A 57,671-nucleotide genomic window follows, 5' to 3' on the forward strand; every position below is an offset into this window, starting at 1 on the left:
TCCGATCTAACCAAGTGTAGCGAGGGTAGCGCAATGCACCAGCAAAAACACCGCAAAGGGTTGGATGCCACGGAGTCGCAGCTAGATATTTACGCGTATAACTGTTAGTTTCCACCGTTTGCTTTTCCGCTTTTCTGGCAATCAGCGAAACCGAAACAAATGCGCTTGGCACTTGATTCAATGCCTGATAGTGGCGTTCAACAAACATCCGGAATTTTTTATGAAAGTGGCCGTAGCGAATAGCGGCGCCGACCAAAATACCACTATAGTCTGCGAAGTTAACTTGCGGCACATCGTCAACATTGTAGAGATCAACCTGAATACCTTTTTCCTGCAATTCATCGGCGATACGAGTGACAATAGTTTTAGTCTGTCCCTCACGACTTGAATAAATCAGCAGTGCTTTCATGGATTATTCCTTTCTTATTATTCACGCCAGAAAATTGGCGTGAGCAGAACCAAAAGCGTAAAGACTTCAAGACGACCAAACATCATGGCCACAATCAGGATCCACTTGGCAGGATCATTAACTTGGGCATAGTGACTGCCAAAATCACCGATGCCAATACCCACATTATTTAATGCAGAAATAATGCCAGTGAAAGCAGAGAATGCATCCAGCCCCGTTGCCATCAAGGCCAGCATACCAATAATAAACACCAGCGCGTAAGCAGAGAAGAAGCCCCAAACCGCTTCAATAACGCGTTCAGGCAACGCCCGGCTCCCCAACTTAATGGTATACACCGCACTAGGATGTACCAGACGCTTCAACTCACGCACACCCTGTAAGAACAGTAACAGTACGCGAATAACTTTGAGCCCACCACCGGTTGAACCCGCACAGCCCCCAATAAATGTCGCCATTAGCAACATCACAGGTAAGAACGTCGGCCAAGTGGCAATCGCTTCCGTAGAAGAGCCGGTCGTGGTGGTCATGGATATCACATGAAAAAACGATTGATTCAGCGATTCCAACAGCGAGCCATACACGTCCTTCTGCCAAAGCATTAAAGTACAAATCGCAATCAGAGCAACCTGAAAGAAGAAGTACATTTTAAATTCCGGATCGCGCCAATACACCTTAACGCTACGTCCGCTTAATACCGCAAAGTGCAGACCAAAGTTACACCCAGAAATGAACAAGAATACTGCGGTAATATTATTAATTAATGAACTGTTATAAAACGCTAAGCCGCTTTCATGGGTAGAAAACCCACCGATAGCAACAGTAGAAAAACTGTGACCAATGGCATCAAAGGGACTCATACCTGCCGCCCAGAGAGACAATGCACAGGCAATCGTAATCAGTACATAGATGAACCACAGAGTTTTTGCCGTTTCCGCAATTCGCGGACGCATTTTGCTATCTTTTAGCGGGCCGGGAATTTCCGCCCGATAGAGCTGCATACCACCAACACCCAACAATGGTAAAATAGCCACGGCTAATACGATGATTCCCATACCCCCTAGCCATTGGAGCATTTGGCGGTAGAACAAGATAGCTTTAGGTAGACTATCTAGCCCAACCAAAGTGGTGGCTCCCGTGGTGGTCAACCCGGAGAATGATTCAAAGAATGCATTGGTGATACTCATCCCCAGCGATTCGGCAAAAATAAAGGGTAATGCCCCAACGCTGCCCAATACCGTCCAGAACAGTACCACGATCAGGAAGCCCTCTCGGGATTTCAGCTCTTTTTTCTGATGACGGTTAGGAAACCACAAAAACAAACCAATAATAATCGCCACAACAAACGTTTGAGTAAACGCACTACCAGCACCATCGCGATAAATCAGTGCAACGATCCCTGGGACTACCATTAATCCGGAAAAGAGGATTACCAAAAGCCCGACAATACGGGTTATTGTGCGAAAGTGCATTCCGGTTGGACCTTTTTCAATAAAAAAACCTGAGGATTATTACGTAACCGGAGACAAAAGCAATGATCCACGGCTGACATCGCGCAATTTACCTGCAATTTGGTCAATATGTAATGTCGGTAATGACAATATTAAACGAATATCTGCACCATAGTCGGCATGCACAATCTCACCACCAGACTGCTGAACTAACATTTCTACCATTGTTAATTGCGGATAATCACACACCAGCAAAAATTCTGACTGGGGTATGCGCAGTTGAGTGGGTAATATCTTTAACGCCTGTTGAACCCCGTTGCCATAAGCCTTGACCAAACCGCCAGTGCCCAGCAAGATACCCCCATAGTAGCGAACCACTACCGCAACCACTTCACCCACTCCGCTTCCCATTAACTGGGCCAGCATTGGTTTACCCGCCGTTCCAGAGGGTTCGCCATCATCAGAAAAACCCAGTTGCTGAGAATCATTTGGCGCACCCGCAACAAATGCCCAACAGTGGTGGCGCGCATCCGGATGCTCATCTCTAATTTGCTGTATAAACAGTTTAGCCTTATCGGCACCTTTTACTGGTGCAAGATAAGTAATAAAGCGGCTCTTTTTAATCTCTTCATTAAACGTCACCGCTTCCGCAGGTATTAAATAGGATTCCATCAGAACAGTTTCAAATCCCGCGTCATGTTTTCAACCCGATCTTTACGAATCACAACGTTATCCTCAATACGAATACCGCCATACGGCCTGAATTTATCAATACGCAACCAGTTAAAGTTAGGGTTGAACTGACTATTGCGCCAAGGGGCCAACAGGGTATCAATAAAATAGAGACCCGGTTCGATAGTCATCACCATACCCGGTTCGAGATTGCGTGTGCAACGTAGCGGTGGATGCCTTTCCGGTGCCGGACGATGAGTACCGGTATCATCTTGCATAAATCCAGCAACATCGTGAACCTGTAAACCTAACGGATGACCCAGTCCATGAGGGAAGAAAGTGAAACTGATTCCGGTTTCAACGATATCTTCTTCGCTCATATTCACAACCAGATCGTACTTTTTTAATAGCTTGGCAATGCGTTGATGCATTTGCAGATGATAATCCACAAAGTTAACACCGGCTTTTAACGTGGCGATCAGCGCCTGCTGTTCAGCGTTCAGGTCTTTTATCAGTGAGCCAAAATCGCTGTCTTTATCTCTGGCATAAGTCCGAGTTAGATCGGCAGCATAACCGTTATATTCAGCTCCAGCATCAATCAGAAAGCTGAAAGTCTCTGCCGGAGTAGACTGTTCCAACTTGGTGTAATGCAGCACGGCAGCATGATCGTTCAATGCAATAATATTGTCATAAGGTACGTTGGTATCCCGATGACCGGTAGCCGTCAAATAGGCCAAATTAATATCAAATTCACTCATGTCAGAATAGAACGCATCCCGAGCAGCTTTATGACCGTTAATCGCCACTTTTTGCGCCTCACGCATACAAAACAGTTCATAGTCAGTTTTGTACGAACGATGGTAATGCAGATAATCGATTACCCGTTTAGGGTTAATGTTTTCCCCTGAGATGCCCAACCATTCGGCTCTGGCAGGATTAGGACCGATATACCCCACGTTGTCTCGTTTTGTTGGCAGGTAACTATTGATGTCATCAGCCTTTTTCAGCGGTTGAATATCAATGTAAGGAGTCCAAAAACTATTTGGTAAAGGTTCAACGCTGTACCAGTAATCAACTGGAGAGTAGAACCAGAGTTTGGGCGTATTGACGCCGTCAACCCAAATCCAACAATTTTGCACTTCGGTAACCGGCACCCAAGCTTTGAAATGAGGATTAACTTTAAACGGGTAATCTCTGTCGTCGAGAAACAGTCGAATCAATTCGCCAGAGTGAATAAGCAAAGCGTCAAGCTGATTCCGTTCTAAAACGGCGCGGGTTCGTTGCTGTAATACAGAGAGATGCACTTGGTATAATGATGCCAACTTTTCCATCAGATCACCCTATTAACGTTATTAATCCGTCTAATTTTATCACAGCTATAAAAAAGGGGCGCTGAATGCGCCCAATGATTTTCCGATTAAGTGATGCAGAATCAACTATTAATAGGAAGCGTTTATTGATATTGCTCACCAGCATGGTGTCAGACTGGCCTGATTCAAGCCGATTTTCTGACCGTCACGGCGTTGGGAACCACCCACCACTTATGTACCAGCAGGGACGCTACAATAATTCCGCCGCCAATAATCAATCTGACCCAGTTAACATCATGTTGCCAGAGGGCAAAATTCACCAGTAGCCCTGCCGGAATAAGCGCGTTATTCATAATGGCTAGGGTACCGGCATCCACCTGTGTTGCTCCGTAGTTCCACATAAAAAAGCCCAATCCGGAAGCACCAATACCCAACCAGATCAGAATACCCCACTGTAGATGGGTCGTCGGCAATTTTTCCGGATTACCAAATATAAACCACGCCATCACGGCAACGCACAACGCCCCCAAATAGAACCACGAGAACGCATTTCGCTGTGGCATTGGGTAGACTTCCATTAGTCGCTTATAGCCAACCTGACCAATAGCAAAGCAAATATTCGCACCCTGAATACAGATTAATCCCAGCCAAAACTGGCTGCTCAACTGCTCATAACGAATGACTGCCGCCCCCACAACTGCCAGCAATACACTCAGCAAATACCCCATACGCAGGCGGTTACCTGACATCAGATCATAAATCAACGTCACATAAACAGGGGTTAAAATAGTAAACAGTAAAACTTCCGGAACGCTGAGATAGAGGAAAGATTGATAATAGAACAGATACATTATACCGAGTTGAAAAGCGCCAACGGTCATATACAGTAGTGCCTGTTTCAAACTGACCTGACGTAATCGCAGGAAAGGTAAGAAGACTAAAAAGGCCAGCGCTACTCGCATTAAAACTGCAAACCAGGTATCCACCTGACCGGATAAATAGACGCCAATTAAACTAAAAGAGAACGCCCACAGGACCGTGGTTGCAATCAATAATGGCATGCTTTATTTACCTTTCTTCGTATCGTTAAAGGATGCCAAGTATAGGTTATCGCCGTTTTTGATACCAAAGATATTTACTTTACATTTGAGTATTAATTAACCGGATAATAATTGAAAATTTGTTATTTCACCCATTGACTCTGGAGTAGACTCTAAGGTGTAGAGTAGTTTCATTAAACGATGAGTGAAGGTATACACTTATGAACAATCACAGCCATAACAATCACATATCATCTGATGGGATACATACTCATGCTTCATCGGATGAACATCATCACGATCATGAGCATCAGCACGAAAGTTGCTGTAGCCAGTCGAGCTGTTGTTCACAAAATAAAACAGAAACATTAGCCACACTCTCCAGCGGGAGCACCCGTCTGACATGGCAAGTTTTTGGTATGGATTGCCCGAGCTGTGCTAAAAAGGTAGAAACTGCGGTAAGTCAGGTGGCGGGCGTCGAACATGCCAAAATCCTGTTTGCGACAGAAAAGCTAGTGGTTGATACCAAAGAAGCTCAGGATATTGCGCCACGTATTGAACAGGCCGTCAAAAAGGCAGGCTATTCATTAAGTTCTGGTACCAGCGCCACTCCCGCTGAAAAACCATCCGTAAAACAGCAACGGTTGAAAGAGTATGGTCCGCCAGTGATCATGGCCGTTCTAATCTTATTCAGTTGGCTCTTGGAACTGTTTTCGCCTACCTACGGCCGTATCGCCTTTACCATCACCACCATAATCGGTCTTATCCCTATTGGTTTACAGGCCATTCGCCTGATCCGTAGCGGAACGCCTTTCGCCATAGAAACCCTGATGAGCATTTCCGCCATTGGCGCACTGTTTATTGGCGCAACGGAAGAAGCGGCAATGGTACTAATGCTGTTTATGATTGGTGAATTACTGGAGTCATATGCCGCAAACCGCGCTCGTCAGGGGGTATCTGCGTTAATGGCACTGCTGCCGGAAGAGGCAGTCAAACTCAATAGTGATGGAACAAGAGAAGTCGTTGCCGCCGCCAGCCTACGTCCGGGAGATATGATTGAAATCGCACCCGGAACCCGACTGCCTGTCGATGCCGAATTACAGGCCACCAGCGCCAGTTTTGATGAAAGTGCACTAACGGGGGAATCTATTCCGGTAGAACGTTTGCGGGGCGAAAAAGTTGCGGCAGGCAGTCTGGCCGTTGACAGCGTAATGCAGTTAAAAGTGCTGTCTGAACCGGGTAACAACGCCATCGACCGAATTCTGACGCTAATTGAAGAAGCCGAAGAGCGTCGGGCACCCATTGAACGATTTATCGATCGCTTCAGCCGCTACTACACTCCGGCCATTATGCTGTTCGCACTGTTAGTGGTGATTATTCCACCACTGATGTTTGCTCAATCATGGGAAACCTGGATTTATCGCGGCCTGACGCTGCTGTTGATTGGTTGTCCTTGTGCATTAGTCATTTCCACACCAGCGGCAATTACTTCGGCGCTGGCTGCTGCAACCCGCCGAGGAGCACTGATTAAAGGCGGCGCTGCACTGGAACAGTTAGGAACCATCAGCCAAATCGCCTTTGATAAAACCGGTACGCTGACTGAAGGTAAACCGATGGTGACAGATGTCATCACCGTTAATGATATGACCGAAGCTCAACTGTTACGTCTGTCTGCTGCGGTAGAGTCGGGTTCCCATCATCCTCTAGCACAGGCCATTATTCGCAAAGCAGAAGAAAATGGTATTTCCTATGTTCAGGCAGAAAATCGCCGAGCGCTTGCCGGAGTTGGCGTTCAGGGTAGCGTCGATAATGAAACCATCCTGATTAGCTCCCCGTCTAAGCTTATACAAAACAAGCTATCTTCTGAACAGCAACAGCAAATTACCCAACTGGAAGAGCAGGGAAAAACGGTTGTAGTTACCCTTAAAGCCAATCAAGTTGTCGGTTTCTTGGCGTTGCGCGATACGCTACGAGCAGATGCCAAACAGGCGCTGGCAGCCTTAAAACAAATTGGTGTTAATGGTGTGATGCTGACGGGCGATAATCCACGAGCTGCGGCGGCGATCGCCCACGAACTCAGTATCAGATATGAAGCCAGCCTGCTACCGGAAGACAAAGTCACCGCCGTTATTGCCCTGAATAAAGCGCAGCCAACAGCAATGGTGGGTGATGGTATTAACGACGCACCGGCGATGAAATCATCCACCATCGGCATCGCCATGGGTGGCGGTACCGATGTCGCGTTAGAAACCGCCGATGCGGCGCTAACCCATAACCGACTAATTGGCCTGACAGATATGATTATACTCTCGCGGGCCACTCGTAAAATTATTCGTCAAAATATCACCGTCGCGCTTGGCCTGAAAGCCATCTTCCTCATCACCAGCCTGATTGGCCTAACCGGCCTATGGCTGGCCGTTCTAGCAGACTCCGGCGCCACCGCACTGGTTACTGCCAACTCGCTGAGACTACTGCGGAAGAGAAAGGAAGAGACGGAAGGTTAAAACGCAAAAACAACAAAAGAATTGCTATTTAATCCCGTGCAGTTAACCAAGCTAATCGGAGGGAGACCTTTCCGTTGGGGTCGACTTGACGTAAGCCAACAAAGCGCCCCTAGGAAAGGTAGGCCCGACGCGCACCAATGCTAAGTGCAGATTGTTTTCCGGCCGAACACAATGCCAATATAAGTACTTCATCATTACGGCCGGAACATCCTCAAATGCTAATTTAAAGAACTTTGATCAATAAAAAACTAATCAGAGTTTAAAACAACTCGCCCCTTCCTCTGCCCCCGAAATCTGCGCTCTCAGCGCCGAAAACAGTTCCCGCCCCATACCCACATGGGAAGCAGAAAGGTCTGGCTGAACAACTTCGCGGCTAGCCAGTTCCGCTTCATCCACCAGCAGGTTAATTTTTCCGGTCGTTCCATCAACCTGAATCAGGTCACCATCCCGCACTTTAGCCAGTAAACCACCTACGTAAGCTTCAGGGGTAATATGAATCGCGGCGGGAACCTTGCCAGAAGCACCGGACAGACGACCATCGGTCACCAGCGCGACTTTATAGCCACGGTCCATTAACACGCCCATCGGTGGCATTAACTTATGCAACTCTGGCATACCAATAGCTTTTGGCCCTTGAAAGCGCACCACTACGATACAGTCGCGGTCTAATTTACCTGCTTCAAACGCGGCATCAATATCATACTGGCTTTCAAATACCAGCGCCGGAGCAGTGATAACCTGACGATCTTCAGGCACCGAGGAGGTTTTCATCACTGCCCGCCCTAAATTACCGGACAGAACTTTGGTGCCACCGTGCTTAACAAATGGCGCTTCTAACGTAGAGATAACTTCTGGATCCAGTGATGCATGCGGGCCATCGCGATAGACCAATTCTCCGTCTTCAAGGAACGGCTCCTGCGTGTAGCGATGCAAACCAAAACCGGCGACAGTATGTACATCTTCATGCAGTAACCCGCCTTTCAGCAATTCACGAACCAGCAGAGAAACGCCTCCAGCAGCCTGAAAGTAATTAATATCCCCAGAACCGTTAGGATAGATCCGACACAGTAATGGAACCACCTCGGACAATTCAGAGAAATCATCCCAAGTGATAGTGATCCCCGCCGCCTTTGCCATCGCCACCAGATGCATGGTGTGATTGGTTGAACCACCGGTCGCCAACAACGCAACAATACCGTTTACAATGACTTTTTCATCAACCAGACGACCAACCGGCAAATAATCACCAGAAGACTCAGTCATACGCGTCACCTGACGCGCCGCCGCGTCGGTCAACACATCACGCAATGGGATATCCGGACAAACAAAAGAGGAGCCGGGTAAATGCAAACCCATCACTTCCATAATCATCTGGTTGGAGTTAGCGGTGCCATAGAAAGTGCAAGTACCCGCAGAGTGATAGGAGTTAGCTTCTGATTCCAGCAGCGCATCGCGACCCACTTTGCCCTCGGCATACAACTGACGCACGCGCACTTTCTCTTTATTTGAAGCACCAGTACGCATCGGACCCGCAGGAACAAACACTGACGGTAGATGTCCAAATGACATGGCGGCAATAAACAATCCGGGTACGATTTTGTCACAAACCCCCAGATACAGCGCCCCATCAAACATATTATGCGATAAGCCAATGGCTGCGGACATGGCAATCAAGTCGCGGCTTAACAAAGATAGCTCCATGCCGTCTTGCCCCTGCGTCACGCCATCACACATGGCCGGTACGCCACCGGCCACCTGACCGACTGCACCAACGGCGTGAAGGGCATGTTTAATGCGCTCAGGATAATGTTCATAAGGCTGATGTGCAGAAAGCATATCGTTGTAAGAAGTAATAATTCCGATATTGCTTTTCACCATGTTTCTTAAAGAGTTTTTATCATCTGGCGAACAGGCAGCAAAACCATGGGCAAGATTGCCGCATGATAGTTGTGAACGGTGTACAGTTTTACTTTTGGCCGCGTCAATTTTGGCCAGATAGTTGGCTCTGCCGGCTTGAGAACGAGCGATGATGTTCTGAGTAACGCGTTCAACGGTAGGGTTCATGCGATATCCTCACTTCCTAATCTAAGTGTATAAATAGTGATATTCAAAAAATAACGCTATTACATGCCGAAGAGAAATAAGCTGAACACCCAATTAAACGAATAATGCTTATTGCCAACCAATGACCAATAGCGCTATAACTATTAATTTAAATCTTAAATAAGCAGTAAGTTATCTGAATAATAGAAAATAAATTATTGCCGCTTATTTAAAAGCTAAATAGGTTAACTTGATAACCAATCACATCTATTTTTCACTGCGATTATTGCTGTTGGTTCACTTTTCTGTGCACGTTTAGCCTCATCGTGTTATCACTATATACCCAAATGATACCGGTAACAATTCATTTTTACCTTCAACTTTACTCGATTCAGCTTAACGATAAGGCGTTTTGTGATGAGAGTCACATTTATATCAACGATGTTATCTGCTGGAAAAATCGCGTATGAGATAGAGACATTGTATTCAGTTGGAAATAATGAATTATCATTTAATATCGAACAATAGAAACACTTTTATTTAACATTTAGACAAAAGATATAATTAGATAATAATAAAAATTCTGATTAAAAATAAAAACTAAGCCTGCCGCAAATAGTATATTATCCATACTGTGATTCATTCACGTTATATCAGGAAGTAATAAGCGATAAAAATACGCCTGATAATATCGTAGATAACATTATTAATTGATACGCTGAAATCGCCACAGGCCATATGCGCCCTGCGTTTTCTTTGTTAAACTAAACCCTCGGCGGTTTACTATTTTAATTATTTGAAAATGAAGAAAAAAAGACCCGGACTTCAGGATGTTGCTAATCAGGTTGGCGTCACCAAAATGACCATCAGCCGCTATCTGCGCGATCCATCGCAAGTTTCAGCCACACTGCGCGATAAAATTGCCGTAGCGCTGGATGAATTAGGCTACATTCCAAACCGGGCTCCGGAAATTCTTTCCAACGCGACCAGTAAGGCCATCGGTGTATTACTACCTTCATTAACCAATCAGGTTTTTGCAGAAGTTCTACGTGGTATTGAAAGTGTGACGGACTCTCACGGCTACCAGACGATGCTGGCTCACTACGGCTATCGGCCTGAACGTGAAGAGATGCGTTTAACCTCGTTGCTTTCTTACAATATTGATGGACTCATTCTTTCCGAACGCACCCACACAGAACGAACGCGAAAAATGATCGAGGTGGCAGGTATTCCCGTCATTGAAATTATGGATAGCGCCTCCCCGTGTATCGATCTTGCCGTTGGCTTTAATAACCATGACGCCGCTTACCAGATGACCAAAGAGATTCTGCAAAACGGACATCTGCATACCGTCTATTTGGGAGCCCGACAGGACGAACGTACCGTCATTAAAATGCAGGGATATGCGCAGGCTATGCGCGAGTTTGGCTTGGAGCCTCGCAGTATCTGTACCGATCGCTCGTCATCCTATAGTCTGGGCTGTGAACTGTTAAAAGAAGCATTTCAACGTTACCCTGAAACCGACAGTATATTCTGTACTAACGACGATATCGCGATTGGTGCCGCTTTTGAATGTCAGCGTTTAGGGCTGCGAATTCCAAACGATATAGCAATTTCTGGTTTCCACGGTCATGACATTGGTCAATCAATGGAACCTAAACTTACCAGCGTATTAACTCCCCGCGAGCAAATGGGGCAAGTGGCCGCTGAGAGACTGCTTGCCCGTTTGCGGGGAGAGATCGTAACGCCCAAAATGCTCGATTTGGGTTTTACGATACTGCACGGCGGCAGTATCTGATGATTATTAACGAAACTTAACGCCTGCTTGACGCAGCGCTTCGGTTCCACGATTAACCACTTCATCAAAGTCAGCATCAATATCAATACACAATACGTCTGGCTCATCGGCTCCGGGTTCTTCCAACGCGTCGAACTGGGTTTTTAGCAGGTCAGTCGGCATATAGTGACCAGCGCGTGCTTTCAGACGCGCCAAAATCACATCAAAGCTACCTTTCATATAAAGGAACAGCATTTCTGGATTTCCTTCGCGCAACTGGTCACGGTAGCGGCGTTTTAACGCGGAGCATACAATGATGCCAACCTCATTTTTATGACGTAGGCTATATGCCGCATCATTCAAACGCTCCAGCCATGGAGCGCGATCGTCATCATTCAGAGGATGACCACTGGCCATTTTTTGGATGTTAGCTTTTGGATGCAGATCGTCTCCATCAATGAATTTGGCACCTAACTTTCTGGCCACTGCCGAACCAACGCTGGACTTACCGCTGCCTGACACACCCATAAGAATTATGCTTTGTCCTGTCATAAGTTTGATCTCTATCTCAAAATGAACATTTAAACCTTCACTATAGTTTCCTATGCTACCACGTTACCGGTATCATGATACCGGTAACAAACAAAGATGTGATAAATATCACAAATAGAAATCAAAGCAATAATCACAAATATTGCAGATAAAAAATAGAAATATGATGCCATTTTCTGGAAAAAACTCATATCTCTACACTAACCTAAAACAGTCACGGTTAGGTTTATACGGTACATACATCGGAGAATTATTATGCCATTAGTGATCGTAGTCATTGGCGTAGCCCTACTACTGCTACTGATGATCCGTTGCAAGTTGAACGGTTTCATTTCACTGATACTGGTTTCGTTGGTCGTTGGTTTGGCGCTGGGTTACACAACTCAGGGCGCATTCAACGTTAACGGCGTTATCGTTTCAATTAAAAATGGTGTCGGCGGGACGCTGGGAAGTTTAGCTTTAATCATGGGCTTTGGCGCCATGTTAGGTAAATTACTGGCAGACTGTGGCGGCGCTCAACGCATCGCAACGACCCTGATTGCAAAATTTGGTAGAGAGCGCATTCAGTGGGCTATCGTACTGACAGGTTTCGTTGTTGGCTTCGCTCTGTTCTACGAAGTTGGCTTCGTGCTGTTATTACCTTTAGTTTTCACTATCGCAGCATCAGCACGTATTCCTCTTCTGTTCATTGGTGTACCAATGGCGGCAGCGTTGTCCGTAACCCATGCGCTGTTACCACCACATCCGGGGCCAACAGCTATTGCCATTCTGTTTAAAGCAGATATGGGTAAAACCCTGCTATTCGGTACATTAATTGCGATCCCAACCGTTATTCTAGCAGGTCCGGTTTATGCTCGTTTCCTGAAGAGCATTGATAAGCCCGTTCCGGAAGGTCTGCATAATCCTAAAGTGTTCACTGAAAGCGAAATGCCAAGCTTTGGCGTTAGCGTTGCAACCACATTAGTACCGGTTATTTTAATGGCTGGCCGTGCTGTTGCCGAAATGACACTGCCAAAAGGCCATGCCGTTCTGCCTTACGCTGAATTCCTTGGCGACCCAGTAATGGCAACCATGATTGCCGTACTGATTGCTATCTTCACCTTTGGTCTGAACCGTGGTCGTTCAATGGATCAGATTATGGGTACCATTAGTGACTCCATCAAAATCATTGCCATGATGCTGATGATCATTGGTGGTGGCGGTGCTTTCAAACAAATTCTGGTTGATGGTGGCGTAGCTAAATATATCGAAGCCCTGATGGCTGGCAGCACCCTGTCTCCGCTGTTAATGGGTTGGGCCATCGCCGCAGCGCTGCGTTTAGCACTGGGTTCAGCAACCGTAGCGGCAATGACCGCTGGTGGTATCGTTGCGCCTCTGCTAACCATCTCTGGCGTGAGCCCGGAACTGATGGTACTCGCCGTTGGTTCTGGTAGCGTCATCTTCTCTCACGTAAACGATCCTGGTTTCTGGCTATTTAAAGAGTACTTCAACCTGACTATCGCTGAAACGATGAAGTCATGGTCGGTACTGGAAACCATCATCTCCGTGTGCGGCCTGATTGGTTGTCTGCTTCTGAGCTCTGCGATCTAATTCAGATTGATGATTATCTGAATGATAAAAAGCCGGTCTGTTCACACAGACCGGCTTTTTAAATTTATATTGATTAGGTTGTTATATGTCAAAAACGACTGCCGACAGCCAGATCAGCCCTTTAACATCTTCTGAAGCAGCAACGGAACGTAAGAAACGATCGGCTGGCGTAATGCAATTCACTCGGGCATCCGCATATTTCATCAGATCAATCTCACCTTGCAGCGGCATCGTAACACCGCGTTTTGCCCTCTGGGTCAGCACCGTGGACGTCCCTTTATGGCTCCATGAATAGTCGGGAAACGAACCCGCTCCGTAACGATCCAAAACGATATGCCCTATTTCATGAGCCGCTGTCATTTTGAAATTCAACTCACAGAAGTTATTCAAGCTAGTCTGACAGGTAATATGTTTACCGTAGAACCCCTGATTATAAAAGACTTTGCGAAATCCCTTCAGACTAGTAGAACGGCCAAACCGTTCGGACAGAGAGCTGATTAATTTAAAATCCGGCATGCTGGGTTTAGCATGCCGATCGGCTATCGCTGCTACGCTAAATCGTCCCTGTTCGGTCTGAATACCATGACCAATGCCACCGGCTCGATGGCCGCTTCGGGACCAGTAAAACGCGACGCCCTCACAAGCCATCGCGGCTAATGTTGCATAGTCGGGACAAGGGATATCACCAGCCCGACCTCTGGAACCGCCATCGGAGAAACTAAGGCGCATCAGTACATCAACATGACGATTTATCCGATCAACCTGTACATCAACCCAATGGACATGTTGTGCTTTCCCCTGAAATGGATATTCAATGGTAAAACGCGCTGAGGCACAGAAGGCGACCAGCCGCAGGCGAAGATCGGGATGCTTGAGGATTCGTGTATCCAGTATCCCGGCATCGCTATAACCATCCCAGTACCATATATGGCAACCAGAAGATAGGAAACGGCGGGTATCCTGCTCGCGATATATCAGTTGGTCACCCACAGTAATCTCTAACGATAAAGATTCGGCTACGATGCCACTGTTTTCAATGCAAAAGCCTACTTTCTTTTGGTCGGTTGCATTAACCCGAGAGAACGCAGGAATATTCAAAGGCGTAATGACATGAGGGTCGGATAGCCTGATGCGATAGTTCAATGACTGAGCCAAACTATCATCCTGCGTGGTTCGCGTATCCATCAGGCGAGTGCTATGTTGAATCAGTAAAAACGAGAAGTAATCAGGTGCAATCCAAAACCAGCAAACATCGCCCCTGCGATACCGTCAATCCACTTCGCTGCGCGTTGATAACCACGGCGCATCACGGGTAGTGCAAAGATGAAGGCAACCAGAGTAAACCAAATTAACGTTTCAACCGCAATCAGAGCGAATAATCCCCAGCGTGTGCTACTAGCAATATCGTCCCCCACAAAAACGGAAAACACGCTACCAAAATAGACCAGCACTTTAGGGTTGGAGAGATTCGTAAATAACCCCCGCAGAAAAGCGTGACTATTGTGCGATGTTCCTTCAGATTCAGCAGAAACATCATGCTGCTGTGGCTGAGACTTGTTAAACGCAGATCTCAGTAAACAAAACCCCATCCAGCACAAATAAACACCGCCACACATAACAATCAGATTGTGCAGCCAAGCCATCTGTTGCAGTAAAATATGAAGTCCTAATAACGCAATAGCCGCCCATACCATAATACCGCTCATAATACCGATTGCGGCATACACGGCTTCCCGCCGCGATCGGCTAACGGCAGTTTGCGACACAAAAAAGAAATCGGGTCCGGGTGAAACCAGCGCCACTAGCTGGACCACCGCAACGGTTAAAAATAGCGTCATGGGAGTTCTCTTTAAATTTTCAGAAAAACGGGATATTGAAATAATAGAAAACAGCAGCAGCGGCAATCACGCCACTGCGGCTAAGCAATCCATTGTACTCTTTGGCGAAAAAGATGACAGTCTGGCTTCATTGGATTTTAGTCATCTCACCACGGCGGCAATCTTGCCAGGTAACACCTGCGTTATGCATTAAGGAGTACAAATAATCAACGGAAGCAGGAGCCTTTGTATGTACATCATGGAAAAGGATAATGCCTTTACGCCAGAGTAACATTAACGTGAGTACCCGATCGCTGGCCTGCTGCGTATTCACTTTCTGGCTCCAATCCTGAGAGTCAATATTCCATAGCACTACCGGGACCCGGTATTGACGGAAAAAGCCCTCACTGTCGGCCCGACGCTGACCATAAGGAGGACGGAAGCTGGATGAATAGCTATCGGGAACGGCTTTACTAATCAAATTTAAACTTTCCAGCACCGAATTTTGCCAATCTGCCCAAGTGGCATGCGATTTATGCTGCCAACCGTGTGAGCCAACACATTGGCCCTGATACAGCTCCATCAGCTGTTCTTTTGACTGCTGCTGTAAACGACGCTGAAAACTTTCTCCCAAAACGAAGAAATAAGCATGTAATTGATGTTGGTTAAGCGTATTTATAAGTCGATCGGTGCTGCCGTTCTCCGGGCTGGGGCCATCATCAAATGTCAAAACAAACTGACGGTCAGCAAAGCGTTCTCCCGTCACTTCATTATCAGAGAAAGTTGAGATTTCACTGCTGGTTTTAGGAAACAGAGCCGCCAGCCGCAGTTGTTCCACCACATAGATGCGATGAAAAGCCATCCGCACAGGAGATATATTAGCCTTTTGAACTAACTGACGAAATTTATCGACGGTCAACTCTTCGACAACACGAGTCTCCGTATCTTGTGCAAGAGAGAGATTGGCTAACTGATAGTTTTTAGCCAAGCGCTGCCAAAAGTGCTGACGTACCTTATCCATCGATTTAATATCAATTCTCTTAGCAGGCAAAGATAGCTTTTCTGGCAGTTGCGACTCCGGTATCGATTCGCTTTCCAGCAGCGCTTTAGCAAACGCTAAGATCTCTAACTGAGATGCTCTGTCGAAGCTAGCACTGTCGATAATTTCAGCATCAGCTAGTTGACTGCGATCGATCACAGCCATTGACTGAGGTCCTGCAGCTATCAGGTTAAAACTGATTAACCCAATGAGTAAAATAAGTTTTCTCATGCAAACACCTCTAATCAGGACTGACTAAATGATCGCGGATTAGCGTCAGGAAAGGGTGTCCAAAACGCTCTAACTTGCGGTAGCCGACACCGTTTACTGACAACAACTCACTTTCACGGGTTGGCTGTTGCTCCGCCATCTCCAACAATGTTGCATCGTTAAATACCACATAGGGAGGAATATTCTCTTCATCAGCAATAGATTTACGCAGCTTACGCAATTTAGCAAATAGCTGACGATCATAATTGCCAGCAAAACTCTTGGTTGCCGCACTACTGCGTGATTTGAGATTAAGCAGCCTTGGCACAGCCAACTGTAATGAATTCTCCCCCCGCAAAACGGGACGGGCAGCTTCGGTCAATTGAAGCGCTGAAAATTGGGCAATATTTTGCGTCAAAAGACCCAGATGAATCAGTTGACGTAATACGCTAATCCAGTGTTCGTGGCTCTGATCTTTACCGATACCGTATACTGGCAGCTTATCATGCCCTAATTCACGAATTCGGGTGTTATTTGCACCGCGCAGAATTTCAGCAATATAGCCAACACCAAAGCGTTGACCTACCCGATAAACACAAGAGAGGGCTTTTTGAGCATCCACTAAACCGTCATATTGTTTAGGCGGATCAAGACAAATATCGCAGTTACCACAAGGCTGCTGTTTACTTTCGCCAAAGTAGTTAAGCAGCACCAGACGACGGCAAGTCTGCGCCTCCGCAAAAGCATTCATTGCATTCAATTTGTGGCGTTCAATATCCTGCAACGCGCCCTGAGGTTTTTCATCCAAACAACGGCGCAACCAAGCCATATCGGCCGGGTCATAAAATAGTACCGCTTCCGCAGGTAGGCCATCCCGGCCTGCTCGCCCAGTTTCCTGATAGTAAGATTCAATATTGCGGGGAATATCGAAGTGCACCACAAAACGCACATTAGGCTTATTGATACCCATACCAAACGCCACCGTCGCCACCACGATTTGCAGATCGTCACGCTGGAAGGCTTCCTGCACCTGCTCCCGACTCTCATTGTCCATACCCGCATGATAGGCCGCAACGCTGAGTCCTTTCGCTTTGAGCCTGTTGGCGGCTTCTTCCACTTTCTTACGACTATTACAGTAAATAATGCCGCTTTTACCGCGCTGATCCTGAACAAAGCGCTGTAGCTGATCGGTTGGTTTAAATTTTTCTATCAGGGTATAGCGGATATTGGGACGATCAAAACTGCTGATATTAATCAGAGGATCGCGCAAATCTAACAGACGAATAATATCCTGACGCGTGGTTTCATCTGCCGTTGCCGTCAGTGCGATGAATGGCAGGTCAGGAAAATGTTGTCGTATGGAGCCAAGAGCGCGATATTCAGGACGGAAATCGTGCCCCCACTGGGAAATACAGTGGGCTTCATCAACTGCCAGCAGGGTTGGGTTCCAACCACTAAGCTGCTCAAGGAAGTTATCCATCATCAGCCGTTCTGGCGCAACGTACAGCAGCTTAATTTGCCCGTTGCGACAGGCAGAGATCACTTCATACTGTTGTTCACGGGTTTGGCTGGAGTTAAGGCAACCGGCAGAAACACCATTGGCACGCAGTTGGTCGACCTGGTCTTTCATCAGAGAAATCAGTGGAGACACCACCAATGTCATTCCGTCCAGCAGCAGCGCTGGTAACTGATAACATAATGATTTACCACCGCCCGTTGGCATTACCACCAAACAGTCACGACCAGATACCGCCTCGAGGACTATCTCCTGCTGCCCGGGACGAAACTGATGATAGCCAAAGGTGTCACGTAATACCTGTGCGGCTAAAGGTTCTGTATTAATAACGACCGCAGTTGACACCTTAATCCCCTGTTACTTTTATTGGTGGGTATTTTAGGCTCATTCATGTCATTTGTCGTCCCTCGAAAAGGGGAAAAAGGCAGATAACTGATAAAAGGCAGGCTATCTCGCAATCTTCAGTGCAAACGCGCTCTTTTTCTGCAAATTCTCCGATCTTTCCTAGCATTTACCCATAATAATAACAAGGTTATTATTATGGAGTGCATATTATCCCACCCGATATTAATTAAGTATTTCCTCTTATTTAAAACACATTTATCCTATAAGTCATATCAATTTTAGACATAAAAAAACGCCAAAATGGAGTACACTGGCAAATTCTATTTTGAGCGTTCAGTACAAGGTATTTCATGGAATCGCAGCAGACTCGTCAGGGTATTTTATTCGCTTTAGCCGCTTACTGTATTTGGGGAATTGCTCCGGCCTACTTTAAGCTAATCGATTATGTACCTGCCAATGAGATACTGACACATCGGGTTATCTGGTCATTTTTCTTTATGATATTGCTGATTAGTATCAGTCGGCAGTGGAATACTGTACGTCAAGCCTGCCGAAATAAAACTAAATTATTATTACTGGCCGTTAGTGCAATATTAATTGGTAGTAATTGGCTAACGTTTATCTGGGCAGTCAATAATCACCATATGCTGGAAGCCAGTATGGGATATTTTATTAACCCATTGGTTAACGTGTTGCTTGGCGTGTTATTTCTTAGCGAACGTTTTCGTCGTATGCAGTGGATCGCAGTAGCGCTGGCCTTCAGTGGCGTCGCTATCCAGCTCTGGCAATTTGGTTCTATTCCTTATATCAGTCTGACCCTCGCGTTTACCTTTGGTATATATGCGTTAGTGCGTAAAAAAATTGGCGTTGATTCACAGACCGGCATGTTAATTGAAACCCTATGGCTTCTGCCAATCGCGGCAATCTATCTGTTTTTCATTGCGGATACAGCGACCAGTCACCTGAGCCAAAACTCAATGTCACTGAATTTGCTGTTGGTTGCTGCGGGCGTTGTCACCACCATTCCCCTACTCTGCTTCACCGCTGCGGCTACCAGGCTACGTTTGTCCACCTTAGGCTTTTTCCAATATATCGGTCCAACCCTGATGTTTGTGCTAGCAACCGCATTTTATGGTGAAACCATCGGTAAAGATAAGCTGATTACATTCGGCTTTATATGGGTAGCACTGATTATCTTTGTGCTTGATGCCCTGTATTATCAACGCAAATTACGTTAATTCTCAGCTTTTCTCGGCGCATGGCGAGAGATAAATTTCGCCATCGCTGGGCCAGTCATCAGAATACTAAATAGCCTAAGGGTCTGCATTGCCATTACGAAAGACATATCCACCCCGCTACCCGCAGCAATAATCGCCACGGTATCTAACCCTCCAGGGCTAGTTGCCAGATAAGCGGTCAGGAAATCCATATCCAATACTTTGGTCAAAGCCAGCGCCATTAATGCACACAGTGACATTAAAGCCAGTATCGAGATAATAATTTGTGGCAGCGTCCTTAACGCCAGCAAAAAAACAGCTCGATTAAAACGTAAGCCAACACTCCAGCCGATAAAGGCATAAGCCACTGCCAGCAGCCATTCAGGTAGTTGAATGGTCAATACATCACCCGCATGCAACCCTGCACCAATTAACATCGGAAACAACATGGTACCAGAGGGAAAACGCAGGCGACGCCCTAACCAACCGGCAATAACGGCCAGCGCCAGAGTGGCGACAAAATCCCAGCCCAGTGGAGGAAACCATATCAGTTCCTGCGCAACGCTCTTTGCTTCTCCCCCCATGGCAATACGTACCACCAGTGCGGCCGAACCAGCGACAAACAGTACCCGCAGGTATTGCATAAAAGCCACCAGCCGCACATCTGCACCATACTCTTCTGACATGGCAACCATCGCCGCCGCACCGCCCGGTGATGAGCCCCATGCTCCGGTGGTACCCGGCAAATTACTGAAGCGAACGAGCAACCAACCCGACATACCGCTGGCAAACAGCGTTGCCAGCAGAATCGAGAGAACAATCGGCCAATTTGCCGCCAGAGAGACCAAAATAGATGAGGAGAGGTTTTGAGCAATCATGCAGCCAAGAATGGCCTGTGAAGAAATAAAGAAACGGTTATCAATGCGTACCGTCGCGCCACAGAGGCTCATGGTTACCCCTACCACCATCGGCCCAAGCAACATAGCCGCAGGGATGTGAAAATGCAGCATCACCAGCGATAACAACAGGGAGAGAATTAACAGTATGACCCATTGAAAAATGGGAGAGCGTTCTGCCACGGTGACATATCCTGATAACTAATGCAGCGGAGACAGAGCCAACAAGAGCGTTAAAACTGAATGACCGCCGATTGATATAAAGTGATTTTATACCAATCAAGCGATAATTCTTTGACAAAACCGAGGTATCAGAGCCAATTGCGGCGTTTAAAGTAAAAATAAGGGGCCAGTGCTGCACAGAACATCAGGCCAATGGCCGCCGGATAACCAAATGACCAGTCCAGTTCAGGCATAAACTTAAAGTTCATGCCGTAACTTGATGCCACCAGCGTTGGCGGTAGGAACACCACGGATACCACCGAGAAGATCTTGATGATGCGGCTTTGTTCGATATTGATAAAACCCATCGCCGCCTGCATCAAGAAGTTGACCTTCTGGAACAGCGACTCATTGTGAGGCAGCAGAGATTCAATATCTCGCAATACTTCACGCGCCTGATCCAACTGGTTGCTCGGTAACCGTGCTTTACGCACCAGGAAATTTAACGCCCGCTGGCTATCCATCAAACACAGACGCACTTTCCAGCCGGTATCTTCCAGCTCGGCCAATGTAGACAGCGCTTCGTCATAGCCATCTCCAGGATGCCCTTCCATAATAATTCGGCTCAACGCTTCCAAATCGCTGTAAATATTCTCGATTTCATCGGCTAACTGCTCAATTTTAGTCTCGAACAGATCTAACAGCAGCTCGTAGGCATTACCATCGATCATCGCCCGATTACGGGCACGCATCCGGTAGAGTCGGAAAGCGGGTAGGTCACGTTCACGCAGAGTAAATAAACGACCGTCGCGAATAGTAAATGCCACCGTCGCGTTACCACCACGGTCTTCCGCGTCTTCGTAATAAAAGAAGGAGTGAATGTGCAGGCCATCTTCATCTTCGAAGAAACGAGCCGATGCCTCAATGTCATCCAGTTCTGGACGGGTTGCCAATGACTGGCCGAGTTCTTCCTGAACGCGTTCCCGTTCTTCATCCTCTGGTTCCACCAGATCGACCCATACAGACGAGGCCAGATTATCGCCCTCATCTAACTCTAAACGAGATAAGCGGCAATGATTTAGTTGAAATGCGCTTAGCATAGCGTCATCCCTCTTTTGCAGTGGAGATACAGACAACGCATTGAACAATCTGACATGATGGCAAAAGCCATATCAATCAGACCTAGATTAGATCCAGCTCATAGCGACGGGATAAAATAAGAAGTCGCTGACAACCACGAAGGCTATCAGCAAAAAGGGATAGCCTTAGAAGTTGAACTTAATTAAAAGATCATTGAGCCAGTATCGACTGGGAATGTCCAAAGCTGTTGCCCCCATAGGAAAATAGTGCGCGCATGTTACGCCTTCGGGAAAAACTCTGTCAACTATTGGAAAGTATTTATTGTTTATTTTCGCACCAAATACGGCTAATCGTCGGGCCAAGCTCAACGCTCTCAGAAATTGGGTCTGTGCTCAGGCGGGCACAGACTTAGTATGAGTACGATGCTTTACAACCAAAATATTCGCTACTATTTAGTGAATAGCGTTTAGCCTACATGAATAAGCCAATGCATATCAATTCATTAGATAACTACAAAACGTCCAATCTGGCATAAGAGGCCACCAGCCACTTAATGCCTTCTCCCTGAAATGCAATTTGTAGTCGGGCATGCTCACCACTTCCCTCAAGATTGATGATAGTTCCTTCACCAAACTTAGGATGGAGAACCCGTTGGCCCAGCTTATAGCCGCTGTCATTCTGGCTTATCGGCGTACCCATTCGACTGTGACTGACTGGACGTGACACGCTGGCACGTAGACGAACCTCTTCAATACAATCTTCCGGCAGTTCACCCACAAAGCGCGATGGACGGTGATAAACCTCTTTACCATATAAACGGCGGGTTTCCGCATAGGTCAGGGTCAGCTTCTGCATGGCTCGCGTTACACCAACATAGGCCAGACGCCGTTCTTCCTCCAATCTGCCGCCTTCATCCAACGACATTTGACTGGGGAACATCCCTTCTTCCATACCGACGATAAAGACCTGACGGAACTCCAGACCCTTCGCGGAATGCAGGGTCATCAGTTGTACCGCATCCTGATAGGCATCCGCCTGCCCTTCTCCCGCTTCCAGCGCAGCATGGGACAAGAACGCCTGTAGCGGCGTTAAATCCATATCGTCATCCTGAAAGCTGAACTGACGGGTTGCGGTCACTAATTCTTCCAAGTTTTCTACTCGCGCCTGTCCCTTCTCACCTTTCTCTTGCTCATACATCTGGCGCAGGCCTGAATCACGAATCACCCGGTCAGTTTGTACATGCAGAGGCAGTTCATAGGTTTCACGACCCAAAGCTTCAATTAGTTCAATAAAGCGTTGAATCGCACCGGCAGCCCGACCGGCCAATACCTTTTCCTGTAGTAACGCAATGGACGCCTGCCAGAGCGTAACCTGACGATCGCGGGCAGCATGACGGATAACATCCAGAGAACGATCGCCAATGCCACGCGTTGGCGTATTGACCACCCTCTCAAATGCAGCATCGTCATTTTGATTGGCTATTAAACGCAGATAAGCCAGCGAGTCTTTAATTTCCTGACGTTCAAAGAATCGCATGCCGCCGTATATTCTATAGGGCATTGATGCCTGCAATAACGCCTCTTCCAGTACCCGCGATTGGGCGTTGCTGCGATACAGAATGGCACTGTCAGTTAAAGCGCCTCCGCTATCCTGAAACGCTTTAATGCGGCTGACCACAAAACGGGCTTCATCCAGTTCATTAAACGCGCAGTAAAGGGAGATCGGTTCGCCTTGTTCGCCATCAGTCCACAGCTCTTTACCCAAACGACCATCATTATTGGCGATCAGGGCGTTAGCCGCTTTCAGAATATTGCTGGTTGAACGGTAATTTTGCTCCAGACGAACGGTTTGCGCTCCCGGAAAATCATCCAGAAAACGCTGAATATTTTCTACCTGCGCGCCGCGCCAGCCATAAATCGACTGATCGTCATCGCCAACAATCATCACTTTAGCGCTGTCACCGGCCAACATACGTATCCAAGCGTACTGAATGCGGTTGGTATCCTGAAATTCGTCCACCAGAATATTGGTAAAACGTTCACGATAATGGCTCAAGATCTGGGGCTTGTGTAACCACAATTCATGAGCACGTAACAGAATCTCTGCAAAATCCACCAGACCGGCCCGATCGCAGGCTTCCTGATACGCCTGATAAATACGCAGCCAAGTGCCTTCCGTTACATTGCCATAAGTATCAATATGCTGAGGGCGCAGACCATCATCTTTTTTGTTATTGATGTACCACATGGCCTGACGAGGAACCCACTGCTTCTCATCCAGATTCATTGCCCGAATGATTCGCTTTAATAATCGCAGTTGATCTTCGCTGTCCAGAATCTGGAAATCCTGCGGCAAATTAGCTTCAAGATGATGTGCCCGTAAAAGGCGATGCGCGAGACCGTGGAAGGTTCCAATCCACATGCCACCCTGACTAGTCCCTATTAGCTGTTCAATGCGATGGCGCATCTCTGCGGCGGCTTTATTGGTAAAGGTGACCGCCATGATGGAATAGGGGGAACAGTGCTCAACTGACATCAACCAGGCAATACGATGCACTAATACACGAGTTTTCCCACTACCTGCTCCAGCAAGTACCAACATATTGGTCCGGGGAGCGGCGATAGCTTCGCGCTGTTTATCATTTAAGTTTTCTAGCAGGTAGGAAACGTCCATTATTACGCCATATACTGTTAATTTATACAGATGAATGGATAGATTATATCAATCGACACAGCGATTCCAACCGAGAAATTTCGATATGGGGTAATAAACAGCCGGTTGGCTCATTCATGATGTTTCTTTCGCGATCGTTAATCCAGCATGCCTGAAGGCCATGACGTATTGCCCCGGCAACGTCAGTGATCAAATCATCCCCTACGTGCAGAATAGTTTCTGGCGCAAGTTTAAGCTGTCGAGCCGCATTCAGATACATATCGCCAAACGGCTTCGCCCGACCATCCGGCCCGGCACGTAACACCAGTTGAAAATAGTCACTCAGACCGAACATATGCGGATTAGCATTCCCGTTGGTAACAGCCACCAGTGGGTAGTGTGTGGCCAACAGGCTCAATGTGGTGTGAGTGGATTGAGGCACATCAATACGGCTACGCCAATAACTGAAATGCTCCATGGTGATCTCTGCCCCTTGTCGGGCATCACTATCGCTATAGCCATGAACTTGCAATGTGGTTTCAAACGCCCGACGACGCCATTCGCTGACATCATGGTAGATATCAGGTTCCTGCTCCAACAATTGATGGCGGATTTTATTAAACCCTTCACGGCTTAAATCTGCAACCTGAGGAAACTGTTGCTGCATAAAGCTAACAACTTCACGTTCGGTACGTTCAATGACCGGACGATTATCATACAGCGTATCATCAAGATCGAAGGTCAGTGCTTTAATCGGTCCCAGCGGTCGATAAAAATGCATCAGGATTTCCCTCTCTTGGCGCGTGGATGAGCAGCATCATACACCGAGCTTAAATGCTGAAAATCCAAGTGGGTATAGATTTGAGTAGTGGAGAGGTTAGCATGTCCCAGCAGCTCTTGCACGGCTCGTAGGTCACCGCTGGACTCTAACATATGGGTAGCAAAAGAGTGCCGTAGCTTATGTGGATGAACATGGCTGTTCACCCCTTGCTTAACGCCCCACTCGGCAAAACGCTTTTCCACATTGCGAGCTGAAATTCGGTTGCCATGTTTTGAGACAAACAGCGCATCATCATCCGGCGCATAATACTCGCGCATGGGTAACCAGCGGTTTAACCAAGTTATGGCCATTCTTCCGATGGGTAATTTACGCTCTTTACTGCCTTTTCCCACCACCCGAATATCACCAGACGCCAGATTCACCTGACGACAATCTAAACCAACCAGTTCAGACAAACGCAGACCCGCACCATACATCAGCTCCAACATGGTGCGATCCCTGACCGCCAGAGGATCGTTTAAGTCGATATCCAGCAGATGATTCACTTCATCCACATCCATGTTTTTCGGTAGGTGGCGGCCTTTACGCGGCGTCGAGATCCCTTTTGCCGGATTGGCCGTGATTTGCCCCTGACCGATCATCCAGTCTAAGAAACTGCGAAGGGCGGAGAGTCGAAGCGCCAAGCTGGCAGACTCCAGACCAGAACGTTTGCTACGGGTAACCAGCATCCGTACACCCGCGGCATCCAGTTTGGTCCAGTCCGTCAATCCAATATCAACCAGCAGAGCAATCAGCGCCGCCAGCTGCCGCTGGTAGCTTTTCAGCGTGTAGGGACTGAGCTGACGTTCAACCCGCAGATAACGCAGAAAACTATCAACAGGATTCTGTAGTGATGGACAACTGAGTTCATCATGATGTTCAGTCATACCGGTTCTATCCATCGGGATAATAATCCTGGCAGGATCAGGCTGAGTTGATCCAGTATCAATGTTCCCATGCCTTGCTGGTAATGCTGAGGATCGCGGCTGGTAAAGATCACCATACCTAAGTCCCCTCTTTTTCCTAACAGGGATAATGCAACTGAACCGACCATTTTGGCCTCAGGCATCAACAACAGAATTTCCGGACCATTCAACGGGCCTAAATATTGATTACGATTACCCAGCCGCTGAATACGCATAGATTCGAATGATTGGCGCGGCAAGGAAAGATGGGTGAAATCCGAAGGCGCGCCTAGGTGCCATTTCTCATTAAACAGACGAATAGTAGCGTCAATCAATCCCAGAGAACGGGCCCATTGCCTTAGGCTATCTAATAAATCTTGCAGGCTCTCGGCCTGCACCAACTGACATTGCAGGTTAATCAGCCGGGTAAACAGAATCTCATTGGTGGTCGCCTGTTCCATCAAGAGCGTAATCTCTTCTTCTAACTGCTCAATATGATTACGCTGACGACCCATTTGCCATTCAACTAATGAGATGCTGTCCCTCACCGGGTGAGGAACCCGCATTTGTTCAATTTGTCGGGCATTGCGAATAAAAAAATCAGGATTACTCAACAGATACTGACTGACCATGTCATCGGTGAGGCTGACTGGCGGAGTCTCGGAAGTTGATCCGTCTTTTTTACGCTGGCTCATAGATGAATAAACCCATCATAAACATGTGAAGCAGGCCCTACCATATACAGCGGATTCCCCGGGCCTTTCCAGCTTATTTGTAAACTGCCGCCGGGAAGTTCGACCTTCACATTTTCATCCAGCACGCCCTGCATAATACCCACGGCAACCGCAGCACAAGCACCACTGCCACAGGCCTGGGTTTCACCGGCACCGCGCTCATAGACTCTCAGGCAAACGCTTCCACGATGGATGACCTGCATAAAACCAATATTGGCTCGCTCAGGAAAGCGTTCATGGCTTTCCAGTAATGGTCCCAGTTCTTCCACATTGGCGTTTTCTACGTTATCTACTTGTAAAACACAGTGCGGATTACCCATTGATACTACACCGCACAGCACCGTGTGTTCAGCCGCGCGGAAAATGTAGGTTTTTTCCATTTTTGTGGCACGAAAAGGGACATTCGAGGGGTCAAAATCAGGCTCGCCCATGTTAACGGTAACCAAATCGTCTTCACTCACTGAGAGCGTCATACGGCCATTTTGCGTACTGACCCGGATATCTCGTTTATTGGTCAATCCTTTCAGGCGAACAAAGCGCGCAAAGCAGCGGGCACCATTGCCGCACTGTGCAACTTCACTTCCGTCAGCATTAAATATCCGGTAATGAAAATCTAAATCAGGATCGTAGGGCGCCTCAACCACCAGAAGTTGGTCGAAGCCGACGCCATAGTGGCGATCCGCCAGACGGCGAATCAGCTCTGGTGAAAAATAGACGTTCTGTGTCACCGCATCGACAACCATAAAATCGTTGCCCAAGCCATGCATTTTAGAGAATTGCATTTCATACCCCACTTTCGACGATCTTATATCCTACTGATTTATCGCCAGTTAAATTCTCGTCTTGCCGGGCCAGCCATTCTGAAGCTGTGAAACCAGAAAACGTATATCCTGATATATTATTTCACCAAATGCTCACCGCGCCACAAATCTTCAAAAATCTCTCGCTCACGCACTACGTAAGCCTGTGCACCATCAACCATAATTTCTGCCGGACGGCAGCGAGTATTGTAGTTTGAGCTCATAGTGAAACCATAAGCGCCTGCGCTACGTACCGCCAGTAAATCGCCTTGATTCAGAGTCAATTCACGATTTTTGCCCAGAAAATCACTGGTTTCGCACACCGGTCCAACAACATCATAGGTTTGGTGCTGACCGGTTGGTTTCTCAATAACCGGAATGATTTTCATCCATGCTTCATATAACGCCGGGCGAATCAGGTCGTTCATACCTGCATCAACAATGGCGAAATGGTGATCGTCTTGATCTTTCAAGTACTCTACCGTGGTCAGCATAATGCCAGCATTGGCGGCAATGGCGCGCCCTGGTTCAAAACAAAGTTCCAGACCTTCACGACCTTTCAGCTTTTGCAGTAAGGCAGCAGCGTACTCTTTCGGTTCTGGTGGTGTTTCATCGTCATAGCGTACGCCCAATCCACCGCCCAGATCCAGATGATGGATCTCAATTCCATCCTCTTTAAGCTGGTCCAGTAAAACCAGTAAGCGATCGGTTGCGTCAAGGAAAGGCGAGAGCTCTGTGAGCTGAGAACCAATATGGCAATCGACACCTCTGACCTCAATATTTGGCATCTCGTTCGCTAAGCGGTAAACCTCACGCGCTTTTTGATAGCTGATACCAAACTTATTCTCTTTTAATCCGGTAGAGATGTAAGGGTGAGTTTTGGCATCCACATCCGGATTAATACGCAACGAAATAGGCGCTTTCACCCCCATTTCACCCGCAATCTGATTGATACGGTGTAATTCAGGAATAGATTCCACGTTAAAACAGCGGATCCCCACTTCCAGTGCCCGGCGGATTTCACTCACCGACTTAGCCACTCCAGAAAACACGATTTTCGCTGGGTCACCGCCGGCAACCAGAACGCGCTCCAACTCACCCTGCGAAACGATGTCAAAACCGGAACCTAAGCGAGCCAGAATATTCAGAAATGCCAGATTACTATTCGCCTTAATCGCGTAACAAATCAGGTGTGGATGACCAGATAACGCATCATTAAATGCATGCCAGTGGCGCTCAATGGTTGCTCGAGAATAGATATAAAGAGGTGTGCCAAAACGAGCGGCCAGATCTATCACCGGTACATCTTCAGCAAATAATTGCCCGTCTTTGTAATTAAAGTAATCCATAGTGTCTGCCTAGTCTGTTTTTTTATGCTGTATTTATCTGATACAACGGAAATACCCTGAATGTCCGAATCACGCCCCCTGTCGGTTACGTGATAAAAGTAAACTTTAGCGGATAAACCAACGATTACTCTTTGGTAGCGCTATCAACCTGAGTATTATTTTCTGTTTGTGCAGGTTGTGATTGTGTCGGTTTTAGCGGAGACTCCTTCTTAGGTGGCTCATCTGTTGGCATATATAAAGGCCCTTTCAAGCCACAGCCAGCAAGCCAAAAGGTGGTTAGTACTAAGAGTGAGCAACGAAAAAATGTATTCATTAAAATAAGCCTGTGATTCATTTTGTTTAGCCCTCTATAATCGCAGCTAGATCACGAAAAGCAATAGGAATTCTGATTATGAATGATACTGAGTTTCATCAACTGGCCGAAAAACTGATGCATAACATCGAAGAAGCCATTGATAGCATCGATAGCGATGCCGATATTGATTATGAAATCAATGGAGGGGTGATGTCACTCTCTTTTGAAAATCGCACTAAGATTATCATTAACAAACAAGAGCCTATGCATCAAGTCTGGCTAGCAACCAAAAGCGGTGGATACCATTTTGACTACCGTGGTGGTCAGTGGTTTTGCGATCGCAGCGGTCAGGAGTTTTTCTCCGTGCTGTCAGAAGCCTGTACTGAACAAGCCGGTGAAGAAGTTTATTTGCGGGATTAGGTGGGGAGTCATTCGGGGGCAGATTGGTATGGCTCCCGCTTACAGGACCTGAAACCGATACCGGTTATAGTGTAAACCGTTTTCTTTCAGCATTGTACTACCTTGAAAAATACATCATCGAGAGCCAACACACTGAATCGATTACCAATTATTTGATACAGATAAATCAAAAAGTATGACTAAGAAGAATATCTTTTTTAGTCATCGGTACCGATGACGCACTCAGCGGTGAAATTGAGTTGCTGTTGAATGGGATGACGCGAGCTTCGCCCTCTGACTGAATAATCTGATAAAACTGTGGCAAGTTAAAGTTGACCGAACCAGAGCCGTAAGTAAAACGTTCATGGGAAGACGCGTAGAAACGGCTGACATCGCACACCAATTCTTCAATCCCACCCTGACAGTTCAAATACACTTCAACCCGGTTTAACTCATCCAAAATATAGATATTGAAGCCCTTATCCGTATCTTCAAAGAAGAACTGGATAATCCCTTCGCTGGCGGAACCATCAATAATTTCGGGTAAATGTTCCTGACCCGCTTTTAGCTGAACAGGTATTCCGTTCAGCTTATTATTGGAAATTGCACCATAAAACTCGACGGCATTTTCCAATTTCTGCACCGAAACGCTCAAACGCTCAAAGAATAAACCCCAGGTTTGCCCTGCAAGACGTAATGCTTTAAAACGGTTTGAATCCTGACGAGTACTGGATAAACGCAAACTAATGCATTCCAATACCAACTGTTGTAAACGTGTCTGAATTAACCCTCGCAGATGCTGGCTATAACAAAAGACGTCTACTGATTCAGGCGGCAGAGCATCCTGATGCATCTTGCCCAGAATAGTTTTCAGCGCTTCGATTACCGCTTGGCTACCGCTGAAATGCAGAGTACGAACTTCATTCCATGAATTACGGTACAGTAAATCTACGCTACCTATCAGGCACTGCTCTTGATTGCCAAAACTGAATACATCTAATTTGCCGAGGTCAAACGGCGGGGTATTTTGCTGTAGCAGAGATTCTGTCGGATCATTTTCCAGATTAACAATGAGCGCCAAATGCCGAATTTCACAGGGGCTGTAGAGCGCCTTCGGCGTAGGAGCAGGTACTCTTAATGGAAAATGTTTAGCAATATCAGCAACAAACATCTGTAATTTTTCATCGCTGCAATATTGGCTATTTTTAACATGCAGGCGCGTATCCGGCGTCAACAAACCATTAAAATAGCTCCAAGCCACCAGCTTGCTCAAGTAGCGGTTATACTCCAGCGGCTGATGCCCAATAATAGCGTCAACCTGTGGAGCCTGATTATACAAATACCATCCGGCACGATTTGCCCGATCAATAGGCACCTGAATAAATGTGAGATTTTTTTCTGACAGATCCGGTGATATCTGTGGATTCACTAAAGTAACTTTACCCGGCAGAGCCTCAAAGGCGGCATATAACTTACGGGTTAGTACGCCAATATCTTGTGGGCTGGCACTAACGCTTAAATTATTACGGCGGGCAAAACGAATCAGGTTGCGGTAACTTTGCATCAAGGCATCCAGCAACTCATTATGAGCATCACGGACGCGTTCAATTTTCCAGTTGGCGCGATCGTCTAAAATCTGCATACGCTCCATATCCCAGCCCCAGTCACGAGTTAACTGGCTGAGAATTTCCCGGCGCCAGTTGCCCTGAAGCGGAATAGCTTCCGTCGATTCAGACAGCCGTTCACACACCTTCATATAAAAACAGCGACGAACCAGATCTAGACGAGTGTCGTCACCAATCGCCTGTAAGTAGGTGGTCACTCTTTCCAGCATCATGTAATAAGCATCCAGACTGAAAGAGTCCAGTTCACCATTATGCAAACGCTGTTTAATGTCTATTGCCAACAGTTGCGACTGTGGGTATTGCCACGAGTAGGTTTCAAGCAGCAAGGTTTTCAACACCGCTTTATAAGGTGAGTCGATACTTTTATACAGTTGCCACAGGCTGGCACCAAAATACTCTTCCGCAGACAGGGAGCCTAAACCACCCAAATCTATCCACTCATCACGCTGTAGCGTTTCATCAGCAAACAGCGCGGAAACATACTCTTCGTAATTCATCTCCTGTTCATCCGGAACGATGTTCCATAAAACAGGCTTACCGGCTAAACGCACTGCACTACGATAAAATTCATCCAACAACAGAATATGCAGGGTAGAACCACAATCTTCATTATCCAGCTTACCGCTCTGATTTTGGCGGAAGCGGTTTTCATCAATCAAAAAGAAGTTAACTTCTACACCTAGCGAGGCGGCCCACTGCGCTAGTAACAGGCATTTTGCCTGCAAAATAGTGCGTTCGTTGCCGTTCAGCCATGACTGATGACAAATCCAAATATCCAGATCGGAAAACTGGCTTTGCCCGACGGAGGAAGTGCTTCCCATGCTGTAAACGCCGGTGATAGGTAACGACTGGCTAGCATGTTGATTAAGAGGAATATCGGCGCTCTGACAGAAATTCGTCAGATACTGGACTTGTGCTTCATTGGGCGTATAGGCACAGATACCGTTAGGAACGATTCCATCCTGATAACCCGGCATTTTCGGGTGGTGATAATGCAAAAAAACGGGCAACATCGTATAAACCTGCTGAAAAGCAGATCCCATATTCGCCATAGCCCGATCGATACGTAATTGATTTAACGTATCCAATCGCTGCTTTAATAAAGTCATATTAAGATGCAAGACGATTTGCCTGATTAATTCCCAAGATGGTTAAAGGAACTGCATTCTGGTTGCCCGTCCATTTAGCAAATACAATCGTTCACTGATTGCCAGAAACGTGATCAATTTAACACCTTGTGAGGTAGGCGTAAAGGTATTGCCCCTCCTCTCACTGCATCCCACACTACTTTGTTCACAATTCAATACAACATTCGAGGTAGATATCAGACCTTCCTGCTGAATAATAAATAATTTCAGCAAAAAGCATCGATACTTTATTTTATTTCAAATATTGATAATTATTATGCTGCGCTGACACCCAGTGTCCCAACTGATAGAATGAGACGACATAATAAAAAGGTAATGATAAAGCATGTCTACTAACACTATCCGCATTGCGACTCGTCAAAGCCCGCTGGCGTTATGGCAAGCACACTACGTCCGGGATCGTTTATTGGCTTTTCATCCAAGCCTGACGGTTGAACTGGTCACGATGGTGACTCGCGGTGATATCATTTTGGATACCCCTCTGGCTAAAGTGGGTGGCAAAGGGCTGTTTGTTAAAGAGCTAGAAATCGCCATGCTGGAAGGGCGGGCTGATATCGCCGTTCATTCAATGAAAGATGTCCCCGTCGCTTTTCCTGAAGGCTTAGGTTTAGTCACCATCTGTGAGCGCGAAGACCCGCGTGATGCGTTTGTATCTAACCACTTTAATTCACTGGATGATTTACCGGTCGGCAGTATTGTTGGTACCTCAAGTCTGCGTCGCCAGTGCCAACTTCGTGCTCGTCGTCCCGACCTAGTCATCACTGATTTACGGGGTAATGTCGGTACTCGCCTGAGTAAATTAGATAATGGCCAGTATGATGCCATCATTCTGGCCGCTGCGGGCTTAAAACGCCTGAAGCTGGAAGCGCGCATCCGTCAATTTATGACACCGGAAGAATCTTTACCGGCGGTAGGCCAAGGTGCCGTGGGTATTGAGTGCCGTCTTAACGATCAGAGAACCCGTGAATTATTAGCGCCGCTAAACGATGCTGCAACGGAAACGCGAGTCATTGCTGAACGAGCTATGAATGCCCGTCTAGAAGGCGGATGTCAGGTACCCATTGGCAGCTACGCCGAGCTGGAGGGCGATCAACTTTGGCTTCGCGCGCTGGTTGGCGCACCGGACGGCAGTAAAATGATTCGCGGAGAGCGCCGTGGCCCCGCTACTGATGCAGAAACGATGGGAATTGCTCTAGCTGAAGAACTCCTCAATCAGGGAGCAGATGACATTTTGCAACGCGTCTATCAGGATAGCCAGTCCTGATGACCATATTGGTTACGCGCCCCTCCCCTGCCGGTGAAGAGCTGGTTAAACAACTCATTGCGCAGGGGGTTAGTGCTTGCCACACCCCATTGATTAGCTTTGCTCCCGGTGATGCGCTCAGTAACTTACCTGATTATCTGAATAATTTACGTCCGGGCGACTTACTGATCGCCGCCTCCCAACATGCGGTATATTACGCAACGGACAAATTACTCGAAGAATGTCACGGTTGGCCGGATAATATTGATTATTTAGCTATCGGGGAAAAAACGGCCAGAGAACTTGAAAAAGTGACAAACTGTCCAGTGGCTCGCCCTGAAGGTCGCGAAATCAGTGAGCAACTGCTAAAATTACCCCAATTACAGTATGTTGTCGGTAAAAAAGTGTTAATTTTACGCGGAAACGGTGGGAGGCCTTTTCTAGCAGAACAACTTAAAAAACGGGGAGCTGAAATAACGTTCTGTGAATGTTATCAACGTCACCCGATACCTTATGATGGCGAAAAACTTTACCATCATTGGCAACAGATGAACGTTAACACACTGGTAATTACCAGTGGAGAAATGTTACAACAGCTGTACGAATTGGTTCCTGAACGCTATCGTAATTGGTTACTTAGTTGCCAACTGCTGGTAGTCAGTGAACGACTTGCCGATCTGGCCAATACATTAGGCTGGAAGCATTGCCAAATTGCAGATAATGCAGATAACGATGCGCTATTGCGTGCGCTACAACAAATTTAACTACGGGATGTGCCAAGATGACGGATTCTACGACCCCATCAGCACCAGTTGAACAAGAGAACGTGTCAACTGAAAAAGAAACAAATACTCAAACGCCAAAAGTCAGGCAAGGTAGCCGGTCTGGTGTTGCATTAGGAGCGATTGCTATCGCTTTAGTCATTGCTCTTGGCGGTGGTCTTTATTACCACGGTCATCAATGGGCTGCATCCCAACAGGCAACAATACAGCAGTTACAGGCTCAAATTGATACACTGAAAACCGGTCAATCTAAAGAAGATGGCCAACTATTAGCATCGCAAAATGAATTTACTCAGCAGTTGAAAAACAGCGAGAAACAGATAGCCGAGCAAAATAATAAGCTGAATGCTCAGATATCAACCTTGCAAGAGCTACAAAATAAGGTCACGACTATTGCCTCCAGCGATAGTAAAATATGGCATCTGTCTGAAGCAGATTTTCTGGTCAAAATGGCTGCGCGTAAGCTATCAATTGAGCAAGATGCAGCGACAGCAATTAATATGCTAAAAAGCGCAGATAAATCACTATCTGAATTTAATGACCCAAGTTTAGGCGAAGTCCGTCAGGCTATTATTCAGGATATCAATTCCATTTCAGCGGTAAGTCAGATTGATTTTGACGGGATAGCCCTGAGATTGAATGAACTCTCTGATCAAGTGATGAATCTGCCATCCGCCAGCACCGATTGGGATAACGCGCCGCTGGATAAAAGCAGCACCGAAGTTAGCGGTGAGTTGAAAGACTGGCGTCAGAATTTGAAAAACAGCTGGCATAGCTTTATGTCAGAATTCATCACTATTCGCGACCGTGATGTTCCGGCAAATGAGCTAACTAGCCCACTATTAACGCCAGATCAAGATACCTATCTGAGAGAAAACCTGCGGTTAAAATTGTTGATTGCGGCCAGAGCGGTTTCCCGTCATCAAAGCGAGATCTATCAGCAATCGCTGGACAGCGTTTCCACTTGGGTTCGAGCCTACTTCGATCCGGATCACTCATCAACCAAAGCGTTTTTAAGCCAACTCGATGAGCTCACCCAGCAATCCATTAATCTGGATGTGCCTAAAGAACTGAAGAGCCTATCGTTGCTGGATGCTATAACGAGACAACGTACTCGTGATATCGCACCACCCGCTTCAACTACGGCTCCAGCGCCGGAATCAACCCATCCATCCAGTCATCAGGGGGGTTAAACATGCTGCGTTTACTCTTTCTATTATTGATACTGGTTGCAGGTATAGCTGTAGGCCCGATGCTGGCGGGGCATCAGGGCGCGGTAATGATCCAAACGGATAATTACGACATCAAAATGAGCGTGACCGGTCTTGCGATCCTTATCGCACTACTGTTTATCGTTCTGTTTTGTTTTGAGTGGATTTTACGCCGTATTTTCCATACCAGTGCTCGTACTAAAGGTTGGTTTATTGGTCGTAAAAGTACTCGTGCACGTAAACAAACCCGTGCAGCTATGCTTAAGCTGACCGAAGGTGATTTCTCTCAGGTTGAGAAATTACTAACCCGTAATGCCGACCATGCGGAACAACCGGTGGTGAACTATTTATTGGCAGCTGAAGCCGCGCAGCAAAATGGTGATACCCAACGGGTAAATGATTATTTGAGCCGTGCTGCAGAGTTAGCAGATACCGATCAACTGCCGGTAGATATTACCCGTATCCGCATTCAGTTAGCGCAAAATGAATATCACGCCGCACGCCACGGTATTGATCAACTACTCAATGATGCTCCACGCCACCCGGAAGTACTGCGTCTGGCTCAACAGGCCTATCTAAAAACCGGCGGCTACGCCTCTCTGCTGGAAATCATCCCTTCCATTGAGAAAGCCAAGCTTTACGATGAAGATACGCTGGAGACCTTACGTCTTGATACTTACATCGGTTTAATGAATCAGGCAATGTCTGAAGGTGGTAGCGAAGGATTGAAGCTATGGTGGAAGAATCAGCCACGTAAAGTGCGCAATAACCAAACTCTTCAGGTTGAACTGGCTTCCCATTTCATCGACTGTGATGATAACGATCAGGCACAAAAGATCATTTTGGATGGATTAAAACATCAATATGATGAAAGACTGATTCGGTTAATTCAAAAGCTAGAATCCGGTAATCCAGATCCGCTGGAAAAAGAGTTAAAAATGCAGATTCAGGAACACGGCGCAACCCCATTACTAAATAGTACACTGGGGCAGTTGTTAATGAAGCACGGCGAGTGGAAGCAAGCCAGTGAAGTGTTGAAACAAGCTATTGAGCAGCACTCTGATGCCAAAGACTATGCCTTACTGGCAGATGCGCTGGATAAACTAAACCGCACGCAGGAAGCCACACAAATAAGGCGTCAAGGGTTAGCACTATCCCTGAAGTAGGAAATTTGATCGCAATGAAACGGGCTCAGAATATGGGCCCGTTTTTATTTTTATCTCAAATGTCCTGCCTGATTTAATCATCAGGCAAAAAAAAACACTTGCCTATAGGGGCAAGTGTGAGAAAAAAATCAGGTCAAAGGACAACATGGTGGTGTCTCACTCAACGTTATGTCTAATGTTTGATGACAATGTCATCATAAAGCTAGACGATAGACACCATTACTCGGCTCTGCATCATTCATTGGATTATGAAGTGGTCCTTAAACCAACTGTCATAAAAAGGAAAATGAGCATCTACATATAGGATTTAGCACTTATCGTGCCAACTTTTATTAATTCAGATTGAAATGAACAATTAATAAAATAACATGTTGATTATAAATGAATTATTTATATTCTCTATTTATGCCATTATCATCGTATTTTTTACACGAGGTACGAAGTGTATAAACAAGATGTCTCTTTTTAGAGACATCGAATGCTACTTATATATTTCACCATTATAATCAATGTATTAAATGTCTTTTAGTAACGACAAAGCAGAGAAAAAACCGAAGAGATCAACGACAGTATGAATTCACGAACAGATACCAACAAAAAATACCGAACGTTCAGTTTCACTATTCTACTGGTGATTATCCTGTTCTGTTCTACCATTGCCCTAGCATTTTGGTTTGGCTGGCTACCATTACAGGTTGTGATTTTGTATACCGCATTGAGCCTAATAACGTTTTTGTTCTATGGCAAAGATAAGTCCGCCGCAAAGAAACATACTTGGCGCATCAAAGAAAGTACGTTGTTATGGTTGGGTGTAATTGGTGGATGGCCTGGAGCCCTGATGGCACAACAATTATTTCGCCACAAGTCGAGCAAGAGATCGTTTCAATTAATGTTCTGGCTTACCGTTATCATTAACTGTGCAATATTAATTTGGTGGTTAAGAAGTCGATAAAACCAAATGAGTTAAACAGAAGATCAGGGGATAAACCACTTGTTAAAACGTAGATAAAGAAAAACCCTGCAATATGCAGGGTTCTCAAAATTTGGTCGGCGAGAGAGGATTCGAACCTCCGACCCACTGGTCCCAAACCAGTTGCGCTACCAAGCTGCGCTACTCGCCGAATCAGGTACTACTTTTTATTTGTTATTTTAAATTCGTGTGGTGCGAAGAGAGGGACTTGAACCCTCACGTCCGAAGGACACTAACACCTGAAGCTAGCGCGTCTACCAATTCCGCCACCTTCGCAGTTACACAAAAATCTAAAACTTACTATACTAACAAATTAATGGGGTGGCTAATGGGACTTGAACCCACGACAACTGGAATCACAATCCAGGGCTCTACCAACTGAGCTATAGCCACCATAAATTCTTTGCTCAACCCGGCATCCAAACCTTGGACATTCATCACGCCCTGCGCACTGTTTATGGCGCGCCCGACAGGATTCGAACCTGAGACCTCTGCCTCCGGAGGGCAGCGCTCTATCCAGCTGAGCTACGGGCGCGCAGTGCGCCGTTGCGGATGAGGATACTACGGATTTCGAACCCATCTGTCTAGCCCTTTTTTCAGGATTTTTTCTAATTGCTCACTTCATCAACGATTCGACTACTTTTTTATCATAAAACAAGGGTAAAACGCATTTTACTAAGAATTAATTTATCTTTATTACTAATTTTTGCTTCCAGAATTCCTCAACCTCTTTTAAAGTCAGCATCAGCGAATGAGAAATACATTCGCACACTAATAAAAGCAAACACAGATTTCTGATCGGCTAAACATCACCACACTAGGTGACAATACTTTATTGGCGCCGAAAATCGATCGGAAAGACAGGCTTAGGAAATAATATCTATTTTAGGGACCATCCACAGTGAGTAACATAACCAAGCCATTAGGCTTTCTACGCGGTAGCCTCGTTACCCAAATATTAATCGGCATGCTGGCTGGCATCATTCTAGCACTCGTATCACCAAACGCCGCTCAAGCCGTTGGTCTTTTAGGTAATTTGTTTGTCAGTGCGCTGAAGTCCGTTGCACCTATTCTGGTTTTTATTTTGGTTGCCTCTTCTATCGCCAACCATAAGCAAGGACAAAAAACCAATATGCGGCCAATCGTTGTGCTGTATCTGATTGGTACTTTTGCTGCTGCATTAATTGCCGTTTTAGGCAGTTTTCTGTTCCCTTCAAAACTGCTTTTAGCCACCACGAATGCTTCACTAAGCCCCCCAGGAAGCGTAATCGAAGTTCTCCATGCGGTGTTGTTTAAAATGGTGGATAACCCTATCAGAGCCCTTATAGAAGCAAACTATATTGGCCTTCTGGTCTGGGGTATTGCATTAGGCGTAGCTCTACGCCATGCATCTGATACCACTAAAACCGTAGTCAGCGATCTCTCTTACGGTATTACCTTTATTGTACGTCTGGTAATCCGCTTTGCTCCTATCGGTATTTTTGGTTTAGTCGCCGCCACGCTGTCAGATCCAGAAACAGGGTTCTCCGCGTTTCGTGGCTATGCCCATCTGCTGATGGTATTAATCGGATGTATGGCAGTGGTTGCGCTGGTACTTAACCCACTCATTGTATTTATTATCACGCGTCAAAACCCATATCCATTGGTGTTTACCTGCCTGCGTGACAGCGGCATTCCAGCCTTCTTTACCCGCAGTTCAGCTGCAAATATTCCGGTCAACATGACCCTGTGTAAAAAACTGAAGCTTAAAGAAGAAACCTACTCCGTTGCCGTTCCTCTCGGTACCGCTATCAATATGGCGGGGGCCGCAGTGACTATCACGGTATTAACATTAGCGGCTGTGTATACTTTAAATATCGCGGTTGATATCCCAACTGCATTACTGCTGAGTGTTATTGCCTCCATATGTGCCTGTGGTGCGTCAGGCGTCGCTGGCGGTTCTTTACTGCTGATTCCAGTAGCTTGTAGCATGTTTGGTATCCCGAATGAGATCGCTATGCAGGTTGTTGCGGTGGGCTTCATTATCGGGGTTCTGCAAGATTCGGTAGAAACCGCAATTAACTCATCAACAGACGTGGTATTTATAGCTGCTGTTTGTAAAGCTGAAGAGCAAAAAGAAGCTGCTATGGCGACCTCTGCAGTAAAAGAAAGCTAATTTTTGGTTGAATTTAAACGATAAAAAAAGCCCTTAAGGGCTTTTTTTATTGGCAGTAATTTATCAACTAAAGACGATTGGTGTAATGGTAAACGACATACTTAAACAGCTTAAACTGTCGACGCCAACGGGTTGGCTGGGCTAGCAAACGATATAACCACTCCAGCCCCATGTCTTGCCATACCTTTGGTGCACGCTTAACATGACCGGTAAACACGTCATAGGTTCCACCGACGCCCATATACAGTGCGTCAGCATAGATTTTACGGCAATCGCGCATAAACATCTCTTGCTTTGGCGATCCCATAGCAACCGTCACGAATTTGGCTCCACTGGCACGGATACGTTCAAATAGCGCTTCACGCTCTTCCGGTTTGAAATAACCATCCTGACTACCAACAATATTCACATTCCACTGACTTTTCAGCTTTTGCTCAACCTCTGTCAATATTTCTGGTTTTCCTCCCACCAAAAATACCGGTACTCCCTGCTTTCCCGCCTGTTCCATTAGCGCTTCCCAGAGATCGGCACCAGCAACGCGCTGTACATCCGCATCCGGATATTTACGACGAATGGAACGTACGATACTGATTCCATCAGCATATTTATACTCAGCCGCATCAATCAACTCACGCAAAGGCTTATCTTGCTCTGCGGTCATCACCTTCTCTGCATTGATCGCAACCAGCGTCCCGGTTTTCATATCGCTATCGTCAAACAGATAGTCGACAAACTGAGCCATGTTACGAAAGCCCCATATATCAATACCGCGAATACTATATTTAGCAATATTCACACTACTCTCCTAACCTGCTTTCGCATTATCAATTTTTACCTGACCAGAAGACAGAGAACAACGGACTCGCTGGCGTATCATGCCGCAGGTGTCAAACACCCAATACAGCAGCTTAGCAATTATCAGACATAGCCCAAATATCAGTGCAAAGAAAACAACTCGGGAAACGAAAGAATCTAAACCTTCCCGGGCTAATACAATAATGTTAAAAACCGCACCAAAGCAAAATGCCTGCATAATGGCACCTTTATAGCGGTTAGTTTCAGTCCGACCCTTCTCATATACCCAGTCAAACCATTTAATAATTAAACCTACCAACACCGCCCCTAGAGGGATAAACCAAACGCCCCCCATCACCACCAGAGAGCCTATCAAGGTTGGTGATATCGCCAGGCCAGCGTGATAGTCCAATACTTCCCAGGTAAAATAATTTGCCGTATTCACGACTAAATTAGGTCGATCGGGCCATAGCCAGCTGGGAATAAACACATAGAAATCACGAACAATGGGAGCCAAGCCCTGAAACTCTATCTTGTCGTAATTTTGCAAAAGTAATGCCAAATTCTCCCACGGGGAGAACGTATCTCGAGTGAGATACAAGAAGGTATAAAATGCTTCCGCACCAGATACGTTCATGCCATAACGTTTTAACGCCAACCAGAACATGCCAACAACACCAGCAACACCCGCCATTACCAGCATCCACAATGTGATGTGCCCGCGAGCAATGCCGATAAACAGGAATAGAGAGAAAGCAATTAGGATATTTGCCCGCGTCCCACCGACAACAACATAGGTCAAAACGCCAAAGGCGACGGTACTAATTAAAAACAAAAACCAGCTACGGGTATTTTCCTTGAGGAAATAGACAACCAGCATGGCAGGAATAAAGAAATAGAAAAAACGTTTTAGTGCTACACCAGAAACATCACTGGAGAAAATCTGGCTATATTTTTCTAACTTAAACAGTAAAAAACCATTTTGCAGGAAGAATATTCCAACGGTAGTTATCGCTACCAACGCTAACAGTATCCAAGTTAGATTGGTTTCAACACGATTCATGGTAAATAGCGCAGGACGAGGCTTATCACTCGGCTTTAATAATCGGGTTTTATAGCAAACATAATAAATAGCATAAAAACAGGTTGCTGAAAGTAACGCATTAAGTAAGGAATCCACTGCAACCACTTGTACATCAAACTGAAAAACCAGCACACACGTCAGCGGGAAGCCAAAATAGAAGGTCAATAAATAAAGCAGTGAAAATAATATGTTAAAGTTAAAGCGTACCGTTCTAAACTCTTTATAAGTTAAAGTCAGAATAAATATCAGTGATATCAGGTAAACAACAAACAAACCACCAAACTGTGCAGGTTCCATTATTTTACCTCTCCAGCAGCCACAACAAGCGCCTGCTTCCACCCACTAATATAATTAGGATTAAAAAAGGCAATATGGCTTTTATCCAGTGTAGCGGTTTTTTCTTGAATCTCCCGAACCGTTTCCATCTCTATGCTATCGCCATAGAACAAAAATGGGATCTTCTGCTCCTGAAGATCGTTCCAGAATGGATTATGACGACTCACAACAAAAGGTACACCGCTTTGAATCAGCAAACAAAGCGTACCAATTCCCTGCTGGCGATTAAAAATGAAATAGCCTAAATCACAGCCAGAAAGAATGGATAAGTATTCATCAAAAGGAATTTGCTCAGTCAACAACATGACCTGCCCCTGAGGAAATAATTCTACCGCTTTAGCACTAATCTCTGAAATATAGGTATGGTTATTCGCTGGATATCCCAGCGGGATAATAATTTTAACCTGCCCTTTATCAAATTGGCGGTGAATTTCCTGCAGTACTTCAATATGGCGATTAGTACGATCGCCAGAATTACCCACCAGAATCGTCAACGTTTTTTTATGGCTTTTATCAGTTAGCGAAGGTTGATAGGAGGGATCCATGCGGGTTGGAAAATAGAGCAATGAGCAAGACGTATCAGGATGCCGCTGTTGGTAATGCATCAAATCACCCCGGGTAGCGAAAACATGCCCTACTTTTCCCTGAGCAAAGCGGCGTAACCGATAAAACAGGCGAAACTTCCAACGGGTGGAGTCTTCATACAAATCGGCCCCCCAAACGTGCCAACTAACACGTTTAGGATTAATTTTACTGAATAGCAGAGCAAGCCATAATTTGGTATTAAATTGACCGTGGAGTAAGAAACGCGCTTCTGGGTCAACTTTTGCCCGTGCGATCACTGCCTGAGCTAATGATGCTTTATCATCATAGCTTTCAATCTTCAACTGGTTAAATGACTCAAATGACGATGCATCCTTTGCAGCAACCATAAAGTGTTGCACATACTCATGGGGCACTTGTGCTGATAAAACATCGTTAAAAAAACGCAGCACCGTTAAATTATGGTGGGGTATATCAGAACCCAATATATGAATCAAAGTCGTCATAATCTTCTACGGTAAATAAAGAAAACACAGCTACAAAGTACAAAATAGATGATATAGGTAGCCATATAAGATTGGGCTGCACCCACGGCACCATTCTGCGGTATCAACCAATGTGAAAATCCGGTTAGTAAAGCAAACTGGCTCACTTCCGTTAGGATATAAAACCGTAATGATGCCTTAGCAATGACCAAATAACCAAAGACATACGAACCTACTTTCAACACATCGCCCACCAGTTGCCAAGCAAACAGATCGCGCATTGCGACAAACTTGCTGGAAAACAGCAGCCAAATGGCAAAATCACGCAATAACCAAACGCTAAAACTAACAATAGCCACGACAGGTAAAACAAAACGCAGTGAGCGTAAAATTTCTCGTGAAATGTCAGACTTATTGGTCAGGCGAGAAAGGGTGGGAAGCAGATAAACAGTAAACGAAGCAGTAATAAACTGTAGATAAGCATCGGAAATACTGCTGACCCCCTGCCAAATACCAACATCATCCCAGCTATAGTGCTCTGCCAGCAGATTACGCATCATCACATAAGCAACAGGTAACGTCACAGAGGTAATTAATGCCATGATGGTAAATTTGCCCAAGCTACTGGCTAGCGCCTTATCCCACATCGGCTTCAGATAACCAAAAGGAATCGTTTTTCTGCGCCACAGAATAAAACCAGCAGGGATAACCACCAGCGCGGGAACCAGCGCCAAGCCGGCCAATGCGCCTTCATAACCGCCCAGATAATAACAAACCAGATATCCCACTACGCCAAACAGACTACCGCCAATCACACCAAGAGCATTACCTATCGCATCACGATAGCCTTTCAAAACGGCTAAGAAGAAGTTTGCGTAGGCAATCCCTATCTGAATGAATGCAACCGCCCTCACCACATTCTGATATTCAGTATGACCAAATAACCCTACGCTGATAGGCTCGGCAAAGAGTAAAAAGATGACCGCCAACAGAGTGGAAAAACCTAGCACAATACTGGCGGATGTTCCCAGTGCTTTGCGCAGCTGTTCAGGCTCTTGTTGGTATTGTGCTACGTAACGCGTGATACCATTAAATATCCCAGCCCCCGATAGCACGCCCAATACGGTAATTAACTGGCGAAAATTACCTGCCTGCCCTACACCGCTGGGGCCAAAAGAGACGGCCAACAATTTAACGATCAATAACCCCATGCCGATCTTAATCAGCGTGGAGGCGGCAGTCCAAATTGATGCTTTAGCCAAAGACATATCAGGCGAAATAACTCAGAATCGTATTGATGACAGTCCGTTGATTAATGTCTGTCATATTAAAGAATAACGGTAAACGAACCAGGCGATCGCTCTCTTTAGTGGTATAGCGATCTTCTCCATGGAATTCACCATACTTTTCACCAGCAGGGCAAGCATGCAGGGGAATATAGTGGAATACAGCCATAATTTCCGCTTCTTTCAAATAACTGATAAAACGGGTGCGATCCTCTACATCATTCAGCTTAATATAAAACATATGTGCATTTTGCTGGCAGTTTGATGGAATCGTTGGCAATTCAATCCTTCCCTGTGCAGCCAAAGCCTTAAATGCGTCATAGTAGTTGTGCCATAGTTGCAGACGACGCTGGTTAATCGGATCTGCGGCTTCCAGTTGACCCCACAGGTATGCAGCCTGTAAGTCAGCCATCAGATAACTGGAGCCAATATCACGCCAAGTATATTTATCTACCTGACCGCGGAAAAATTGACTACGGTTAGTCCCCTTCTCACGAATAATTTCTGCCCGCTCAATCAGCGCAGGATCGTTAATTAACGTTGCCCCACCTTCGCCACCCGCCGTATAGTTTTTCGTTTCATGGAAGCTAAAACAACCAATATGACCAATGGTACCTAATGCTTTACCCTTATAGGTTGACATCACGCCCTGAGCCGCATCTTCTATCACATACAGTTTATGCTTTTTAGCTAAAGCCATAATGGTGTCCATCTCACATGCCACACCAGCATAATGAACCGGAACAATTGCTCGGGTCTTTTCAGTAATCGCTGCTTCAATTTTAGTTTCATCAATATTCATGGTATCCGGACGGACATCCACGAACACCACTTTAGCGCCACGCAATACAAAAGCATTAGCCGTTGAAACAAAGGTAAAACTTGGCATGATCACTTCATCACCAGATTTAATATCCAGTAATAATGCAGCCATCTCTAATGAAGCAGTACACGATGGCGTTAGCAACACTTTATGGCTGCCAAAATGTTGTTCCATCCACTGCTGGCAGCGACGGGTAAAGCCACCGTCACCACATAATTTACCGCTACTCATTGCGGCTTTCATATATTCGAGTTCTGTACCAACAACCGGAGGAGCATTAAAAGGAATCATTTTTTCACCTGAGTAATTTGTTAAATAGACATCTATAAATCGTTATCTGTATAGCCAATATGCTGTGCTATTGATGCAAGCACCGCTACGAATATAAAGGCGCAAAGCTGCAAGATTTCCCATCTGGGTAGCAACACAGAGGTGGCTCAATTTTCGTGCCACACACCAATTTTTCGCTACCTTTATCAGCTCAAGACCTACGCCTTTATTGCTACAGCCTGGCCAAACAGCTAACAGACCTACACGCCCTTGGTTATCACCAGTATCACGTAACGTCACAAAGCCCTGAGGATGCCCCTCTTTATCCTCGAGTATCAGACAACTATGGTCGAAAGTCCCTAATACGGCTTTTTCAACCCATAACGCATAGAAACGACCACTATCGCTATTCTGATACCATGGAGCACGAAATCGACTCAGGCGGAAAGCATCTGATGCGACCGCTCGTAATGCGGGTATATCCTGTTCTGTAGCCAACCGGCAGGAAAATAGTAGACTGGGTGAACTGTCAATTACAGCATCAAGTGATACAACAAAATCCACTTCACCTTCAACCAGTTGAAAATCCAATGCGCTTAAAGTATCGATCCAGTCACCACGCGACGCAGGCACTTTGGCCTGAACCAATTGGAAACCAGACAACATTTGCACATCTAATGGGCTAACAGCCGATTCGCTAAAATTCAGCTTAGCGGTAGAGAGCGAAAAGAATTCGCTCTCCCACTCAAGAGGCTCAATATTGGCGTGGACGGACATTGAGCAAATCCTGCAAATATTTTCCATAACCTGTTTTGGCCAGAAGCTTCGCCGTTTTTAATACGCTTGCATCATCTAACCAACCATTACGCCAAGCTATCTCTTCCAGGCAGGCAATTTTAAACCCTTGTCGTTTTTCTACCGTTTGTACAAAGGTGCTAGCCTCAACTAGACTATCGTGCGTTCCTGTATCTAACCAAGCAAACCCCCTACCAAGCAGTTCAACATTCAACGTACCTTGCTCGAGATACATTTGGTTAATACTAGTAATTTCCAGTTCACCACGTGGAGACGGCTTGACCTGCTTCGCTAATTCCACCACTTGATTATCGTAGAAATAGAGCCCGGTAACCGCCCAATTTGACTTAGGTTTAAGCGGTTTTTCCTCAATCGACAGTGCCCGGAAATTGTCATCAAATTCAACAACACCAAAGCGTTCCGGATCCATCACCTGATAGCCAAAAACGCTTGCGCCCTTGTCGCGGGTAACAACATTACGCAGTTTTGAGCTGAAACTTTGACCAAAAAAGATATTATCACCCAAGACCAAACAGCAGGAGTCACCGTTAATAAACTCTTCGCCGATCAGAAATGCCTGCGCTAATCCATCCGGACTAGGCTGGGCTGCATAGCTGAGTTTAACCCCAAACTCTTCACCAGTACCAAGCAAACGCTGAAATGACGGTAAGTCTTCCGGGGTAGAAATAATCAAAATATCCTGAATTCCCGCCAGCATCAGCACGGAAATCGGATAATAAATCATTGGCTTATCATAAATAGGGAGCAGCTGTTTTGATACGCCGCGCGTAATTGGATACAGTCGGGTACCTGAACCACCCGCTAAAATAATACCTTTCATTGACATCACCATTTCCCTAGCGCTTGTATTAATCGAAAGCCAGAGATATTACATAAATAGAATATAATGATTGGGAGCTCAGCTTTAGACTCCCAGGTTATTTTGTTATCAGAACTATGATTTCAAGCCAATACGCTCTCTGGCATAACTTCCATCCTGAACGCGTTGCCACCATTGTTGATTCGCCAGATACCAAGAAACTGTCTTACGGATACCTGACTCAAAGGTTTCTAATGGTTTCCAGTTCAGTTCACGCTCAATTTTGCTGGCATCGATTGCATAGCGCATATCATGGCCTGGACGATCCGTTACGTAGGTAATCAGATCCTCATATTTAGCTACGCCTTCAGGCTTTGATGGCGCTAACTCTTCCAGTAACTGGCAAATGGTACGCACGACTTCAATATTTTTGCGCTCATTATGACCACCAATATTATAGGTTTCACCAATAACACCTTCAGTGACTACCTTATATAAAGCCCTGGCATGGTCTTCAACAAATAACCAGTCCCTGACTTGAGCGCCATTACCATAAACCGGTAACGCTTTTCCTTCTAATGCATTCAAAATTATCAGAGGGATTAACTTCTCAGGAAAATGATATGGTCCATAGTTATTAGAACAATTCGTCACAATGGTTGGGAAACCATAGGTACGTAGCCAAGCTCTGACTAAATGATCGCTGGATGCTTTAGAGGCAGAATAAGGGCTGCTCGGTGCATAAGGCGTTGTTTCAGTAAACAAGTCTGTCGTCCCGTGCAAATCGCCATAGACTTCATCGGTAGAAATATGGTGAAAACGAAACGCTTGCTTCAGTGCCGTATCCAGCCCCATCCAATAGTGGCGAGCGGCCTCAAGCAACGTGTAAGTTCCAACAATATTAGTTTCAATGAACGCTGCAGGACCATCAATAGAGCGATCTACGTGGCTCTCAGCCGCCAAATGCATCACTAAATCCGGTTGATATTGTGCAAAAATGCGATCTAGCGCGGCTCTGTCACAAATATCTACCTGTTCAAAAGAGTAGCGGTCACTATCAGACACTTCCACCAATGAATCCAGATTTCCGGCATAAGTCAGCTTATCAACCACCAATACGCTATCTTTGGTATCCTGAACAATATGTCTCACTACCGCAGAGCCGATAAAACCGGCTCCGCCAGTGACTAAAATCTTTCTCAACGCCATACCCCTTTTGTATCAATAATCCACTGTTGCTTAACTTGTTCTGGGCTAATCGCCTTAAACTGACGATGATCAACCAGCATGACCAAAACATCTGCGTCAACCAGCGCCTTCTCGGTATCGGTTAAACACGCTTTTTCAGCTAATATTTTTGGTAATTGATGAACGTTTGGCTCAACGGCCAGCGTTGTTCCTGCATGCCAGTCAGCGATCATGTGGGTAATCTCTAGCGCCGGACTCTCTCTCAGATCGTCAATATCCGGTTTAAATGCCAGACCAAAGCAAGCAATTTTAATCTCTGCCGCACGTTTGCCGGTAGCCGTCAGGCAATCTGCTACCGCAGATTTCACTTTATCCAACACCCAATAAGGTTTGCCATCATTCACTTCACGAGCAATACGAATCAAACGTGCATCTTGAGGATTTTGCGCCACAATAAACCATGGATCGACAGCAATACAGTGACCACCAACACCAGGTCCCGGCTGCAAAATATTAACCCGAGGATGGCGGTTAGCCAGACGAATCAGCTCCCATACGTTAATGCCTTGATGATCACAAATCAGTGACAGCTCGTTGGCAAAGGCAATATTGACGTCGCGGAAACTGTTTTCGGTTAATTTACACATCTCCGCAGTGCGTGAGTTGGTAATAACACACTCGCCTTTCAGGAAAATTTTATATAACTCGCTAGCACGATCCGAACAGCGGGGTGTCATACCGCCCACTACGCGGTCGTTTTGAATCAGTTCTACCATCACTTTCCCTGGCAATACACGCTCAGGGCAATAAGCGATATTAATATCAGCCTTTTCACCAGCCAGTTGAGGGAAAGTAAGATCCGGACGAGCGGCCGCCAACCAACCAGCCATCTGTTCAGTCGCACCAACCGGAGAGGTTGACTCCAGAATAACCAGATCTCCCTTCTTCAATACGGGTGCAATAGACTTAGCAGCTGCTTCCACATACACCATATCTGGCTCATGATCGCCTTTAAAAGGCGTTGGAACTGCAATCAAAAATGCATCCGCAGCTAACGGTTTAGTCACCGCCTGTAAGCAACCTGCATCAACGGCTTCTTTAACTACTTTATCTAAATCAGGCTCAACAATATGAATCGCACCGCGGTTAATGGTATCCACCGCGTGCTGATTAATATCTACGCCAATAACCTTTTTTTTGCGCGACGCAAAAGCGGCTGCAGTAGGCAAGCCAATATAGCCAAGACCGATTACTGAAATTGTTTCAAAACTCATAGCTTCACCTGATTATTTTTTAAAGCATCGAGAATACGCTGACAGGCTTTTCCGTCACCGTAAGGATTATGTGCCCGGCTCATTAAGTGATATTCATTTTCATCCGTTAATAGCCGGCTCACTTCTTCTAAAATCAATGCAATATTTGTACCAACTAATCTAACCGTCCCTGCAGAAACCGCTTCCGGACGCTCTGTGGTTTTACGCATAACTAAAACCGGCTTGCCTAAAGAAGGGGCCTCTTCCTGAATACCGCCAGAGTCAGTTAAAATTAAGTAAGCGTGATCCATCAAATAAACAAACGGCAGATAATCCTGAGGTTCAATCAAGATCACGTTATCAATATGACTCAGGATACGCTTAACCGGCTCTCTGACATTCGGATTAAGATGTACCGGATAAACTACCTGCACATCAGGATGGGTACGAGCAATGTCAGCCAACGCACTACAAATCCGCTCAAAACCATCACCAAAACTTTCCCGACGATGGCCCGTGACTAGAATGATTTTTTTATCCTGCTGCAGGAAAGAGTAACGTTGCTCCATCTCCTGTTTTAATTGAGCATCATTATGGATACGATTACGTACCCAAAATAAAGCATCAATCACCGTGTTTCCTGTAACAAAAATACGGCTGTCAGGTATCGCTTCCGTTAATAAATTTTGCTTTGACGTCTCTGTTGGAGAAAAATGATACATCGCCAGATGGCCCGTCAGTTTGCGGTTTCCTTCTTCTGGCCACGGAGAATATAGATCGCCAGTGCGTAAGCCAGCCTCAACGTGCCCAACAGGTATGCGCTGATAAAAAGCCGCCAAACTGGTGGCAAGAGTCGTGGTGGTATCACCATGAACCAAGACCACATCCGGCTTAAATTCTTCCAAAACCGGTTTTAACCCTTCAAGTATACGACAGGTAATTTCTGTCAAACCTTGCCCCGGGCGCATAATATCCAGATCGTAATCAGGTTTTATATTGAATAACTTAAGTACCTGATCCAACATCTCCCGATGTTGAGCCGTCACACAAACTTTCGACTCAAAATAGTCATCATCAGCCAATGCATGCACTAATGGAGCCATTTTAATTGCTTCAGGTCGCGTGCCAAAAACAGTTAACACTTTCACAGAGCTATCTCTTTAAGTCAGTTATCACGGCAGTTACGCCATTCAGGTGCCCTAAGGCACCTATCCTTATCGTATTTCTTTTTTACGTCTGCGAGTCAGTGCAATTCCAGCACCAACTAGCGCTCCCACCCCACCCCACATAATCAGCAGGAATAGACGGCGAGGTTTATCTCGGGTAATTGGGTCCTCAGGCGTCCGCAAATAACGATATGCTTTAAACTGGTTATCCAATTTCGCCCCATCATTCAGAGAAGACAGCACCGCACGATCGTGATCGTAATCATTCTCAAAATCAGGACCATTCGCCTGCAATGCCTCGTATCGAGCCTGAAGCATTGGCTTACCTAATAAAAACAGTTCGGAGTTAGGCAATTGATCTGCTGGAACCGCAGTTTGAGAACGTGTGATCCCTTGTTGCTGAGCAATGGTTAGTGCCTGTTGTAAGCGTTTTAATTCTCGTTGGTATACTGCATTCGCCATTTGTTCCTGACGCTGAATCTGGCGGGCAAGGGACGTTTGACGTACTGACCAAGTACCTTGTAATTCTGCATTTAAACCCGATACTGCGCGCTGATTAGCAAAATTTATATACTGCCGCAGTAGTTGGTTTGCATCGCTTGGTGTTTCAGCAGTCAATTTAACACTATCGTTTACCCCTTTCTTATCGTCCTTAGGAATAAAAGCAATATTGTTAATCAGCTCATCCAGCACTACCGCATCAGCACGCACATCACCTGACTGGTGTTGCTTGTAATAGTCGGACTGTAACCAAAAATCGCGACGAGTATCATAGGAAGAGAGCTGCATGATAAATTCGCTGTAAACGTCTTCCGCAATAGGTGTTTCTACCACCGCGGCATTATTACTACTGGTTCTGATAAGACCGCGTAGAAACTGCTCTTGTGAATAGTAACCACCAAGCATACTGACTGTCGGTTTATCAGTAATTGCCGTAGTGCTCCACTCCTGTTTGACTACATAAGAGTAACCTAAAGCAATAGCCGCAAAAATAATGGCAATACCAACAATCCATATTTTTCCGTACCATAATGAATAACACAGACTACGAATATCTAATTCATTATCAACTGACTGGATCTCTGATTTCATGTCTAAGACAAAAGCCTCTGGTTAGGAAATTCGCTGATTTTCATGAGTTCGCCGCATACGGCGCTTCGTGCGTTTAATAAAACGAGCCACGCGCCAAGCATGCTTAATACAAAAGCCATACAATACAAATACAAGCAAGAATAGTGCCAACATCATCCATTCAGAGATAAAAAATAGGTGTTCCCCGGCAACACCTATTGTTGCCAAGAGTGCTGCCGCCAACGTAATCAGCACAAACGCCTGACGGGAGGTGAAACCTGCTCGCATAATGAGATGATGAATATGCTGTCGATCGGCAGCAAATGGACTCATGCCTTTACGTAACCGACGGTACATAATGGCAATCATATCAATCAGAGGAATCGCAATAACCCACAAAGCAGTCACAGGATTCATTGGATGACCGACACCTTGGGTGCTCTGCAGTAAAATCCAGATAACGGTGAAACCAATTAGCGTACTGCCGGCATCACCCATAAACACTTTGTAACGCTTACCAAACGCACCTAGGTTGAGCAATAGATAAGGAATAATAGCGACAATAATAGCAAAGCACCAATAACCTAAAAATGCTTGTCCATCAATGACTAATAAAACACCTAAAGCACCAAAAGTGACACACCCTAATCCGCCTAGTAGGCCATCAATACCATCAACCATATTGAAAGCATTAATTGCAGCCCATACGGCAAACAGCGTCACCACATAACCAACGGGGCCAAGCACCAGCTCCCACGGCCCTAAAATAAATCCCAGGCTATGGAGATACAAACCAGCAAAAACCATCATTGAGATAGCTACCAGCGCTTGCACTGTTGCCCTGAACTTAACACTAATATCAAAACGATCGTCAACAGCACCAACTAAAACTAAAATCCCGGCACAAATAAGATAAATGCCGGGTTGCCCGATCTCATTCCAGTTAAGAAAAAGATACAGGCAAATCCCGGCATAAACAGAAATCCCACCAACTAATGGAATGACACCCTGATGGCGTTTCCGATAATTTGGTTTATCTACTAAGCCAATACTTTTAGCTACTTTGCGCGCAATAAATATAAAAGCCAGAGAAAACAAAAAGACGATAATAAGATCGCCACTCATACTGAGTAAATTCACGATTAACGGCTCTCGATAAAGTTTATGAGTATCAGAATATTACTCTAATACTCATAACTATTTAACTGATTATTATGAACGCTTCATCATATCGAAGAATTCATCATTAGTTTTCGTCATCGCTAACTTATTGATGAGGAATTCCATTGCGTCAATTTCGCCCATAGGATGGATGATTCTACGCAGGATCCACATTTTCTGTAATTCTTCTGACGTTGTCAGCAATTCTTCTTTACGAGTACCAGAACGGTTGTAATCAATAGCAGGGAACACACGTTTTTCTGCAATCTTACGAGATAAGTGTAACTCCATGTTACCCGTACCTTTAAACTCTTCGTAGATAACTTCATCCATTTTAGAGCCAGTATCCACCAATGCCGTAGCAATAATGGTCAGACTACCGCCTTCTTCCACATTACGAGCAGCACCAAAGAAACGTTTTGGGCGATGTAGGGCATTCGCATCCACACCACCAGTCAATACTTTTCCTGAAGCAGGTACAACCGTATTGTATGCGCGGGCTAAACGGGTAATGGAATCGAGCAAAATGATTACGTCTTTTTTATGTTCAACCAGACGTTTAGCCTTCTCGATAACCATTTCAGCAACCTGAACATGTCGAGACGCTGGCTCATCAAAGGTTGAAGCCACAACTTCACCTTTTACCAGACGTTGCATTTCTGTCACTTCTTCTGGACGTTCGTCAATCAGTAGAACCATCAGTACACAATCAGGATGGTTATAAGCAATGCTCTGTGCGATGTTTTGCAGCAACATGGTCTTACCCGCTTTTGGCGGCGCAACAATCAAACCGCGCTGACCACGACCAATGGGTGAGGCAAGATCTAAAACGCGTGCGGTTAAATCTTCGGTAGAACCATTACCACGCTCCATCCGCAGACGAGAGTTAGCATGTAATGGCGTTAAGTTTTCAAACAGAATCTTATTACGGGCGTTTTCTGGCTTATCGTAGTTAACTTCATTAACTTTCAGTAATGCAAAATAACGTTCACCCTCTTTCGGCGGACGAATCTTTCCTGAAATGGTGTCACCAGTACGTAAGTTAAAACGGCGGATTTGACTAGGGGAAACATAGATATCGTCTGGACCTGCGAGGTAGGAGCTGTCTGCTGAGCGGAGGAAACCAAATCCATCCTGCAATATTTCCAGCACACCATCGCCAAAAATATCTTCTCCACTTTTCGCATGCTGCTTAAGAATCGAAAAGATAATATCTTGTTTGCGCATACGGGCTAGGTTTTCCAGCCCCATATTTTCGCCGAGAGTAATTAACTCAGAGACCGGCGTATTTTTTAGTTCGGTAAGATTCATAATGGTGGGTTCTTTAACTCGGGGTCTGTCTCGAAAAGTCTTCGTGAATAGCTGGCGGTATACGCCGCGCCTGTATTATTAGAATATCTGTTCATTATTTTATATCAGAAAAGTAGTATGACGATGCCTGACCACATATCAGAAACTCAGAAATAATGCCCGGATATACATTCTAAACCTGTTTTAAAATCATAGCACTCACAGCCAATGCTTATGATTAAACTGCTCTAAGAACTTTAAGCTACGATTTTAAAACGAGTACGTATTACGTATATAGATAAGATTGCATGAAGCGTGATTAAAGGTAGCACGCTTTATTATCAGAGTCTACGGTTCTACTAATAAATTAGCACCTATGGGCTGCTTTTCCAGTAAAAACTGTTTTTGATATCACTATTTTTATTTAATCTAATCGCCACGGCTTCTTGTTTATCCATACAAAATGGATAAACAAGAGCAAGTTCACAATAGAAATGAATCTAATATCAATTAAATACTAGCATCCAGAAACTCTTTCAATTGAGATTTTGATAGTGCGCCAACTTTCGTTGCGGCAACCGCACCATCTTTAAACAGCAACAGGGTCGGAATACCACGAATACCATACTGAGGTGCAGTCGCTGGATTTTGATCGATATTCAATTTAGCAATCGTGAGTTTACCTTCATACTCAGCCGCCACTTCATCCAAAATCGGGGCAATCATTTTGCATGGACCACACCACTCGGCCCAAAAATCCACCAGCACAGGACCATCAGCTTTCAATACATCATTTTCAAAGCTGCCATCGGTTAAGTGAATAATTTTTTCGCTCATGTTTGACTCCACTGGATTAGATATGTTTCATTGGTGTTATATTAACCAAAGAAACGTTGAATATATGTTGACTTTATTTCAACGGATACGCATTCGTAAAGCAATACTTTCATGAATACAAGGTTAGCTGATATTCTACACCACTATGAGCAAAACACACTTAACAGAACAGAAGTTTGCCGACTTCGCACTACACCCTTCGGTAATCAAGGCCCTTGAAAACAAAGGCTTTCATTACTGCACGCCAATACAAGCACTGGCGCTTCCTTATACGGTTGCAGGGCATGATGTTGCAGGACAGGCACAAACGGGTACCGGAAAAACACTGGCTTTTCTGGCATCTACCTTCAATTATTTACTCACCCATGAGGCTGATGGCGATCGCAAAATCAATCAACCTCGTGCACTAATCATGGCTCCAACCCGCGAACTTGCGGTCCAAATTCACAATGATGCTGAAGCACTGGCTCAGGAAACTGGCCTGAAAATTGGGCTGGCCTATGGTGGCGATGGCTATGATAAACAGTTAAAAGTACTGGAAGCCGGCGTTGATATTCTGATTGGTACTACTGGCCGTCTTATTGATTACGCTAAGCAAAACCATATTGATTTAGGTGCCATCCAGGTCGTTGTTCTGGATGAAGCCGACCGTATGTTTGATTTAGGTTTTATCAAAGATATCCGCTGGATTTTCCGCCGTATGCCACCAGCCACGCAACGCTTAAGCATGTTATTTTCCGCAACGCTTTCTTTCCGCGTGCGTGAGCTGGCGTTTGAACATATGAATAATTCTCAATATGTTGAAGTGGAGCCAACACAAAAAACGGGGCACCGAATTCAAGAAGAGCTGTTCTACCCTTCTAACGAAGACAAGATGCGTTTACTTCAGACGCTTTTGGAAGAAGAATGGCCTGAACGCTGTATCATTTTCGCTAACACTAAGCACGCCTGTGAAGAGATATGGGGATATCTGGCCGCTGATGGTCATCGCGTTGGTTTATTAACCGGTGATGTGGCACAGAAAAAACGCTTACACATCCTGGATGATTTCACCAAAGGTAACTTGGATATTCTGGTAGCAACGGATGTTGCGGCCCGGGGTTTACATATTCCGGAAGTGACCCACGTATTTAACTATGACCTGCCGGATGATTGTGAAGACTACGTGCATCGCATTGGCCGTACCGGACGAGCTGGCGCTAGTGGACACTCCATCACTCTGGCCTGTGAGCAATATGCATTAAATCTGCCGGCTATTGAGCAATATATTGGCCACTCAATACCTGTCAGCCGCTATAGCTCCGAAGCATTACTGACCGATTTCCCTCCACCAAAACGTCTTTCACGTCCGCGTAATACCGGAAATCCAAGACGCAGTAGTGGACCTCGTCGGAATGGACCTCCGCGTAACAGAAAGCGTCCAGGTTAATATTGATGCAGCCAGTACGGGTAACTTATTAAACGCTATGAGCAGACAGACAGATGAACAGCCTCTTTACGCCGCCATCGATCTGGGTTCGAATAGTTTTCATATGCTGGTTATCCGGGAAATTGCTGGCCGTATCCAGATTATTGACCGCATAAAGCGAAAAGTCCGGTTAGCTGCCGGGCTTGACGATAGTAATTGTTTATCTGATGAAGCGATGCAACGAGGCTGGCAATGCTTACGTCTGTTTGCTGAACGCCTGTATAATATTCCCCCATCCCATATTCGTATTGTTGCCACCGCAGCATTACGGGCAGCCAAAAATGCCAATACGTTCATTGCCATAGCCGAAACAATTCTAGGCTACCCGGTTAACATCATCAGCGGTGAAGAAGAAGCCCGGTTAATTTATCAGGGCGTCACTCACACTACTGGGGGTGCACAATCCCGGCTCGTGGTAGATATTGGAGGAGGCAGTACAGAACTGATTGCTGGCACCTCAGATAACATTTCCCAATTGGTGAGTTTATCAATGGGATGTGTGACTTGGTTGGAACGTTATTTTAGCGACCGCACACTAAGTACCGATAATTTTCATCGGGCCGAACTCGCTGCCCACCATCTTCTCCTTCCCGCTGCTGATAAACTGAGATACCAAAGTTGGAAAATTTGTGTCGGTGCATCAGGCACCGTACAAGCGCTACAGGAAATCATGGTAGCGCAAGGCATGGATGAACAGATTACGCTGGATAAATTACAGCTATTAAAAGAACGCGCGATTCAATGTGGAAAACTGGAAGAGCTGGAAATTCCAGGCCTGACTTTAGAAAGGGCGCTGGTTTTCCCCAGCGGACTGTCTATATTAATCGCTATTTTTGAAACATTAGGTGTGAACAGCATGAATTTGGCCGGCGGTGCACTCCGTGAAGGCCTGATATACAGCATGCTAAACCTGCCAGTAGAAAAAGATATTCGTCAAACAACCATTCAAGCTATGCAATATCAGTATGTCATCGACCTGCAACAGACCGACAGAGTCAGCCAGCTAATCCATTATTTTTGCCGTCAGCTAAAAGATAGCTGGGATATCAATGATAACATGACAGAACTGCTCCATTGGGCCAGCCAGATTCATGAAATTGGGTTAAGTATTGACTTCAA

At 45.8% G+C, this 57,671-nt stretch carries 48 protein-coding genes and 4 tRNA genes (2 of these 52 only partly in view); 13 read left to right on the top strand and 39 right to left on the bottom strand.

Features of this window, described 5'->3' with window-relative positions:
• The 5 genes from hemG to HYN51_RS15440 all read right to left on the bottom strand — a co-directional run.
• On the bottom strand, nucleotides 1–409 hold the 5' portion of the coding sequence (gene hemG, locus HYN51_RS15420; protein ID WP_108900829.1) for a menaquinone-dependent protoporphyrinogen IX dehydrogenase. Its footprint begins 125 nt before the window's first position; the window shows 409 of its 534 coding nt (coding positions 1–409); it begins with the start codon at nucleotides 407–409; its stop codon lies beyond the left edge, outside the window.
• A 17-nt stretch (nucleotides 410–426) separates the two neighbouring features.
• Entirely contained in the window at nucleotides 427–1,878 is a 1,452-nt protein-coding gene (gene trkH, locus HYN51_RS15425) for a Trk system potassium transporter TrkH (RefSeq protein WP_108900830.1), read from the bottom strand.
• Nucleotides 1,879–1,917: 39 nt separating this feature from the next.
• The gene (locus tag HYN51_RS15430) at nucleotides 1,918–2,529 is read right to left on the bottom strand and encodes an IMPACT family protein (RefSeq protein WP_108900831.1); all 612 of its coding nucleotides are present in this window, start codon (nucleotides 2,527–2,529) and stop codon (nucleotides 1,918–1,920) included.
• Nucleotides 2,529–3,860 carry a Xaa-Pro dipeptidase gene (pepQ, locus tag HYN51_RS15435; protein ID WP_108900832.1) on the bottom strand — a complete coding sequence of 444 codons (1,332 nt, stop codon included), beginning with the start codon at nucleotides 3,858–3,860 and terminating at the stop codon, nucleotides 2,529–2,531. Before pepQ ends, HYN51_RS15430 begins: the two co-directional genes overlap by 1 nt.
• Before the next feature lie 164 nt (nucleotides 3,861–4,024).
• Nucleotides 4,025–4,900, bottom strand: coding sequence for a carboxylate/amino acid/amine transporter (locus HYN51_RS15440; RefSeq protein ID WP_108900833.1), 876 nt, complete (start codon nucleotides 4,898–4,900; stop codon nucleotides 4,025–4,027).
• A 200-nt stretch (nucleotides 4,901–5,100) separates the two neighbouring features.
• Between HYN51_RS15440 and HYN51_RS15445 the strand changes: the two genes are divergently transcribed.
• Nucleotides 5,101–7,383, top strand: a complete 2,283-nt coding sequence (locus HYN51_RS15445; RefSeq protein ID WP_108900834.1) for a zinc/cadmium/mercury/lead-transporting ATPase — start codon at nucleotides 5,101–5,103, stop codon at nucleotides 7,381–7,383.
• A gap of 252 nt (nucleotides 7,384–7,635) precedes the next feature.
• Here HYN51_RS15445 and edd read toward each other — a convergent pair whose 3' ends face one another.
• Nucleotides 7,636–9,447: a phosphogluconate dehydratase gene (gene edd, locus HYN51_RS15450; protein ID WP_108900835.1), complete on the bottom strand. Its 1,812-nt coding sequence runs from the start codon at nucleotides 9,445–9,447 to the stop codon at nucleotides 7,636–7,638.
• A 781-nt stretch (nucleotides 9,448–10,228) separates the two neighbouring features.
• Between edd and gntR the strand changes: the two genes are divergently transcribed.
• A complete protein-coding gene (gene gntR, locus HYN51_RS15455) occupies nucleotides 10,229–11,224 on the top strand; it encodes a gluconate operon transcriptional repressor GntR (protein ID WP_108900836.1) in 996 nt (331 codons plus the stop codon).
• A 6-nt stretch (nucleotides 11,225–11,230) separates the two neighbouring features.
• Here the strand turns inward: gntR and HYN51_RS15460 are convergent, their stop codons facing one another.
• Nucleotides 11,231–11,755 carry a gluconokinase gene (locus HYN51_RS15460; protein ID WP_108900837.1) on the bottom strand — a complete coding sequence of 175 codons (525 nt, stop codon included), beginning with the start codon at nucleotides 11,753–11,755 and terminating at the stop codon, nucleotides 11,231–11,233.
• A 255-nt stretch (nucleotides 11,756–12,010) separates the two neighbouring features.
• Between HYN51_RS15460 and gntT the strand changes: the two genes are divergently transcribed.
• On the top strand, nucleotides 12,011–13,345 hold the full coding sequence (gene gntT, locus HYN51_RS15465) for a gluconate transporter (RefSeq protein WP_108900838.1): 1,335 nt from the start codon (nucleotides 12,011–12,013) through the stop codon (nucleotides 13,343–13,345).
• An 81-nt stretch (nucleotides 13,346–13,426) separates the two neighbouring features.
• Here gntT and HYN51_RS15470 read toward each other — a convergent pair whose 3' ends face one another.
• The 4 genes from HYN51_RS15470 to recQ all read right to left on the bottom strand — a co-directional run bounded on the left by HYN51_RS15470 (nucleotide 13,427) and on the right by recQ (nucleotide 18,272).
• The gene (locus tag HYN51_RS15470) at nucleotides 13,427–14,530 is read right to left on the bottom strand and encodes a hypothetical protein (RefSeq protein ID WP_108900839.1); all 1,104 of its coding nucleotides are present in this window, start codon (nucleotides 14,528–14,530) and stop codon (nucleotides 13,427–13,429) included.
• A 20-nt stretch (nucleotides 14,531–14,550) separates the two neighbouring features.
• On the bottom strand, nucleotides 14,551–15,183 hold the full coding sequence (gene rhtC, locus HYN51_RS15475) for a threonine export protein RhtC (protein ID WP_108900840.1): 633 nt from the start codon (nucleotides 15,181–15,183) through the stop codon (nucleotides 14,551–14,553).
• Between the two features lie 127 nt (nucleotides 15,184–15,310).
• A complete protein-coding gene (locus tag HYN51_RS15480) occupies nucleotides 15,311–16,432 on the bottom strand; it encodes a polysaccharide deacetylase family protein (RefSeq protein ID WP_108900841.1) in 1,122 nt (373 codons plus the stop codon).
• Between the two features lie 10 nt (nucleotides 16,433–16,442).
• On the bottom strand, nucleotides 16,443–18,272 hold the full coding sequence (gene recQ, locus HYN51_RS15485) for an ATP-dependent DNA helicase RecQ (RefSeq protein WP_108900842.1): 1,830 nt from the start codon (nucleotides 18,270–18,272) through the stop codon (nucleotides 16,443–16,445).
• A gap of 350 nt (nucleotides 18,273–18,622) precedes the next feature.
• Between recQ and rarD the strand changes: the two genes are divergently transcribed.
• Nucleotides 18,623–19,510 carry an EamA family transporter RarD gene (gene rarD, locus HYN51_RS15490; protein ID WP_108900843.1) on the top strand — a complete coding sequence of 296 codons (888 nt, stop codon included), beginning with the start codon at nucleotides 18,623–18,625 and terminating at the stop codon, nucleotides 19,508–19,510.
• Here rarD and HYN51_RS15495 read toward each other — a convergent pair.
• The 9 genes from HYN51_RS15495 to lptM form a co-directional block, all read right to left on the bottom strand.
• Complete coding sequence (locus HYN51_RS15495; protein WP_230514072.1) at nucleotides 19,507–20,499, bottom strand: AbrB family transcriptional regulator; 993 nt, start codon at nucleotides 20,497–20,499, stop codon at nucleotides 19,507–19,509. The two genes, rarD and HYN51_RS15495, sit on opposite strands and share 4 nt — an antisense overlap.
• 197 nt (nucleotides 20,500–20,696) lie before the next feature.
• On the bottom strand, nucleotides 20,697–21,647 hold the full coding sequence (corA, locus tag HYN51_RS15500) for a magnesium/cobalt transporter CorA (RefSeq protein WP_108900845.1): 951 nt from the start codon (nucleotides 21,645–21,647) through the stop codon (nucleotides 20,697–20,699).
• 490 nt (nucleotides 21,648–22,137) lie between these two features.
• Entirely contained in the window at nucleotides 22,138–24,300 is a 2,163-nt protein-coding gene (uvrD, locus tag HYN51_RS15505; protein ID WP_108900846.1) for a DNA helicase II, read from the bottom strand.
• 43 nt (nucleotides 24,301–24,343) lie between these two features.
• Complete coding sequence (gene yigB, locus HYN51_RS15510) at nucleotides 24,344–25,060, bottom strand: 5-amino-6-(5-phospho-D-ribitylamino)uracil phosphatase YigB (protein WP_108900847.1); 717 nt, start codon at nucleotides 25,058–25,060, stop codon at nucleotides 24,344–24,346.
• Nucleotides 25,060–25,986, bottom strand: coding sequence for a tyrosine recombinase XerC (gene xerC / locus HYN51_RS15515; protein WP_108902093.1), 927 nt, complete (start codon nucleotides 25,984–25,986; stop codon nucleotides 25,060–25,062). The genes yigB and xerC overlap by 1 nt, the downstream gene beginning before the upstream one ends.
• Nucleotides 25,983–26,699 (bottom strand): DUF484 domain-containing protein, encoded by a 717-nt coding sequence (locus HYN51_RS15520; protein ID WP_108900848.1) that lies wholly within the window; start codon nucleotides 26,697–26,699, stop codon nucleotides 25,983–25,985. Before HYN51_RS15520 ends, xerC begins: the two co-directional genes overlap by 4 nt.
• Nucleotides 26,696–27,520 (bottom strand): diaminopimelate epimerase, encoded by an 825-nt coding sequence (gene dapF / locus HYN51_RS15525; RefSeq protein WP_108900849.1) that lies wholly within the window; start codon nucleotides 27,518–27,520, stop codon nucleotides 26,696–26,698. Before dapF ends, HYN51_RS15520 begins: the two co-directional genes overlap by 4 nt.
• 116 nt (nucleotides 27,521–27,636) lie before the next feature.
• Complete coding sequence (gene lysA, locus HYN51_RS15530; RefSeq protein WP_108900850.1) at nucleotides 27,637–28,887, bottom strand: diaminopimelate decarboxylase; 1,251 nt, start codon at nucleotides 28,885–28,887, stop codon at nucleotides 27,637–27,639.
• A gap of 124 nt (nucleotides 28,888–29,011) precedes the next feature.
• Nucleotides 29,012–29,200 (bottom strand): LPS translocon maturation chaperone LptM, encoded by a 189-nt coding sequence (lptM, locus tag HYN51_RS15535; protein WP_108900851.1) that lies wholly within the window; start codon nucleotides 29,198–29,200, stop codon nucleotides 29,012–29,014.
• Nucleotides 29,201–29,278: 78 nt separating this feature from the next.
• Between lptM and cyaY the strand changes: the two genes are divergently transcribed.
• Entirely contained in the window at nucleotides 29,279–29,602 is a 324-nt protein-coding gene (cyaY, locus tag HYN51_RS15540; protein ID WP_108900852.1) for an iron donor protein CyaY, read from the top strand.
• A 166-nt stretch (nucleotides 29,603–29,768) separates the two neighbouring features.
• Here the strand turns inward: cyaY and HYN51_RS15545 are convergent, their stop codons facing one another.
• The gene (locus HYN51_RS15545) at nucleotides 29,769–32,315 is read right to left on the bottom strand and encodes a class I adenylate cyclase (protein ID WP_407936328.1); all 2,547 of its coding nucleotides are present in this window, start codon (nucleotides 32,313–32,315) and stop codon (nucleotides 29,769–29,771) included.
• Nucleotides 32,316–32,679: 364 nt separating this feature from the next.
• Here HYN51_RS15545 and hemC point away from each other — a divergent pair, with 364 nt between their 5' ends.
• The 5 genes from hemC (at nucleotide 32,680) to HYN51_RS15570 (ending at nucleotide 37,708) form a co-directional block, all read left to right on the top strand.
• Nucleotides 32,680–33,618, top strand: coding sequence for a hydroxymethylbilane synthase (gene hemC, locus HYN51_RS15550; protein ID WP_108900854.1), 939 nt, complete (start codon nucleotides 32,680–32,682; stop codon nucleotides 33,616–33,618).
• Nucleotides 33,618–34,361: a uroporphyrinogen-III synthase gene (hemD, locus tag HYN51_RS15555; RefSeq protein ID WP_108900855.1), complete on the top strand. Its 744-nt coding sequence runs from the start codon at nucleotides 33,618–33,620 to the stop codon at nucleotides 34,359–34,361. Before hemC ends, hemD begins: the two co-directional genes overlap by 1 nt.
• Before the next feature lie 17 nt (nucleotides 34,362–34,378).
• Nucleotides 34,379–35,572 carry a uroporphyrinogen-III C-methyltransferase gene (hemX, locus tag HYN51_RS15560; protein ID WP_108900856.1) on the top strand — a complete coding sequence of 398 codons (1,194 nt, stop codon included), beginning with the start codon at nucleotides 34,379–34,381 and terminating at the stop codon, nucleotides 35,570–35,572.
• A gap of 2 nt (nucleotides 35,573–35,574) precedes the next feature.
• Complete coding sequence (gene hemY, locus HYN51_RS15565; protein ID WP_108900857.1) at nucleotides 35,575–36,756, top strand: protoheme IX biogenesis protein HemY; 1,182 nt, start codon at nucleotides 35,575–35,577, stop codon at nucleotides 36,754–36,756.
• Between the two features lie 571 nt (nucleotides 36,757–37,327).
• Nucleotides 37,328–37,708 carry a DUF1294 domain-containing protein gene (locus HYN51_RS15570; protein WP_108900858.1) on the top strand — a complete coding sequence of 127 codons (381 nt, stop codon included), beginning with the start codon at nucleotides 37,328–37,330 and terminating at the stop codon, nucleotides 37,706–37,708.
• 92 nt (nucleotides 37,709–37,800) lie between these two features.
• On the opposite strand, the gene HYN51_RS15575 is transcribed toward HYN51_RS15570, so the two are convergent.
• From HYN51_RS15575 to HYN51_RS15590, 4 genes are all read right to left on the bottom strand, one after another.
• Nucleotides 37,801–37,877: transfer RNA gene (locus tag HYN51_RS15575), tRNA-Pro, on the bottom strand.
• 39 nt (nucleotides 37,878–37,916) lie between these two features.
• A tRNA-Leu gene (locus tag HYN51_RS15580) sits at nucleotides 37,917–38,002 on the bottom strand.
• Nucleotides 38,003–38,043: 41 nt separating this feature from the next.
• Nucleotides 38,044–38,119: transfer RNA gene (locus HYN51_RS15585), tRNA-His, on the bottom strand.
• A 65-nt stretch (nucleotides 38,120–38,184) separates the two neighbouring features.
• A tRNA-Arg gene (locus HYN51_RS15590) sits at nucleotides 38,185–38,261 on the bottom strand.
• A gap of 432 nt (nucleotides 38,262–38,693) precedes the next feature.
• On the opposite strand from HYN51_RS15590, the gene sstT reads away from it, so the two are divergent.
• Complete coding sequence (gene sstT, locus HYN51_RS15595) at nucleotides 38,694–39,881, top strand: serine/threonine transporter SstT (RefSeq protein ID WP_108902094.1); 1,188 nt, start codon at nucleotides 38,694–38,696, stop codon at nucleotides 39,879–39,881.
• A gap of 67 nt (nucleotides 39,882–39,948) precedes the next feature.
• Here the strand turns inward: sstT and wecG are convergent, their stop codons facing one another.
• The 14 genes from wecG to trxA form a co-directional block, all read right to left on the bottom strand.
• Entirely contained in the window at nucleotides 39,949–40,677 is a 729-nt protein-coding gene (wecG, locus tag HYN51_RS15600) for a lipopolysaccharide N-acetylmannosaminouronosyltransferase (protein WP_108900859.1), read from the bottom strand.
• 9 nt (nucleotides 40,678–40,686) lie between these two features.
• Complete coding sequence (gene wzyE / locus HYN51_RS15605) at nucleotides 40,687–42,057, bottom strand: ECA oligosaccharide polymerase (RefSeq protein ID WP_108900860.1); 1,371 nt, start codon at nucleotides 42,055–42,057, stop codon at nucleotides 40,687–40,689.
• Nucleotides 42,057–43,145 (bottom strand): TDP-N-acetylfucosamine:lipid II N-acetylfucosaminyltransferase, encoded by a 1,089-nt coding sequence (locus tag HYN51_RS15610; protein ID WP_108900861.1) that lies wholly within the window; start codon nucleotides 43,143–43,145, stop codon nucleotides 42,057–42,059. Before HYN51_RS15610 ends, wzyE begins: the two co-directional genes overlap by 1 nt.
• The gene (gene wzxE / locus HYN51_RS15615; protein ID WP_108900862.1) at nucleotides 43,142–44,392 is read right to left on the bottom strand and encodes a lipid III flippase WzxE; all 1,251 of its coding nucleotides are present in this window, start codon (nucleotides 44,390–44,392) and stop codon (nucleotides 43,142–43,144) included. The genes HYN51_RS15610 and wzxE overlap by 4 nt, the downstream gene beginning before the upstream one ends.
• 1 nt (nucleotide 44,393) lies before the next feature.
• Entirely contained in the window at nucleotides 44,394–45,524 is a 1,131-nt protein-coding gene (rffA, locus tag HYN51_RS15620; protein WP_108900863.1) for a dTDP-4-amino-4,6-dideoxygalactose transaminase, read from the bottom strand.
• Nucleotides 45,525–45,566: 42 nt separating this feature from the next.
• Entirely contained in the window at nucleotides 45,567–46,280 is a 714-nt protein-coding gene (gene rffC, locus HYN51_RS15625; RefSeq protein ID WP_108900864.1) for a dTDP-4-amino-4,6-dideoxy-D-galactose acyltransferase, read from the bottom strand.
• Nucleotides 46,258–47,139 carry a glucose-1-phosphate thymidylyltransferase RfbA gene (rfbA, locus tag HYN51_RS15630; RefSeq protein WP_108900865.1) on the bottom strand — a complete coding sequence of 294 codons (882 nt, stop codon included), beginning with the start codon at nucleotides 47,137–47,139 and terminating at the stop codon, nucleotides 46,258–46,260. Before rfbA ends, rffC begins: the two co-directional genes overlap by 23 nt.
• A 114-nt stretch (nucleotides 47,140–47,253) precedes the next feature.
• Nucleotides 47,254–48,327 (bottom strand): dTDP-glucose 4,6-dehydratase, encoded by a 1,074-nt coding sequence (rffG, locus tag HYN51_RS15635; protein ID WP_192878419.1) that lies wholly within the window; start codon nucleotides 48,325–48,327, stop codon nucleotides 47,254–47,256.
• Entirely contained in the window at nucleotides 48,318–49,580 is a 1,263-nt protein-coding gene (wecC, locus tag HYN51_RS15640; protein WP_108900866.1) for a UDP-N-acetyl-D-mannosamine dehydrogenase, read from the bottom strand. Before wecC ends, rffG begins: the two co-directional genes overlap by 10 nt.
• The gene (gene wecB, locus HYN51_RS15645) at nucleotides 49,577–50,707 is read right to left on the bottom strand and encodes a non-hydrolyzing UDP-N-acetylglucosamine 2-epimerase (protein WP_108900867.1); all 1,131 of its coding nucleotides are present in this window, start codon (nucleotides 50,705–50,707) and stop codon (nucleotides 49,577–49,579) included. Before wecB ends, wecC begins: the two co-directional genes overlap by 4 nt.
• Nucleotides 50,708–50,773: 66 nt before the next feature.
• The gene (gene wzzE, locus HYN51_RS15650; protein WP_108900868.1) at nucleotides 50,774–51,817 is read right to left on the bottom strand and encodes an ECA polysaccharide chain length modulation protein; all 1,044 of its coding nucleotides are present in this window, start codon (nucleotides 51,815–51,817) and stop codon (nucleotides 50,774–50,776) included.
• A gap of 21 nt (nucleotides 51,818–51,838) precedes the next feature.
• A complete protein-coding gene (gene wecA / locus HYN51_RS15655) occupies nucleotides 51,839–52,936 on the bottom strand; it encodes a UDP-N-acetylglucosamine--undecaprenyl-phosphate N-acetylglucosaminephosphotransferase (RefSeq protein ID WP_108900869.1) in 1,098 nt (365 codons plus the stop codon).
• A gap of 72 nt (nucleotides 52,937–53,008) precedes the next feature.
• Entirely contained in the window at nucleotides 53,009–54,268 is a 1,260-nt protein-coding gene (gene rho, locus HYN51_RS15660) for a transcription termination factor Rho (RefSeq protein WP_047782390.1), read from the bottom strand.
• Nucleotides 54,269–54,757: 489 nt separating this feature from the next.
• A complete protein-coding gene (trxA, locus tag HYN51_RS15665; RefSeq protein ID WP_108900870.1) occupies nucleotides 54,758–55,084 on the bottom strand; it encodes a thioredoxin TrxA in 327 nt (108 codons plus the stop codon).
• A gap of 145 nt (nucleotides 55,085–55,229) precedes the next feature.
• Between trxA and rhlB the strand changes: the two genes are divergently transcribed.
• Both rhlB and gppA read left to right on the top strand, forming a co-directional pair.
• Nucleotides 55,230–56,513 (top strand): ATP-dependent RNA helicase RhlB, encoded by a 1,284-nt coding sequence (gene rhlB, locus HYN51_RS15670; protein ID WP_108900871.1) that lies wholly within the window; start codon nucleotides 55,230–55,232, stop codon nucleotides 56,511–56,513.
• 37 nt (nucleotides 56,514–56,550) lie between these two features.
• Nucleotides 56,551–57,671 carry the 5' portion of a guanosine-5'-triphosphate,3'-diphosphate diphosphatase gene (gppA, locus tag HYN51_RS15675; RefSeq protein ID WP_108902096.1) on the top strand. Its footprint extends 379 nt past the window's final position, so the window shows 1,121 of its 1,500 coding nt (coding positions 1–1,121); its start codon is at nucleotides 56,551–56,553; the stop codon falls past the right edge of the window.

The organism is Limnobaculum parvum (assembly GCF_003096015.2).
GTDB lineage: Bacteria > Pseudomonadota > Gammaproteobacteria > Enterobacterales > Enterobacteriaceae > Limnobaculum > Limnobaculum parvum.

Coding starts and splice junctions, on each gene's coding strand:
- dapF (WP_108900849.1), bottom strand. CDS start 27,520: ATGCAATTCTCTAAAATGCATGGCTTGGGCAACGATTTTATGGTTGTC.
- rarD (WP_108900843.1), top strand. CDS start 18,623: ATGGAATCGCAGCAGACTCGTCAGGGTATTTTATTCGCTTTAGCCGCT.
- rho (WP_047782390.1), bottom strand. CDS start 54,268: ATGAATCTTACCGAACTAAAAAATACGCCGGTCTCTGAGTTAATTACT.
- wzxE (WP_108900862.1), bottom strand. CDS start 44,392: ATGTCTTTGGCTAAAGCATCAATTTGGACTGCCGCCTCCACGCTGATT.
- hemC (WP_108900854.1), top strand. CDS start 32,680: ATGTCTACTAACACTATCCGCATTGCGACTCGTCAAAGCCCGCTGGCG.
- wzzE (WP_108900868.1), bottom strand. CDS start 51,817: ATGAAATCAGAGATCCAGTCAGTTGATAATGAATTAGATATTCGTAGT.
- pepQ (WP_108900832.1), bottom strand. CDS start 3,860: ATGGAAAAGTTGGCATCATTATACCAAGTGCATCTCTCTGTATTACAG.
- uvrD (WP_108900846.1), bottom strand. CDS start 24,300: ATGGACGTTTCCTACCTGCTAGAAAACTTAAATGATAAACAGCGCGAA.
- gntR (WP_108900836.1), top strand. CDS start 10,229: ATGAAGAAAAAAAGACCCGGACTTCAGGATGTTGCTAATCAGGTTGGC.
- rhtC (WP_108900840.1), bottom strand. CDS start 15,183: ATGACGCTATTTTTAACCGTTGCGGTGGTCCAGCTAGTGGCGCTGGTT.
- corA (WP_108900845.1), bottom strand. CDS start 21,647: ATGCTAAGCGCATTTCAACTAAATCATTGCCGCTTATCTCGTTTAGAG.
- HYN51_RS15520 (WP_108900848.1), bottom strand. CDS start 26,699: ATGAGCCAGCGTAAAAAAGACGGATCAACTTCCGAGACTCCGCCAGTC.
- wzyE (WP_108900860.1), bottom strand. CDS start 42,057: ATGGAACCTGCACAGTTTGGTGGTTTGTTTGTTGTTTACCTGATATCA.
- rhlB (WP_108900871.1), top strand. CDS start 55,230: ATGAGCAAAACACACTTAACAGAACAGAAGTTTGCCGACTTCGCACTA.
- trxA (WP_108900870.1), bottom strand. CDS start 55,084: ATGAGCGAAAAAATTATTCACTTAACCGATGGCAGCTTTGAAAATGAT.
- edd (WP_108900835.1), bottom strand. CDS start 9,447: ATGAACCCTACCGTTGAACGCGTTACTCAGAACATCATCGCTCGTTCT.
- HYN51_RS15545 (WP_407936328.1), bottom strand. CDS start 32,315: ATGACTTTATTAAAGCAGCGATTGGATACGTTAAATCAATTACGTATC.
- trkH (WP_108900830.1), bottom strand. CDS start 1,878: ATGCACTTTCGCACAATAACCCGTATTGTCGGGCTTTTGGTAATCCTC.
- hemY (WP_108900857.1), top strand. CDS start 35,575: ATGCTGCGTTTACTCTTTCTATTATTGATACTGGTTGCAGGTATAGCT.
- HYN51_RS15570 (WP_108900858.1), top strand. CDS start 37,328: ATGAATTCACGAACAGATACCAACAAAAAATACCGAACGTTCAGTTTC.
- lysA (WP_108900850.1), bottom strand. CDS start 28,887: ATGGATTACTTTAATTACAAAGACGGGCAATTATTTGCTGAAGATGTA.
- gntT (WP_108900838.1), top strand. CDS start 12,011: ATGCCATTAGTGATCGTAGTCATTGGCGTAGCCCTACTACTGCTACTG.
- wecC (WP_108900866.1), bottom strand. CDS start 49,580: ATGAGTTTTGAAACAATTTCAGTAATCGGTCTTGGCTATATTGGCTTG.
- rfbA (WP_108900865.1), bottom strand. CDS start 47,139: ATGAAAGGTATTATTTTAGCGGGTGGTTCAGGTACCCGACTGTATCCA.
- HYN51_RS15480 (WP_108900841.1), bottom strand. CDS start 16,432: ATGAGAAAACTTATTTTACTCATTGGGTTAATCAGTTTTAACCTGATA.
- sstT (WP_108902094.1), top strand. CDS start 38,694: ATGCTGGCTGGCATCATTCTAGCACTCGTATCACCAAACGCCGCTCAA.
- rffG (WP_192878419.1), bottom strand. CDS start 48,327: ATGGCGTTGAGAAAGATTTTAGTCACTGGCGGAGCCGGTTTTATCGGC.
- HYN51_RS15610 (WP_108900861.1), bottom strand. CDS start 43,145: ATGACGACTTTGATTCATATATTGGGTTCTGATATACCCCACCATAAT.
- HYN51_RS15430 (WP_108900831.1), bottom strand. CDS start 2,529: ATGGAATCCTATTTAATACCTGCGGAAGCGGTGACGTTTAATGAAGAG.
- rffA (WP_108900863.1), bottom strand. CDS start 45,524: ATGATTCCTTTTAATGCTCCTCCGGTTGTTGGTACAGAACTCGAATAT.
- hemD (WP_108900855.1), top strand. CDS start 33,618: ATGACCATATTGGTTACGCGCCCCTCCCCTGCCGGTGAAGAGCTGGTT.
- xerC (WP_108902093.1), bottom strand. CDS start 25,986: ATGACTGAACATCATGATGAACTCAGTTGTCCATCACTACAGAATCCT.
- HYN51_RS15460 (WP_108900837.1), bottom strand. CDS start 11,755: ATGACAGGACAAAGCATAATTCTTATGGGTGTGTCAGGCAGCGGTAAG.
- lptM (WP_108900851.1), bottom strand. CDS start 29,200: ATGAATACATTTTTTCGTTGCTCACTCTTAGTACTAACCACCTTTTGG.
- yigB (WP_108900847.1), bottom strand. CDS start 25,060: ATGCATTTTTATCGACCGCTGGGACCGATTAAAGCACTGACCTTCGAT.
- hemX (WP_108900856.1), top strand. CDS start 34,379: ATGACGGATTCTACGACCCCATCAGCACCAGTTGAACAAGAGAACGTG.
- HYN51_RS15495 (WP_230514072.1), bottom strand. CDS start 20,499: ATGCTGCATTTTCACATCCCTGCGGCTATGTTGCTTGGGCCGATGGTG.
- rffC (WP_108900864.1), bottom strand. CDS start 46,280: ATGTCCGTCCACGCCAATATTGAGCCTCTTGAGTGGGAGAGCGAATTC.
- HYN51_RS15445 (WP_108900834.1), top strand. CDS start 5,101: ATGAACAATCACAGCCATAACAATCACATATCATCTGATGGGATACAT.
- HYN51_RS15470 (WP_108900839.1), bottom strand. CDS start 14,530: ATGGATACGCGAACCACGCAGGATGATAGTTTGGCTCAGTCATTGAAC.
- cyaY (WP_108900852.1), top strand. CDS start 29,279: ATGAATGATACTGAGTTTCATCAACTGGCCGAAAAACTGATGCATAAC.
- HYN51_RS15440 (WP_108900833.1), bottom strand. CDS start 4,900: ATGCCATTATTGATTGCAACCACGGTCCTGTGGGCGTTCTCTTTTAGT.